The organism is Streptomyces sp. NPDC020362 (assembly GCF_040642095.1).
Taxonomy (GTDB): domain Bacteria; phylum Actinomycetota; class Actinomycetes; order Streptomycetales; family Streptomycetaceae; genus Streptomyces.
The window spans coordinates 1-43,608 of the sequence record NZ_JBFAET010000066.1 but is presented as its reverse complement, the minus strand read 5'-3'; the positions used below and the strand labels follow the sequence as shown (position 1 = coordinate 43,608).

The window sequence follows — 43,608 nt, the reverse complement described above, 5'->3', positions numbered from 1 at the left end:
GCGGCCCCACCGCCCCCGCCACCGCGCCCCACCCCGCCGCTGCAACCGCGTTCGGCCCCCCCGGGGGTCGGCCTTGGGGTTTAAGGGGGGGGGGGTGCTACCCGGATCCTCCGGGCCACTCCACGTCGGCCGCGCGGGCCTCGGTCAGGTCCCGATGTAGGCCGCGAGGTGTTCGCCGGTGAGGGTGGTGCGGGCGGCGACGAGGTCGGCGGGGGTGCCCTCGAAGACGATCCGGCCGCCGTCGTGGCCGGCGCCGGGGCCGAGGTCGATGATCCAGTCGGCGTGCGCCATCACGGCCTGATGGTGCTCGACGACGATGACCGACTTCCCGGAGTCCACGAGCCGGTCGAGCAGGCCGAGCAGCTGCTCGACGTCGGCCAGATGGAGACCGGTGGTCGGCTCGTCGAGGACGTAGACGCCGCCCTTGTCCCCCATGTGGGTGGCCAGCTTGAGCCGCTGCCGCTCGCCGCCGGAGAGCGTGGTGAGCGGCTGGCCCAGGGTGAGATAGCCGAGCCCGACGTCGGCGAGCCGTTCGAGGATCTTGTGCGCGGCGGGCGTGCGCGCCTCACCGCCACCGAAGAACTCCTCGGCCTCGTTCACCGACATGGCGAGCACCTCGCTGATGTCGCGGCCGCCGAGGTGGTACTCGAGGACCGATGCCTGGAACCGCTTCCCCTCGCACTCCTCGCAGGGGGTGGCGACGCCGGCCATCATCGCCAGGTCGGTGTAGATGACACCGGCGCCGTTGCAGGTCGGGCAGGCACCCTCGGAGTTGGCGCTGAACAGCGCCGGCTTCACCCCGTTGGCCTTCGCGAACGCCTTGCGGATCGGGTCGAGCAGGCCGGTGTAGGTCGCCGGGTTGCTGCGCCGTGAGCCGCGGATGGGGCTCTGGTCGACCGAGACCACATCCGAGTCGGCGGGGATCGAACCGTGCACCAGCGAGCTCTTGCCGGAGCCCGCGACGCCGGTGATGACGGTCAGCACACCGAGCGGGATGTCGACATCGACGTCCTGCAGGTTGTGCGTCGTCGCGCCGCGGATCTCCAGCCCGCCGGTGGGCTTGCGCACCGTCTCCTTGAGGCGGGCCCGGTCGTCGAAGTGGCGGCCGGTGATGGTCCCGCCGGCCCGCAGCCCCTCGACGGTGCCCTCGAAGCAGACGGTGCCACCCGCCGTACCGGCGCCGGGGCCGAGGTCGACGATGTGGTCGGCGATCGCGATCGTCTCCGGCTTGTGCTCCACGACGAGCACCGTGTTGCCCTTGTCCCGCAGCCGCAGCAGCAGGTCGTTCATCCGCTGGATGTCATGGGGGTGCAGGCCGATGGTGGGCTCGTCGAAGACGTAGGTGACGTCGGTGAGCGAGGAGCCGAGGTGGCGGATCATCTTGGTGCGCTGCGCCTCGCCGCCCGACAGCGTGCCCGCGGGCCTTTCCAGTGAGAGGTAGCCGAGGCCGATCTCCACGAACGAGTCGAGCGTGTGCCGCAGCGCGCCGAGCAGCGGCGCCACCGTCGGCTCGTCGAGGTCACGGGCCCACGCGGCCAGGTCGCTGATCTGCATCGCACAGGCGTCCGCGATGCTGATTCCCTTGATCTTCGACGACCGGGCCGCCTCGCTGAGCCGGGTGCCCTCGCACTCGGGACAGGCGGTGAAGGTGACCGCCCGGTCCACGAACTCCCGGATGTGCGGCTGCATCGCCTCCCGGTCCTTGGAGAGCATCGACTTCTGGATCCGCGGGACCAGACCCTCGTAGGTCATGTTGATGCCCGCGATCTTCATCCGGGTCGGCTCGCGGTGGAGGAAGTCGTGCAGTTCCTTCTTGGTGAACCTGCGGATCTGCTTGTCCGGGTCGAAGAAGCCGGACTCGCTGTAGAGGCGCGAGTTCCAGCCGCCCCCCGTGTAGCCGGGAACGGTGATCGCGCCCTCGGTCAGCGACTTGGAGTCGTCGTAGAGCTGGGTCAGGTCGATGTCGGTGACCGTGCCGCGGCCCTCGCAGCGCGGGCACATGCCGCCGGTGATGCTGAAGCTGCGACGCTCCTTCACGGTCGTTCCGGCGCGCTCCACGGTGACCGCGCCCGCTCCGCTGATCGAGGCGACGTTGAAGGAGAACGCCTGGGGGGAGCCTATGTGGGGCTTGCCCAGCCGGCTGAAGAGGATGCGCAGCATGGCGTTGGCGTCGGTGGCGGTGCCGACCGTGGAGCGGGGGTCGGCGCCCATGCGCTGCTGGTCGACGATGATCGCGGTCGTCAGCCCGTCGAGCACGTCGACCTCGGGCCGTGCCAGATTCGGCATGAAGCCCTGCACGAACGCGCTGTACGTCTCGTTGATCAGTCGCTGCGACTCGGCCGCGATCGTGTCGAACACCAAAGAGCTCTTGCCCGAGCCGGAGACACCGGTGAACACCGTCAGCCTGCGCTTCGGGATCTCGATGCTGACGTCCTTGAGGTTGTTCTCGCGTGCGCCGTGCACACGGATCAGATCGTGGCTGTCGGCAACGTGCTGCTCAGACGACTGTGTGTCCGTCCTCGTGCCCATGCTCTTCGTGTCTCCATCTGTCGGGCCAAGACCGCCGGGGTCTCCATCGGCGTCGCCCGGCTCGGTCTGACCGGCTCCGAACCGCGCGTCCGGCGTCACGCTAACCGGCGGCTCGATGATCGTGCTTCTCGAATCCTGACCGATCGCGGCCCCGCGCGTGGCGGCACGCCGGGATTGCTGCCCGTCCGGCAGCGGCTCAGTGGACGGAGAACCCGCCGTCGACGAAGATCGACTGTCCGGTGACATAGGCGGATGCGCCGCCGGCGAGGAACACGGCCGCGCCCGCGAAGTCCTCGGCCAGCCCGTTGCGTCCGATCATGGTGCGCGCGGCCAGCGCCGCCACCCTGTCGGGGTCGGACGACAGCCGTGCGTTGAGCGGCGTCATCACGAAGCCCGGCACGAGCGTGTTGCAGGTGACGCCATGGGGAGACCACGCCTCGGCCTGGGAGCGGGCCAGCGACTCCAGCGCGCCCTTGGAAACGCCGTAGGCACCGCTCTGCACGAAGGCCCGGTGCGCCTGCTGGGAAGTGATGTGGATGATCCGGCCGAAGCCCCGCTCGGCCATGCCGGGACCGAACCGCTGTCCCAGCAGGAAGGGCGCCTCCAGGTTCAGCGCCATGGTGGTGTCCCACACGTCCTCGGCCAGCTCGCCCATCGGCGGCCGCACGTTGACCCCGGCGCTGTTCACGAGGATGTCGGGCTCCCCGAACACCTGGGCCGCCTCCTCGGCCGCCGCATGCACGCCGTCGCGGGTGCTCAGGTCGGCGCTGACCCAGGCGGCCCGGCAGCCGTCGGCCACCAGTTCGTCGACCGTGGCAGCCAGTTCCGCCTCCTTGCGCGCCACGACCACCACGCTCGCCCCGGCACGCGCCAGTGCCCCGGCGATCGCCCGGCCGATGCCGGAACTGCCGCCGGTCACCAGGGCGATCCGGCCGTCCAGGGAGAAGAGTTCGGAGAGGTACGCCTGCGAAGTCATGCCCGAAGCGTAGTTGGCACGGTCGTGCGCCGTCGGTGCAGGGCCGGGTGCCCTCCGGGGCCGGCGGCCCGAACACACCACGGATGACGGCCCGATGGCCGCGACGCGCTGCCGGTCACCGTGCAATCGACGAGAAGCCCGGGCCAAAATGGGGTGTTTCTCCACTGTCCTCATGCTTGGGGCACACAGAGACTGCCCCTCATGACGAATGAAGCGCCGCCCGCCGGGCCGGATGCCGCGGCGCACGCCTCGGGACAGCCGCCAGCCCGGAACGCCGGTGCGCGCACGGATGCCGCGGCGCACGCCTCGGGACAGCCGCCAGCCCGGAACGCCGGTGCGCGCACGGATGCCGCCGGGCAGCCCGTGTGCACCGGCCCAGCCGGACACGGTACGACCGGCTCCCTGGCCCGCCGTGTCGCTGCCGAGACGGTGGGGACGGGGCTGCTCGTGGCCGTGGCCGTCGGCTCCGGCATCCAGGCGGCCCAGCTGTCGCACGACGCGGGCGTGCAGTTGCTGGCCTGCTCGCTCGCCGCCGTCTTCGGCCTGGGTGTGCTGCTGGCGCTGCTGGGGCCGGTGTCCGGTGCGCACCTCAACCCGGCCGTCACTCTCTCCGCCTGGTGCGCCGGCCGCCGCCACGGCTCCGGACCGACCCTGCGCGAGGTCGCCGCGTACGTACCGGCGCAGGTGGTCGGGGCGATGGGGGGAGCGATCCTGGCCGACGCCATGTTCGCGAGGCCGCTGGTGAGGCTCTCCACCCACGAGCGGTCCGCCGGACACCTCTGGCTCGGCGAGGCGGTCGCCACCGCCGGGCTGATCCTGCTCGTCCTCGGCCTGGAGCGAGCCGGCCGTGCCCGCCTCGCGCCGGTCTCCGTGGCCGCCTACATCGGGGCTGCCTACTGGTTCACCTCCTCGACCGCCTTCGCCAACCCCGCGATGACCATCGGCCGTTCCCTCACCGACACCGCGGCCGGGATCGCTCCCGCCTCCCTCGTCCCGTTCATCGCGGCCCAACTGATCGGGGCCGCATTCGGGCTGGGCGCGGTGGCGGTGCTGTACGGGCGGCCCGCGCACGGCGAGGGAGACGGCTCCGCAGCCATGAGGGGCGCCTGACCGCCCGGCACCCCTCGTTCGTCCTGCGGGTCAGCCCAGCCGGAACGTCTGCGCCGCCGATCCGTCGCAGTCCCGGATCTGCAGCCGGGTGCCGTTCGCGGTCGCGCCGCCCGGCGTATCCAGACAGCGGCCGGACGGCGGATTCAGCAGCGAACCGTCCGCCTGCTGCACCCACGTCAGACCACCCAAACCCTTGCAGTCCCACAACTCGGCCTTCGTGCCGTCCGTCCGTCGTTCTTCAACACCGCCGTGACGTAGGTGCTGTTGTTGCCGCGGTTCGCCGTGTTGGAGCCGTTGTCGCCCTGGAGCATGCCGTTCTCCGGATCCGCCCCGACCCAGGGCCCCGAACCGGTGCGCGGTGCGAAGCAGCACGTAGTCGCGATGCCGACCGCGTCCATGTGACCGGTGCGGGGATCAGGTCGTTGTGGCGCGCGGTCTGGTCGTAGATCTTCGTGATCCGGCAGGTGGTGTCACCGCAGAACATGTCCTGGCGTGTGGCGTAGGCACAGCCGCCGGGTGACAGCACTTCGATGTCGGCCGTGGCCCCGTCCGAGGCCCGGTTGACCTGGTGCAGGGGGCCGCCGTAGGAGGAGAGCAGCGCGCGCACCGTGCTGTGCGCGGCGACGCATGGGGTGCCCGCATCGCCGTAGATGTCGCACGGCTGCGAGCCGGCGGCCCGGGACGGCCCTGCCAGGCCGAACAGAGCGCCCAGCGCGAGTGCCAGGACGGCCAGGACCGCAGATGCCTTTCCGGGCATCGTCTGCTCCTCGGGGGACGGGACGTGCTTCCAACGGGCTGGCGTGACAACCGAGTTCGGCTTTCGTTGCGACCGCTACGGAAGCTACGGACGATGGTCGGTGACGTCAGGATTTGTTGCCTCGAACTTTTTGGAGTTCTTGATGTGTCGCATCTTGTTCGGTCGACGGAGGAGTGGATCACCGTTGAGCACCCCGGGGAGGGAAGCGGTGCGTGCGGCCGTCGGTCCGCGGCCGCACCCGCCGGTTCCGTTCAAGTGTGACGAAAGGCCGACCCCGGACCGGCACTCCAACGAGTGTTACTTTCGGTAATCGCGCGGCAACCCCCTGCGTCCGGAATGCAAAGAAGATTCCAGGAGGGTGAATGAGAATATGTCCGACTTCGGGGCACTAGGAACGGAGGAAGCATTCCTATCGCAGGAGGCACACCATGATCGCCCTCGGCATCATCCTGCTCATCATCGGTTTCCTGACCGGGATATCCATCCTGTGGACCATCGGCATCATCCTGCTGGTGGTCGGCGCGGTCCTGTGGATCCTGGGTTCCATGGGCCACGCGGTCGCCGGCCGCCGTCACTATTGGTGATCGGACAAGCGACACGGCCGGGACCGCGCGGCAGCCGGCGGGAATTCCGCCCTATCCGAACTGGCCGGGCTGGTAGTCGCCGGCAGGCTGCTGGACGATCACGTTCAGGCGGTTGTAGGCGTTGATGAGCGCAATGAGGGAGACGAGTGCGGCGAGCTGCTCCTCGTCGTAGTGCTTGGCCGCATTCGCCCACGCCTCGTCCGTCACACCGCCGCCCGCGTCGGCGATGCGGGTGCCCTGCTCGGTCAGCTCCAGGGCAGCGCGCTCGGCATCGCTGAAGACCTTGGCCTCCCGCCAGGCCGCGACCAGGTTGAGGCGCACCGAGGTCTCCCCGGCGTGCGCCGCATCCTTGCTGTGCATGTCGGTACAGAAGGCGCAGCCGTTGATCTGGCTGGCGCGGAGCTTCACGAGTTCCTGGGTCGCAGCCGGCAGCGTCGAGTCCGAGATCGGCCTGCCGGCCGAGTTGAGGTGCTTCAGGAATTTCCCCGCGACAGGGTTGCCGAAGAGGTTCAGTCGAGCGTCCATGATGGCTCCTTTGCCGTTGCCGTTGGCTGCACCCCTCTGACGGAACGGCTCGGGAGGATGTGACAGCCCACCGAGTGTGATGCACGTCACCTCACGGGAGCGACAGGTTGAACGCCGAACGTGCGGTGTTCAAGTGCGACCACTGACGTGCGTTGACACGCATCCACGCCTGCATCTAATTTTCACTAAACTCTTCCGGGGTGAAATAACTAATTCAATCCGTGCTGTCCACGATACGCACCGCATCTTTACTTCTCACTTGATATAACCCAGCGAAAAGGGTTCAGCCCTCCTGACCACGAGGGGAATCACCTTGCAGCGACGCATGCGCTCCGCGCTCCTTGACGGGGAGACACTGGGGGAAAGTCTCACTCGATTAGCAAAAGCCTCACCGGATTCCCGCGCGACATTTCCCACCGCCGGCGACGACATCACCGCTGCGGACCTCGATGACGCGTCGGCCGCAGCCGCGCACGAGTTCCTGCGGGCCGGGGTGCGGCCCGGTGACATCGTGGGTGTGCTGGTGCCCACCGCCGCCCGCTTCTTCACCACGATCTTCGGCCTCTGGCGAGCCGGTGCGGCGATCAGCGTGCTGCCGGTCCAGGCCGGCTTCGGCGATGTGCGAGCGGTCTCGCACCGCCTTGCGCGGATCGCGGACGTCGCGGGCATGAAGCATCTCGTACTGGACTCCGACTACGCCGATCTCGGCCGCGAACTCGCCACCGTTCGGGCCGACTTGAGCCTCGTACCGGTGCCGTCGCCCAGCGCTACGGGCACCGTGCGCACCCTGCCCGCCGTCGAACCCGACGCGCTGGCCGTCGTCCAGTTCACCTCCGGCAGCACGAGCCTGCCCAAGGGCGTCATGCTGCCGCACCGGACCACCATGGCGGGCCTGCGCTCCTGCGTGGTGTCGGGCGCCTTCAGTCCGGACGACGTGTTCGTGCAATGGGTGCCGACCTTCCACGACATGGGCCTGATCGGGCTGCAGTCGCACTGGCTCAACGGCGCCGACGTGCACGTCTTCGCCCCGGTCTCCTTCCTGCGCCGTCCCGGCGCGGTGCTCGAACACTTCGCCGCGCACCGCGGCACGGTGATCACCGGGCCCAACTTCTCCTACGACCATCTGCTCGACAGCGTGCCGGCGGAGCAACTGGCCGCGCTCGACCTGTCCAGCTGGCGGCTGGCGTTCAACGGCGCCGAACCGGTCGGCGCGGCCACCGTACGGCGGTTCACCGAGGCGCTGGCGCCCAGCGGCGTCGACCCGTCGGTGATGTACCCGGTGTACGGCATGGCCGAGGCCACCCTCTCGATCAGCTACCCCGAACCGGGCGCCACGGCGACGATCCGCGCGGTGGACCGCAACGAGCTCGCCAGGACCGGTCTCGCGCGTGCCGTCGACGAGAGCGCGCCCGCGGCCAAACCGGTCGTCTCGGTCGGACGCGCGGTGCACGGCATCGACCTGCGGATCGTCGACGAGGCGGGGGCAGTCGCCACGGACGGTGCGCTCGGGGAGATCCAGATCGCCGGCGCATCGGTGACCACCGGCTACTTCCGCGATCCCGAGGCGACGAAGGCGGCGTTCGACAACGGCTGGCTGCGCACCGGCGATCTCGGTTTCCTGCTCGACGGCGAGCTGTACGTCACCGGGCGGCGCAAGGAGATGATCGTGGTGCGCGGCCAGAACTTCTTCCCCGACGACGTCGAGAAGGTCGCGCGCGCCGTGCCGGGCGTGTACCGCCGCCGCTGTGTCGCGTTCTCCGACAACGATGCCGAGGGCGGCGAGCGGATCGGCGTCATCGTGGAGGCCGCCGACGATCCCGCCGCGGTGCACCAGGAGGTCCGCAGACGGGTGGCGGCCGAGCTGGATCTGTCCCAGGTCCAGGTCTACGTGGTCAGACCCCGCTGGATCCCGCGCACCACGAGCGGCAAGTGGCAGCGCGTCCTGGCCGCACGGCGCGTCACCACCGATCTCGATGCCCAGGTGTTCCCCACCAGCAAGAGCCCAGACCGAGGAGAACGGGTGTGAACAGCAGGACGGAGTCGGCAGCCGGGGTACCGCTCCTCTCGGACGACCGGATGCACAGCGCCCGGGTGTTCGCCGGCTATCAGCATGCGACCTGGGAGCTGCACCACATCCCGTGGGACGAGTTCCGGGCCGATCGAGTACTGCCCGAGCACGTCGTGTTCGCCAGGGGCGCCATCGTGGGCGAGTCGAACGTCGTCGCCGCGACCCACGGACTGCTCAACGAATTCGCCGACGACTACGACTTCTCGCAGTTCGCCTCCATCTGGGGCTACCAGGAGATCCAGCACCACATCGCCTTCCAGACCTGGCTCCAGCTGGCCGGCCACAGCATCGACCACAGCACGATCGCCGCGATGCGCGAGGCCTACCCGGCCGGGGTGACCAGGGCGGCCACCCTGGCCACCAACGTCATCTGCGAGGTCCTCGCCACGCATGCGTACAAATGCGTCGCCCGCAGCATGCAGGAGCCCGTCCTCGCCGCCATCCTGAAGAAGGCCAGCGGCGACGAGGCCCGGCACGCGCGCGAGTTCGTCCACTACACCGCACAGCAGCTGGCGGCGCGACCGGAGGAGCGCGCCTCGGTGGTCGAGACCCTGTACGTGTACATGGGCACCACCCGTGAGCTGTACCGCCATCCGGTCAGCCGGTTCAAGGGGAACCTGCCCGAGCTGGAGAACCACGAGACCATCGACGAGATGTTCGCCTATTTCGCCGAGGTGGACGAAGACGGCAGTGAATGGGCCAAGTGCTGCGAGCAGTTGTTCAAGTACTTCTCCGCGCTCACCGGCCACAGGCTGACGAAGATGTCCGACGTGCGACGGGCCATCGCCGAGGAGTCGTCGCGGGAGAGGGTCTCCGCGTGAGCACCACCCGGCACGTGACCGGCAGCACTGCCCACACCGCCGACGGCACCGGGGACACCGTCGGCGGCGCCGAGCACACCAACGGCAGCACTCGGCCCACCACCGGCGAGACGGTCGAACTCCCCTGGCACGCGGAGCCGTCCTTCAACTGCTTCGGCTGCTCCCCCCGCAACCCGATCGGTCTCAAGCTGCACCTGAAGCAGCTGTCGAACGGGGACTACGCGGCCGAGACGACGTTCACGGAGAACTACGCCTCCTACCCGGGGATCGTGCACGGCGGCATCGTGAACGTGCTGGTGGACGAGGTGATGGGGGACACCCTCGCGCTGGTCCACGGTCTGCTCGCGTTCTCCGTGACCCTGCGCAGCAAGATGCTGCTGCCGCTCAAGGTCGGCGAGCCGTATCTGACCGTCGCGCGGATCAGCGGCCGGGGCAACGGGGTGCTGCACACCGAGGCGGAGATCACCGGGCCGGGCGACGCACTGCACGTCATGGCCACCGGTACCTACCAGCCGATCCGCTCCGAGCAGGCCAAGGCCCTCATGCAACTGGACGACGCCGCCTTCGGCCGCGTCCGGCACTACTTCGACCACGGGACAGGAGAATCATGACCAGCGAGCCCATAGGCCGCGAGCAGATCGCCGCGATCACCACCGAGTTCATCGCCACCGAGTTGGAGATCTCCCCCTCCGACATCGACATCTACGACGTGCTCAAAGGACTGCCCGGTGCGGACTCGATGAAGCTGCTGCGGGTGGTGTCCAAGCTGGAGCGCCACTGGAACGCCGAGTTCGACGACGAGGCCATCTTCGCCGCGGAGACCGTCGACGACCTGATCACCCTGGTCCAGAAGTACATCGGCGAGGAACCGGCCGCGTCATGACCGCCCCGACCCCCCACGAGGCGTACCAGGCCACCAACAGGCACTACGAGCTGCCCGCCGAACTGTTCGGCATCTACCTCGACCAGCGGCTCAAGTACAGCTCCGGGCTGTACACCGACGAGCACACGGACCTCGACCAGGCACAGACGGACAAGCTGCACTTCGTGGCGCGGCAGCTCGGCCTCACCGGCGGCGAGCGGCTGCTCGACATCGGCTGCGGCTGGGGCAGCCTGATCCTTTTCATGGCGCAGGAGTTCGGCTGCCGGGTCACGGGCGTCACACCGTCACGCCCGCAGGCCGAGTACATCCGGGCACGGGCCGAGAAGACGGGTGTGACCGACCTGGTCACCCTGGAACTCGGTGCGTTCACGGACGTCGAGGTCGCCGGCGGGTTCGACGCGGTCACCCTGCTCGGCTCGATCGTGCACATGCCAAACCGAACGACGGTGCTGCGCAAGGTGTACGGCCTGCTGCGGCACGGCGGGGCGATGTACCTGTCGGAGAGCTGCTTCCGGGACCACACGGTCTACGAGGAGTTCTCCCGGCGGCCGGGCACCAGGCACGTCACCGAGGGGATCTTCGGGTTCGCCGACATGGTGCCGCTCTCGGTGCTCGTGGAGGCGGTGGAATCGGCCGGCTTCAGCCTCACCGGGCTCACCGACCTCACCGCGCACTATCACCGCACCATCGAGGAGTGGGAACGGCGGGCCGAAGCCGCGCGCGACCGGGTCGAACTGGTGGCGCCGGGCATGAGCGAGCCGCTCGTCCGCTATCTGCGCACGGCCAACGCGGGCTGGGGCTACACCACGAAGCACTACGCGCTCGGCGCGCTGAAGTCCCGGATGGGCCCGACGGAGGCACCGTGAACGACACCCTGCCCGCGGCCGGTGCGCAGCGGCTGCGGCTGCCCGTGGAACCCGGGGAGATCCGCGAGCTGACCCGGAGCGCGGTGAGCCGCGCCGCAGCGCGTCAGTGGTCGGCCGACGAGCTGGCCTGGGCAAGCCTGCGGCCCGAGCAACTCACCGACACCGACCGGTCGGTGGTCCGGTTCATCACGTTCATCGAAGACCACATACCCGGGTATCTCACCTACTTCCTGGACGCGTTCCCCGTGTCCGGAGCCGACCTGGCGATCGAGGAGTTCTGCTTCAACCGGGAGTACTTCCGGTTCCTCATCTCCTGGGCGAACGACGAGGAACGCCACGCGTCGGTACTGACCCGGTACCAGATCGAGGCCGGCATCAGTGATCCGGAGACGCTGATGCGGGAGCTGGCCGAGGAGGGCCGCAAGAAGTTCTCCCTGCCCTACGAGAACCCGGTGCAGGCGTTCACCTACACGCTGGTGCAGGAGAAAGCCACCCAGCTCTTCTACCAGCGGTTCAGGACGGTGGCGAAGGAACCGGTGCTCTGTGACCTGCTGCACCGGCTGGCCAGGGACGAGGCCCGGCACTTCGCCTTCTACAGCGAACTCGTCGACGCCTACATCGGGCGGCACGGGCTCGCGGCGACGGTACCGGACCTCAAGGACGTGCTGTCCACCTTCCGCATGCCTCTCGCGGACACGCTGAACGGCTACTGGCGGTGGTCGCTGAAGATCGCGGACGCCACCTCCTACGACCACACCGAGGCGTACGACGCGCTGGTCCGGCTCGTCAACGGCTTTGCCACGTCGAGCGGCAGGGCGTCGGCGGCCGACCTGGCCGAGTTCGTCCACCGGATCCGCGGGATCTGACCAACCACTACAGGACAGGGTCCTATGCAACCGAGCAGCACTGCCGGTCCGGCGTCCGTCGCGGTCATCGGCATGTCCCCTTGTTCCGCGGCGGTTGCGCCGGCCGAGGCGGCGCTGAGGGCGCTGGACAACGCCGGCGTCGTACCCGAGCGGCTGCGGGACACCGCGGCCGGGGTCTTCGCCATGGCGCAGGCCGATGTCGTCGCCGCCGCACTCGGTGTGCTCGGGCCCGTGCTGACGGTGGACACCCTGCCCGCCGGGGTCGTCCACCTGGCCTGCCAGAGCATCCGCGTCGGCGAGTCCTCCGTTGCGCTCGCCGGGGTCGTCGCACCCGACGGAAGCTCTGCCTTCCTCGTGCTGAAACCGACCGCGGACGCGGTGGCCGACGACGACCCGGTCCACTGTGTGATCGACGGCGGCGCGCTCGGCCGCGGTGACGTCGTGGGCCAGGCCTGTACGCGCGCGGGTGTGGGCCGCGACGACGTCCGGTTCGTCTGGCGGCGCGGATACCACGCGGGCGAGGCCGTCCTGGACGGCCTCCTCGACGGTGCCGAGCCGGGCGAGGAGCAGGACGCGGTGACGGCCTTGCTGGACCTGCCCCTGCTGCTCGGCAGGAGGCACGTTCCGGTGCCGGGCGTCGCGCTCGGCCCGGACGGCCGTCTGACCGCGCTGCTCGCATCCGTCGGCAGCAGGGGCACGGCCTGCGCGCTGGTGCTGTCCGAACCGCCCGCACGGACGCGGGAGTCGCCCCGGGCCGACGTCCCGACGTTGCCGGTGCTGCTGTCGGCGGACAGCGAGGAGACGCTGCGCGGCAAGGCGGAGAGCCTGCGCGTTGGTCTGACCGGGCCCGACGGCCCGGACCTGCTCGACACCGCGCACACCCTGGCGGTCGCCCGGCGGCACGGGCCGCATCGGGCGGTGCTCCTCGCCGGCGACCGCGCGGAGCTTGCCGAGGGGCTCGGTGAACTCGCCGCGGGCCGGGGCGGCACGGCGCAGGCCGGGACCGGGCGCAAGGTGGCTTTCCTCTTCCCCGGCGAGGGCGGGCAACGGCCGGGCATGGGACGCCGGCTGTATCCGCTGTTCGACGTGTTCGCCGACGCGCTCGACGAGGTGTGCGCCCACATGGAGGCGGTCTCCACCTGGTCGGTGCGTGACCTGCTGCTGGGCGACGCCCCCACCGAGGTCGCGCCCGCCGACCGGGCGCTCTACACGCAGGACGCGCTGTTCGCCCTCCAGGTGGCGCTCTTCAGGCAGTTCGAGGACTGGGGGGTGCGCCCGGACTACGTGGTGGGGCACTCGGTGGGGGAACTGGCCGCGGCGACAGTGGCCGGGGTGTTCTCCCTGCCCGACGTCTGTGCGCTGCTGGCCGAGCGGATCCGGCTGTTCCGGGAGAAGACACCCGTCGGCGGGGTCATGGTCGCGATGCGCGTCTCGGAGGCCGAGGCCCTGGAGTCGCTGGCCGGGTCCGAGCACCTCGCCGGGATCTCCGCGGTGAACGCCCCGAACTCCGTGGTCCTCTCGGGCGACCGCGACACGGTGCTGCGCATCGCCGGACTGTGGTCGGAGCGCGGGCGCAAGGTGAAGCAGTTGCCGGTCGACCGGGCCTTCCACTCTCCGCACATGGCGGCGATGGCCGACGACTTCGAGCGGTTCGCCCGTGGCCTGTCCCGGCGGCCGCCTGGCATTGCCCTGATTCCGGTCCACAACGGGCTCGGATCGGATCCCGGCGTGGTCGGTCTGCCCGAGTACTGGGGTGCGCAGGTGCGCGGCACCGGGCACTTCCTGGCCTGCGTGACCGGTCTCGACGCGGCGGGCGTGGACACCTATGTCGACATGAGCGCCAACGGGGTGCTCGCCGCGCTGGTCGAGGAGACGCTGCCCGAACCGGTCGCGGCGGCCGCACTGGTCACCGCCGCACTGCGGGGCGGTGACCAGCAGTCGGATCTGCACGCCGTCCTCGGCACGCTGGGCGAGTTGCACACCCACGGTGTGCCGGTGGAGTGGGAGGCGGTGTTCCGGGGCTGGGGCGGCAGGCGCACCCATCTGCCGGCCGACGTGGCCCGGCCGCCCTCCCCCGCCGTGTCCCGGCCGGCGGATCTGCGGCGGGTGATCCGGACCGAGACCGAGGCGATGATCCAGGGCGGCTACGGGCCCGACCGCTCGTTCTTCGACCTCGGACTGGACTCCCTCGCCGCCGTGGAGCTGGTGAAACGGCTGCGGCAGCGGACCGGGCTCAAGATCGCCACGGCCGCGCTCTTCGACCATCCCACCCCGAACCGGCTGGCCGCGCACCTGGAGAACCGTGCGCCCCGTCCGGCTCCGGCGCTCCCCCGCCGCACCGGTTCGGACGAACCGATCGCCATCGTCGCGATGAGCTGCCGCTTCCCCGGCGGGGTGCACTCGCCCGAAGACCTGTGGCGGCTGATCGTCTCGGACCGTGACGCCGTTTCGGCGATGCCGCAGGACCGCGGCTGGGATCTGGCCGGGCTGTACGACCCGGAACGGGAACGGCCGGGCACGAGCTATGTGCGTGAGGGCGGATTCCTGCACGACGCCGCGCAGTTCGATCCCGCCTTCTTCGGCATCGGCGGACACGAGGCGCTCGACATGGACCCGCAGCAGCGCTTGCTGCTCGAACTGTCCTGGGAGGCGTGTGAACGGGCCGGGATCGACCCCGCCACGCTGCGCGGCAGTGACACCGGCGTCTACGCCGGGTTGTCCCACGGCGACTACGGCACCGGTCCCGGGCACGGGGACGTCGCCGTACGACCGCATCTGGCGATCGGGACCGTGACCAGTGTGGCCTCCGGCCGGATCTCGTTCGCGCTCGGCCTGCAGGGGCCCAACCTCTCGATCGACACGGCGTGTTCGTCGTCGCTGGTGGCGCTGCATCTCGCCGCCGCCGCACTGCGTCGTGGCGAGTGCTCGCTGGCCCTGGCGGGCGGGGTGACCGTGCTGTCGTCGCCCAAGGTGTTCATCGAGTTCAGCCGCCAGGGCGGACTGGCGCCGGACGCGCGGCTGAAGCCGTTCGCCGAGGACGCCGACGGCACCGTCTGGGCGGAGGGGGGTGGGATGTTCCTCGTCGAGCGGTACTCCGACGCGCGGCGCAACGGCCATCCGGTGCTCGCCCTGATCGCGGGGTCGGCGGTCAACTCCGACGGAGCGAGCAACGGGCTCACCGCGCCCAACGGGGCCGCGCAGCACCGGCTGCTGGTCTCCGCGCTGGCCGACGCCCGGCTGCACCCCTCGGACGTGGACGTCGTGGAGGCGCACGGCACCGGGACGAAGCTGGGCGACCCGATCGAAGCAGGGGCGCTGCTGGAGGCGTACGGGGCACACCGGCCGCCGGAGCGACCTCTGCTGGTGGGTTCCGTGAAGTCCAACCTGGGGCACACCCAGGCCGCGGCCGGCGCGGCGGGTGTGATGAAGATGGTGCTGGCCATGCGGCACGGGGTGGTCCCGGCCACCCTGAACGTCGGCCGGCCGAGCCCGCACGTGGACTGGGACGCGGGGCTTCGGCTGGTGACCGAACGGACTCCGTGGCCCGATGCCGGCTCCGTGCGGCGGGCGGGCGTGTCGTCGTTCGGGATCGGCGGGACCAACGCGCACGTGATCCTTCAGCAACCGCCCACCGCGCCCCAGGCCTTGCCGGAGCCCACGAGGACCGTCCCGCTCCTATGGACCGTCTCCGGCGGCTCGGACGAGGCCCTTCGCGCCCAGGCCGGACGGCTCGCCACGCACTGGGACGCCCGTTCCGGGCTGACCGCGCACGATCTCGGGTTCTCCCTGGCCACGACCCGGTCGGCGCTGGCCCACCGGGCCGTACTCACCGGAGGTGACCAGGACGGGCTGCGGCGAGCGCTGACCGCGCTGGCAGCGGGCCGCACCGACCCCGCTCTCACCGTCGGCACGGTGGCCGACGGGGGCCTGGCCTTCCTGCTGACCGGTCAGGGCAGCCAGCGCGTGGGCATGGGGCGCGCCCTGCACGCCGCGTACCCGGTGTTCGCCGAGGCCTTCGACGAGGTGTGCGCGACGATGGGCCTGCCGGTGAAGGAGACGGTGTTCGGTGCCGATCAGGAGGCCCTGGACCGCACCGAGTTCGCGCAGACCGGGCTGTTCGCCTTCGAGGTGGCCCTGTTCCGGCTGCTGGACAGCTGGGGTGTCCGCCCGGACCTGCTGCTGGGGCACTCGATCGGCGGACTGACCGCGGCCCATCTGGCCGGGGTGCTCTCCCTGCGGGACGCGTGCCGGCTGGTCGAAGCGCGGGGCTGTCTCATGCAGGCGCTGCCCGAGGACGGGGCGATGTACGCGGTGGCGGCCTCGCCGGACGAGGTCCGGCCGCTGCCCTCCGGGGTGTCGTTGGCGGCGGTGAACGGGCCCCGGTCGGTGGTGCTCTCCGGTGCCGAGGAGGCGGTCGCCGCGCTGGCGGAGCGCCTGCGTGCGCAGGGGCGGCGGACCAAGCGGCTGCGGGTCAGCCACGCGTTCCACTCCGCCCTGATGGATCCGCTGCTCGACGAGTTCCGCGCGGTGGCCGAGAGCCTGACGTACAGTCCGCCCGAGATCCAGGTCGTCTCCGATGCGACCGGGCGTCTCGCCACCGCGGACGAACTGTGTTCCCCCGAGTACTGGGTGCGTCACGTGCGCGGCACGGTCCGGTTCCTCGACGGGATGCGCACCCTGCAGGACGAGGGTGTCACCACGTTCCTGGAGCTGGGGCCGGAGACGACACTCACCGAGATGGCCGCCGACTGCCTCGCCGAGACCTCAGACGCGGCGGTGATCCCCGCCCTGCGGCAGGACGACGTGCTCGGCGCCGTCGCGGCCCTTCAGGTCCGCGGCCACGGACCGGACTGGTCGGCGTGGTACGCCGGAAGCGGGGCGCGCCGCGTCGACCTGCCCACCTACGCGTTCCGGCGCAAGCGGTTCTGGCTGCTGCCCGAAGCGGTGGACACAAGGCCCCGGCAGCCGGACTCGGCGTTCTGGACGGCCGTGGAGAGCCAGGACCTCCAGCGCCTGGCCGACCTGCTGGGCACCGGCACCGACCGGAAGTTCAGCGAGCTGGTGCCCGCGATGGCACAGTGGTGGCGCACCCGTGACCGGGAAGCCGCGATGGACGCACTGCGGTACCGGATCAGCTGGCAGCCGGCGGCCGACCAGGTCGCGGTCCGGCGGAACTGGCTCATCGTGCACCCCGAGGACCTGCCGGTGCCCGAACCGCTCGAGGACGCGCTCGGCACCCGGACACTGCCCCTCGGCGCCGGCGCGGACCGCGCGCAGATCACCGAGCGGCTCACCGCCCTGACCAACGGCGAACTCGGCGGCGTCGACGGGGTGCTGTCCCTGCTGGCGCTGGAGGAGCGGGGGCGTCCCGAAGCGGCCGGGGTGCCCGCGGGGCTCGCGCTGAGCGCGGCGCTCGTCCAGGCCATGGGCGATGCCGGACTCGACGTGCCGTTGTGGTGCGCGACGCAGGGAGCGGTGTCCACGGGCCCCGGCGACCGGCTCGACCGCCCTGCGCAGGCCATGGTGTGGGGGCTCGGCCGGGTCACGGCGCTGGAGCATCCCCGGCGGTGGGGCGGGCTGGTCGATCTCCCGCCCGTCGTGGACGCGCAGGCGGCCGAACGGGTGGCCGGGGTGCTGTCCGGCGCCGAGGACCAGGTCGCCGTGCGCGCCTTCGGGGTGTTCGTACGGCGGCTGCTGCACGCACCGGTCGCAGCCGGACCCCGGCGCGGCTGGCCCCTGCGCGGGACCACGCTCATCACCGGGGCGTTCGGCGCGCTGGGCAGGCGGGTGGCCCGCTGGCTCGCCGCGGAAGGCGTCGAGCGGCTGCTCCTGACGGGCAGGCACGCGGACGACCCCGAGCTGGTGGCCGAACTGACCGCGCTCGGCGCCGAGGTCGACGTCGCCGCCTGCGACGTGGGCGACCGCGACGAGGTGGCGACCCTGCTCGCCGGGATCCCCGAAGACCGTCCGCTGGCCGCGGTCGCGCATGCCGCCGGGGTGCTCGACGACGGCGTGATCGACGCCCTGGACCCGCAGCGCTTCGAACGGGTCCTGCACGCCAAGGCCCAGGGCGCGCGGCACCTCCACGAACTCGCCGGCGATCTCACGGCGTTCGTGCTGTTCTCCTCGGCCACCGGCGCCGTCGGCAATGCCGGCCAGGCCAACTACGCGGCCGCGAACACCTACCTCGACGCCCTGGCCGAACAGCGCCGGGCCGACGGGCTGGCGGCCACGTCGGTGGCCTGGGGACCGTGGGGAGCCGCCGGCATGGCGGTGGACGGGGCGGACGCGGACACGGTCGGTGCACGGCTGCGCCGCAACGGCATGACGGTGCTCGACCCGGATGTGGCGATCGCCGCACTGGCGCTGGCCTTCGCGCAGGACGAGTCGGGTCTGGTGGTCGCCGACGTCGACTGGGCACGGTTCCTCTCGGTGTTCGCCACCACCCGGCACAGCCCCCTGCTGGCGAATCTGCCCGAGGTGCAGCAGAGCAAGGCTGCCGCGCCGCCCCCGGAGGCATCCTCGCTCGGGCGGCGGCTGGCCGGGATGTCCCCGGCCGAGCGGGTCCGCGCGCTGCGCGACCTGGTGTGCCGGCACGCCGCGCGGGTGCTCGGGCACGACTCGGCCGCGCAGATACGGCCGGGCAAGCCCTTCCACGAACAGGGGCTCAACTCCCTGGGTGTCGTGGAGTTGCGCAACCAGCTGAGCACCGGGACCGGGCTGCGGGTGCCCGCGAACGCGCTGTTCGACCATCCCACGCCCGCCGCGCTGGCCGCCTACCTCGACGCGGAGCTCGCCCCGGCCGCCGAGAAACCCGAGCGCACCGAAAAACCTGAGCACACCGAAAAACCCGAGCAAGCAGAGGAACCCGAGCAAGCCGCTGAGGCGGGAGCCGAGACGGCTGATCTCGACACCATGCTCAGCCGCGCCGAAGAGGAGCTCTCCTTGATGCTGAAGGACCGGCTCGATGACTGACGACGGCAAGGTGCTCGACACCCTGCAGCGACTCACCGCCGCACTGCGGGACACCCGGGAACGGCTTCGCGCGGTCGACGCACGCGAGCACGAACCGATCGCCGTCGTGGGCATGGGCTGCAGGTACGCCGGCGGTGTGAGCGACCCGGACGGGCTGTGGCGGTTGCTGCGCGAGGGACGCGACGCGGTGACGTCGTTTCCCGCCGACCGCGGATGGCCGGACGAGTTCACCGGCTCGGGCGCGTTCCTGTCCGACCCGGCCTGGTTCGACGCCCGCTTCTTCGGGATCGGTCCCCGAGAGGCCCTGTCGATGGACCCGCAGCAGCGGCTGATGCTGGAGATCTCGTGGGAGGCGGTGGAACGGGGCGGAATCGACCCGGTGTCCCTGCGCGGCTCCCGGACCGGGGTGTTCACCGGCACCAGCGACCACGACTACCGCCGACTGCTGGGCGAGGTCAGCAACCACAACGAGCACGGCGACCACCTGGCGACGGCCACCGCGGCGAGCGTGTTGTCCGGGCGCGTCTCCTATCTGCTCGGTCTGGAGGGCCCGTCGGTCTCCGTCGACACCGCATGTTCCTCCTCGCTGGTGGCCCTGCACATGGCCGTTCGCTCGCTGCGGTCCGGGGAGTGCGATCTCGCGCTGGCCGGGGGCGTCCTGGTGATGGCCACACCGGGTGTGTTCGCCGCCTTCCACGGCAACGGCGGGCTGGCCGCGGACGGCCGCTGCAAGGCGTTCGCCGAGGCCGCGGACGGGGTCGGCTGGGGCGAGGGCGCCGGGGTCGTGCTCGTCGAGCGGCTGTCGGACGCCCTGGCCCACGGTCACCCCGTGCTGGCGGTGATCCGGGGCACCGCGATCAACTCCGACGGCGCGTCCAACGGGTTGACCGCGCCGAACGGGCTGTCGCAGCAGCGGGTCATCCGCGACGCGCTGGCCGACGCCGGGCTGCGCGGCCCGGACGTGGACGCCGTGGAGGCACATGGCACGGGGACCCGGCTCGGCGACCCGATCGAGGCATCGGCGTTGCAGGCCGTCTACGGCCGCGACCGGGAGACCCCGCTGGCCATCGGCTCGGTGAAGTCGAACATCGGACACACCCAGGCTGCCGCCGGCATCGCGGGAGTGCTCAAGACGGTGCTGGCACTGCGGCACCGGACCCTCCCGAGGACACTGCACGTGGACCGCCCGTCGTCGCACGTCGACTGGAGCACGGGCACCTTGGAACTGCTCACCGAGAGCCGCCCCTGGCAGGCGAGCGCGGGCCGGCCCCGGCGCGCCGGGGTGTCCGCTTTCGGGATCAGCGGCACCAACGCCCATGTAATCCTCGAAGAGGCGCCGCCCTCGGCCGCACCCGATGCCACCGACGCGCCGGAAGCCACCGGGGCACCGCAAGCCACCGACACGCCCGAAACCGCCTGGGCACCCCAAGCCACCCAGGCACCGGAAGCCGTCGGGGTGTCGAGGGTTGTCGGGGCGTCGAGGGCCGTCGGAGCGTCGAAAGCCGTCGAGGCACAGCCGCTGCCGTGGGTGCTCTCGGCGCGGACCGACTCCGCCCTGGCGGCCCGGGCGAGACAACTGCTGCCACACCTGGACGACAGGGAACCGGCCGCTCTCGCGCGCGCGCTGGTCACCTCCCGCAGCACGTTCGAACACCGTGCGGTGGTGCTCGACGCCGATCCCCGGGACGGGCTGACCGCGCTGAGCCGGGGCGGCACCACACCGTGCCTCGTCACGGGCACGGCCGGCCTGACGGGCAAAGTGGTGTTCGTCTTCCCCGGCCAGGGAGGTCAGTGGGCGGGCATGGCCGCCGACCTGATGGAGTCGTCGCCGGTGTTCCGGGAACACATCGACCGCTGTGCCCGAGCGCTGGCCCCGCACGTCGACTGGGACCTGCCGGCGGTGCTGCGGCAGCTGCCGCAGGCTCCCTCGCTGGAGCGCGTGGACGTGGTGCAGCCGGCCCTGTTCGCGGTCATGGTCTCCCTCGCCGGACTCTGGCGCTCCAGCGGTGTCGAGCCGGATGCGGTGGTGGGCCACAGCCAGGGCGAGATCGCGGCGGCGCATGTCGCGGGCGCGCTGTCCCTGGAGGATGCCGCGCTGGTGGTCGCCCGTCGCGCGAAGGCGCTGACGGAGCTGTCCGGCCGCGGCGGCATGGCCTCGGTGGAACTGCCATCGGAGGAAGTGCGGCTCCGGCTGGACGAGCGGCTGTCGATCGCGGCGGTCAACGGCCCGGGGTCGACGGTGGTCGCCGGAGCCGTCGACGCCCTCGACGCCCTGCTGGCCGACCTGGCCGACTCCGGCGTGCGGACGCGCAGGCTGGCCGTGGACTACGCCTCCCATTCGCCCGAGGTCGAGTCGGTCCGTGACCGTGTCCTCGCCGAGCTGGCGCCGGTGTCGCCGAAGGCCACGGACATCCCCTTCCACTCCGCGGTCACCGGAGGCGTACTCGCCGGGACGGAGCTGGACGCCGGCTACTGGTACCGGAACCTGCGCCTGCCCGTGCGGTTCTACGAGGCGGTCTGCGGACTCACGGTGCCGGAGCACTCGTTCTTCGTCGAGGTCGGCCCCCATCCCGTCCTGGTCCCGGCGGTACTGGAAGCCGTCGGCGACAAGGCCGTGGTCGTAGGGTCGCTGCGCCGCCAGGAAGACGGCCGCCGGGCCTTTCTCGCCTCCCTCGCCGAGCTGTACGTCCGAGGTCTCGATCCGCGGTGGACGGCGTGGGCGGGGCCGGACACACTCGCGTACGCCGAACTGCCCACCTATCCCTTCGAACGCAAGCGGTACTGGCTGCTGCCGGGTGAGGCCCGAAGCGCTGGTCATCCCGTTCTCGGAACCGCCGTCGAGCTGGCGGACAGCGACGAGTTCGTGCTGACCGGACGCCTGTCGGTCGCGGCGTCCCCGTGGCTGGCCGACCACCGGGTGCTGGACGAGGTGATCCTGCCCGGCACGGCCTGGCTCGACTTCGCGCTGTGCGCGGGCGCTGCCTCGAACTGCGCCACCGTCGAGGAACTGACCCTGGAGAGGCCATTGGTCCTGCCCGACGACGGCGCCGTGACGGTGCAGCTGCGTGTCGGCGCGCCCGATCGCACCGGACGCCGCCGCCTGGACCTCCATGCGCGATCCGAGGGTGCGGGCTGGGTGCACCACGGTCGGGGTGTGCTGGGCCCGGCGGCCGCCGAGCCCGAGGTGTCCGAGCCATGGCCACCGCCCGATGCGGAACCGGTCGCGCACGCCGGGCTCTACCCCTCGCTCGCGGGCCGCGGGCTGCGCTACGGCGCGGCGTTCCAGGGACTTCGGCGGGTGTGGCGGCGCGACGACACGGTCTTCGCCGAAGTGGCCTGCCCGGTGGACCCCCGCGGTTTCGTGGTCCATCCGGCGCTGCTGGACTCCGCTCTGCACGCGCTCGCATTCGGTGGCGGGGCCCCGGCGTCCGAAGGTCCCCTGCTCCCGTTCGCCTGGACCGGGGTGAGCGCGCGGGCGACCGCGCCGTCCACGCTGCGGGTGCGGCTGGACGGGTCCTTCGATGCCGGAATACGCCTGACCGTCACCGACGGGGAGGGTGAGCCGGTGCTGTCCGTGGACTCGCTGGCGCTGCGGCCTGCTGCCGTACGGACGGAGGGGACGGACGCCCCACGGGACGCGCTGTTCCGGAACAAGTGGGTGGAGGTGCACCCCGCGGGCGGCGTGGCACCGGACAGCATCGCGGTCGTCGGACTCGAGACCGACCGGTTCGCCGCCTTCCCGGATCTGCACGCCCTGGAGAAGGCGCTGGCCGCGGGTCTGCCGGCGCCCGGCGCGGTGCTCGTCGCCGGCTCCGCGGGTTCGGTGGGGGAATCCGCGCACCGCGCACTGGGGCTGGTCCAGGCGTGGATCGCCGGCCCGCGTTTCGCCGATTCCAGGCTGGTGTTCCTCACCTCGGGCGCCGTGGCCGCCAGGAGCGGCGACGACGTCCCCGACCTGGCCGGCGCGGCCGTCATCGGCCTGGTCCGGTCGGCGCAGACCGAGGAACCCGGCCGGTTCGTCCTGCTGGACGCCGACGAGATCACCCCGCAGACGGTGGCCGCCGCCCTGGCCGCGGACGAACCGGAGGTCGCGTTGCGGGGCGGACAGGTGCTGGCCCGCCGGCTGGTGCGGGCCGTGCCTCGGGGCGCCGGGACGTTCGGCGGGCCGGAGGACACGGTGCTGATCACCGGCGGCACCGGCACACTCGGCCGACTGCTGGCCCACCACCTGGTCACTGCGCACCGGGTGCGGCGTCTGGTCCTGGTCGGCCGCCGGGGGCAGGCACCCGGGCTGCGGGAGGAACTCACCGCGCTGGGCGCCACCGTCACCGTGGCCGCCTGTGACGTCGCCGACCGGACGGAGCTGGCCGGGCTCCTCGCCGCGCACCGGCCGACCGTCGTCGTCCACGCCGCCGGGGTGCTCGACGACGGCGTGGTGACGGCCATGACGCGGGACCGGGTCGACGCCGTCCTGCGCCCGAAGGCGGAGGCCGCGCTCGCCCTGCACGAGCTGACCCGGGACCTGCCGCTGAAGTCGTTCGTGCTGTTCTCCTCGGCTGCCGCCACAGCGGGCAGCGCAGGTCAGTCGAACTACGCCGCCGCCAACGCCGTACTCGACGCGCTGGCGCACCACCGGCGCGCCCGGGGGCTGCCCGCGCTCTCGCTCGCCTGGGGGCTGTGGGCGGAACGCAGTGGCATGACCCGGCATCTCGACACGACGGCCGACTCGCTGTCCACGCAGGAGGCCCTGGCGCTCTTCGATGCCGCGGTCGCGCTCGGCGATCCGGTGCTGGTACCCGCGCGACTCGATCCGGGCGGCCGGGTGAGGCCCCTGCTGCGCGAGCTGCTGAGCCCGCCGGACACCCCGGACGCCGGTCGGCATCGACCACTGGACCGCCTCGGCGAGGCGGAACGGCAGCACGCACTGCTCGACCTGGTGCTGAGCCGGACCGCACTGGCTCTCGGACATGACAGCGCGCACGAACTCAGCGCGCACGCCGGGTTCCTGGAGATGGGTGTGGACTCACTGGCCGCCGTCCGTATCCGCAACGACCTCAACGAGGCGCTCGACGTGCGGCTGCGGCCGACCGTCGTCTTCGACCATCAGACCCCGCTGGTGCTCGTCCGGCATCTGTCGGAGGTGCTGGACCGCCCGCAGGACGAAGAAGCGGCGCACGAGGAGCGCGAGACCATCAGCCAGATGCTCGTCCGGATCGCCGCCACCGACTGGACGCATCGGCGGTCCTACTACGCCACCCCGCACGAACTGCCCGGCATCCCTCGGCCGATCCGGCTCGCCAGCGGCCCGGAGGGGCCTGCTCTGGTGTGCGTCACCTCGGCCGTGGGCACGTCGGATCCGGTGCAGTACGCGCGCCTGGCGAAGCCGTTCCAGGGCGAGCGCGACGTCTGGGTGCTGCGGCAAGTGGGTTTCCGCAGCGGCGAGGTGCTCCCGAAGACAGCGGACGCGCTGCTGGAGACGCATGCCGCCGCTCTGCGGGCGGAACTGGGTGAGAGGCCCTTCGTCCTCACCGGCCTGTCCTCCGGCGGGCTGATCGCCCACATGCTCGCCCGCTACCTCTACGACCGGGGCACCCCGCCCGCCGGCGTCGTTCTCCTGGACAGCTACTCCCCCGGCGACGGCGAGCGGCTCGCCTTTCTGGCCCCCGGTCTGCGCGGGGAGTTGCAGGACCGGGCCGACAACCCGACCGTCGCCATCCCCGACGACGACAGCTGGATCACCGCCATGCTGCACTACGACACGTTCGACTGGCCGTTCCAGGACCTGCCGGCCCCGGTGCTGTTCGTGCGCGCGGGGTCTCCGCTGGAGGGCTGGCCGGCGGACTGGGAACCCGTCTGGCCGTTCGAGCACACCGGCGTCGTCACCCGCGGCAACCACTTCACCATGCTGGAGGACGAAGCCCCGCACACGGCAGGGCTGATGCGTGACTGGCTGCGGGAGACCTTCGGCTGATGCCGGTGGGCCGGGGTCCGGCTCGCCGCCCGTCCCCCGGCCGCCGGGTGTACCCGCGCCGGTCAGTGCATGAGTCTGAGGGGCAGTTCCTGAAGGCCCCGGAAGCTGACGTTCGACCGCCAGACCAGATCTTCGGTGGCGAGCTCGATCTTCGAATAGCGGCGCAGCAATTCGGTCAGCACGATGGCGGTTTCCATCTTTCCGAGTCCGGCGCCGAGACAGTAGTGGGGGCCGCCGCTGAAAGCCAGCGTCTTTGTTCCGGTGCGTGTGACGTCGAGCCGATCGGGGTCGGGATAACGCTCCGGGTCACGGCCGGCCGCGCCGAAAAGAAGCATTACCTTGGCGCCCTCGGGGAGCGTGACGTCTCCGAGTTCGACGCTCCCGGCCAGAATTCTGGATACAATCTGCACGGGAGAGTCGTAGCGGGATATTTCATCGACGGCGTTGGCGATCAATTCCGGATCGTCGCGCAGCGTCCGTAACTGTTCGGGGTGCCGGAGGAGCGCCAGGAGGCCGTTTCCGACCAGATTGACGGTTGTCTCGTGGCCCGCGACGAACAGGAATTGAATGTTGGCGATGATCTCTTCGTCGGTCAGCCGGTCGCCCTCGACGTCGGAGTGCACGAGGAGGGACAGGATGTCGTCACGCGGCGCGGCTCTGCGCTCCTCGATGTGGCCGGACACATATTCCCGGAACTCCACCTCAGCCGCGTTCATGCCGGCCGTGTCCTCAACGGTTATCGAGGGGTCGATCACCCGGCTGATGTGTTCCGTCCAGCGACGGCACCGGTCGCGGTCATCCGTGGGCAGGCCAAGGAGTTCGCAGGTCACGGTCACGGGAAGAGGAAGAGCGAGACCCTGAATGAGGTCCGTCTCGCCTTCACCCAAGGCGTCCAGCAGCCGGACGGTCTCAGCGGACACACGCGGCCTCAATCGTTCCACCGCGGCGCGGGTGAACACCTTGCTGATCACACTGCGGATCCGCCGATGGGCGGGCCCGTCGAGCATGAGCATCCAGTTCTGCACGCTCCGGACGAGCGGACTCTGCGGCCCGCCACGCCGGTTGGCCCAAGTGGTGTTCCGGTAGAACTCGCTCGACGCCTCCGGTGCCCGCAGTACGGCATCGACATCGGCGTAACGAGAAAGAACCCAGTAACCGAAGTTCGACCGGTGGATCGGATCCGTCTCACGCAGGCGTCGGTAGATCGGGTAGGGGTCGGTACGTACTGACGGATCTCGCGGATCGAAAGCTACGGTCATTTTCATCCCGTCCCGGGGTACGATTACCCGTCCATCTCCAGGCCGCTCATCATTCCACAGGGCGGGACGGGAAGTGAAGACGTTTCAAATGTGCGACGGAGCCCGCCCCTTCGGATCCTCCTGCTACTTCAGGATGTTGACCGCCCGGGCGACGACGAGGACCACGGTCACCAAGGACACCGAGGATTGCAGCATCATCAGCATTTTGGCCCACCGCGACAGCGGCATGACGTCGGTCGGGCTGAAGGCGGTGGAATTGGTAAACGACAGGTACAAGTAGTCGAGGAAGGCCGGTTCCCAGTCCTGTGGCGCGACCTCCGGGCTCTGCATCTGCACGAAGAGGAAGTCGGCGAACTGCTCCCGGCCCAGGGCCCGCGCCATCGGGCCGCCTCGATCCCACTCCCAGTACCACAGGGCGAACACGATGACGTTCGTCAGCCAGATGCCGCCGCCGGTGAGCAGCAGCGGCACCGCGTCGGCTCCAGCGCTGCCGTTCACCAGGTCCGCCACGAGCCGGACCGCCGCCAGGCCGTTGGCGAGGCTGATGACACAGATCAGAGCCAGGCCCAGCCACCGCAGTCGGCGCGTCGCGGGCTCGACCCGTCGCGGGTTCGCGGCGATCAGGCCGGCCAGCAGCACCAACTCCAGTACGGGCAGCGCCCAGTACGGCGGGAGCGAGAGCCGGTGGGGCAGCATCAGCTGAAGGGCCACCGCCACCAGGATCACGGCGGTGACCGCCCAGCGCGGCTCACCGTGCGTCGCCCGCCGCCATGCCGGGACGAGGTCGCGCTCCCCGCTCTCCAGCAGCCGCTCGATCCTGGCCAGGCGGCTCTCGGCGTTGTCCATGTCTTCGGTCATGGCGACGATTGTCCCGGGTCGCCTCGGCTCGCCCACGGGAGGCAAGGCGCAGGGGCTGCCGCGGGACAGTCCCGGGCGAGGACGGCCGCGTCATGGGACTCTGCCTCGGCCGGGCCCACGGCCGGACCGCGGCCGGCTTCACGACCGGACCGCGTCCGGCTTCACGACCGAACCGGGGCCGGGGGCAGGTTGTGTCTCACCCACACGCCCACTGCCGTCACGAGCAGGACCGCACACGCCGTGAACACCACACCGGCCGTGCGCACCCCGAGCGCCACCGCCATGGCACCCACCCCCACGACCGGCAGCGAGATCCCCACATACGCGACGACGAAGAACGCCGAGATGGTGGCGCCCCGGTGCGCCCCGGGCGCTGCGTCGCTCACCTCGGTCAGCCCGGCACGGAACGCCATCCCCTGCCCCGCGCCGCCGGTCAGCGCGCCGGCCAGCAGCACCGGAAAAGCTTCCAGAAGCAACGAGGCCCCGATGAGGAGAAGTCCGACGACCAGCACTGCACAGCCCCAGGGCAGGGCTCGCCGCGCACCGATCCGCCCCATGAGGATCTGCCCACCGGTCGAGGCGCAGAACACGCAGAAGACGACGGCACCGGCGACCGCAAGATTGCGCTCCCCGAGCGTCTGCGTGAGAAAGGCAGGGGCGACGGCGGTGAACAGACCCAGCATGGAGAAGCCCGCGAAGGCGGCGAGGGCGCAGGGCCCGAACACTCCACGCACCTCCGGCGGAACCTTCATGCCCTGTGGCCGCAACGACGGTCGCGGCTCGGCGCGCGGCACGGTCTCGGCCAGCAGGCAGACGACGGTCACGGCGCCGGCCAGCAGCACCAGATGGACGAGGAAGGGCAGTTTGAGGGGCCAGGGCGCATACTCGGCCAGGATGCCGGAGACGAGCGGGCCGAGGCCCAGCCCGCCCATGTTGGCCGCGGTCGCGGCCAGTCCGGCACGCCCGCGCAGGCCGGGTGGCGCCAGTTCAAGTACCGCAGCGGTGCCCGTGCCGCTCAGCAGGCCGGCCGAGAAGCCCGACAGCACACGTCCCGTGTACAGCAGCGGCAAGCCGCCCTCGGTCAGGAAGCAGACCGCGCTGAGCGCGGCCAGCCCGAGCGCCGCGAGCAGCAGCGGCCGCCGTCCCAGCACGTCGGAGAACCCGCCCGCGATCAGCAAGGCGGAGATGACACCCACCGCATAGACGGCGAACACGACCGTCACGATCAGTTCCGAGAACCCGATCTGCTCCCGGTACAGCCCGTACAGCGGTGTGGGCAGCGTGGTCCCCATCATCCCGACGGCGAAGACGCCCGCCGCGGCCTTGTACCCCGGCCGCCGCCGGTCCCGCAGCCGAGGCTCGGCGTCGCTGTTGATCACACTCCACCATAGGCATCGGGCCTCCGACCGTGCCCGAGGACGGGGCGGGGCGATTGCCCGGGAGGCCGGGAGGCCCGGAGGCCGACGCACTTGAAGGCCGGAAGCTCGGTAGGCCTGAAGGCCGGAGCACCCGGAGGCGGAGCGCCCGGAGGCGGGAGCGCCCGGGAGACCGGAACGCGCTCTGCGGCGCAAGGAGCCCCTCGGCCCACGAGAAGCGCATGCGTCACCTGCTTGCCCGGTGACGCACCCTGTGTCACAGTCATCAAGCACACACTCCCCGTACGACCACGAACCGTCGGGCTGCCTGTCCGCCCTGCTGCGCGCAGACTGGCACGCAGAGAGGCACGGAGGGCTTCGGATGATCAACAGGCGCACCTTCAGCAAGGCGCTGGGCGTGGGCACCGGCGCGACCGCCGCTTCACTGGCCGGCCTGCAGGGACTCCCCACCGCCTCCGCGGCCGCACAGGACGGAGCAGGGTCGCCGACCATGCCCGCGGTCACGCCGGGCACGCACACCTCGTTCGACTCGCTGAAGCAGGCCAGGGCGGGCCTGCTGGACGTCGGCTACGCCGAGGCAGGTCCCGCTCACGGCCCGGCGGTCATCTGCCTGCACGGCTGGCCGTACGACATCCACAGCTTCGTGGACGTGACTCCCCTGCTGGCGTCACATGGCTACCGGGTGATCGTCCCCTACCTCAGGGGGCACGGCAGCACACGTTTCCTTTCCGCCCGGACGTTCCGGAACGGTCAGCAGTCGGCCGTCGCCCTCGACATCATCGCCCTGATGGACGCCCTGAAGATCGAGAAGGCCGTTCTCGCCGGCTTCGACTGGGGCGCGCGGACCGCCGACATCATCGCGGCCCTGTGGCCCCACCGCTGCAAGGCCCTGGTCTCGGTGAGCGGATACCTGATCACCAACCTCGAGGCGAACCTTCAGCCGTTGCCGCCCAAGGCCGAGTACGCATGGTGGTACCAGTACTACTTCGCGACGGAGCGAGGCAGGCTCGCCATGGAGGACAGGACCAAGCGCCACGAACTGACCAGGCTCGTCTGGGACACCGTCTCTCCGACCTGGGACTTCGACGACGCCACGTTCGAGCGCACGGCCGCGGCCTTCGAGAACCCCGACTACACCGACATCGTGATCCACAACTACCGGTGGCGGCTGAGCCTCGCCGACGGCGAGCAACGCTACGACGGCATCGAGAAGCAGCTTGCCGCACGGCCGGTCATCTCGGTGCCCACCATCACCCTCGACGCCGAGCGGGACCCCTTCACCGCCCCGGGAAACGGCGACGCATACCGGGACAGGTTCACGGGCGCGTACGAGCACCGCACCCTGGCGGGCATCGGTCACAACGTGCCCCAGGAGGCACCCGCCGCCTTCGCACAGGCCGTCGTGGACGCGGACCGCTTCTGACGGTTCTTGCGGACCTCTCTCGTCACCTGTCAAGATGGTGATGTGAACCTGGAGCATGCCTTCGTCTGTGGGAGTCCGGCCCTGGACTTTGCCGCGACCCTCCGCGCACGTCGCACCCTGGCCTTCGAGATGTTCGTGTCACCCGAGCGCCTGGACGCGTGGTACGTGGAATCCGGCATCGTGGACGCCATCTCCCCCAGCCAGGACGGCGACGTCGAGCAGGCCGTCGCTGTGCGCGAGGCGCTGTACCGTCTCGTCACCGCCCGCCGCCTCGGCGAGCCGTACGACGACGAAGCCCTCGCCACGGTCAACGGTGCCGCCCGCAGGCCCTCGGCCACGCCCCAGCTCACCACGACCGGACGATGGACCGTCGCAAGCCCGGATGCCGCCCTGTCGAGTGTCGCCCGGCACGCCGTGGAGTTGCTGAGCGGACCGGACGCACCGCTGCTCAAGGAGTGCGGCAACCCCGAGTGCACCCGTATCTACATCGACCGGTCCCGCGGCATGCGCCGGCAGTGGTGCGGCATGGAATCCTGCGGGAACAAGATCAAGGCGGCCGCCTACCGCGCCCGCAGGAAGCAGGCGCAGGCCGCACCGGGAGGGGACACCGCATGATGTCGCTCGATCTCCATCCGATCTTCCGCAACAACCGTGACATTGAGCTGACGCTACGTCAGTTCCTCTTCCGGGCCGCCAACTCGGGCGAGCCGGTCGTGGAGATCATTCCGGGCAAGGGGTCGGGGCGGCTCAAGACCCGGGTACTCGCGTTCCTCGACCAGAAGCACATCAAGAAGCTGTACGTCCGCCGGGAGGTCGACTCCGGCAACACGGGCCGCATCCTTGTCCACTTCAAGTGAGGTCCATCGGGGTGAGCCGCCCCGAGGATCAGTCGACGAACTTCATGGCCGGGTACCGGGGTGAGGGGCGGTCCAGCAGACGGCCGTCGGTCCCGCGCAGCCAGTGGTCGAAGAACGCGGACACGTAGGCCTCATTGGTCCGGACGGCAATCTTCGGATCGATCGTGCCGATGTCGTCCTTCCGGGTGGCGCACGGCAGGTGCAGCTGCGGGACCAGGGCCTCCGCGTCCGTGAACGAGGCGTGCTCGGAGCCGAGGAGCTTGAGCTGGTGGGTCCAGCCGGGTGTATGGGCCCGGAATGCGGTCCAGCCCGGGCCGGTGTCCGTGTCCCCGTCCTGCCCCATGAGCAGGAACGGCCGGTCGAGCCCGTGCTCGGCCACGGGCATCAGCGTGCCGTCGTAATTGGTCAGATTGCCGTCCAGATTGATCCCGGCGCGGATCCGCGGGTCCGCGTCCATGGCCGTGGCGGTGGCGGTGCCGCCCAGGGAGTGGCCGAACATGCCAACCCTGGACAGATCGAGCGTGCCGGCGAGTCCGTGGGGCAGCGGCCGGCCGTCCACGTCGGGATTCCGGCCTGCGTTCACCAGACCCAATTGGTCCAGCACGAAGCCGGTGTCGGCGTTCCGGATCGTGAGGGCCTTCTTGATGAACGCATTGGCATCGTCCGAAAGATCGAGAGTGGCCAGCGAACCGTCGGGGAACTCCACTTCGGGGGATTCGTAGGTGTTGTCGATGGTGACCACGACATAGCCGCGACTGGCGAGATCCGTCACGAGCGTGGTGCCCCACGTCCGGGGCTCCCCCAGCCCCGGCGAGTAGAGCAGCACCGGCCGTTTCCGGTCCCCCCGGGCGACCGCGGCCCCCTGTACGGCGTGGGTGACGGTGGCCGCCCAGTCGGCCCGCCCGGTCGGCACATGCATCCCGAGGTAGTCGTTCGCGGTCACCGAATCGAAGTGTGCTGCGGCTTTGGGCAGCATGTAGGGCGCTGCCGGACGGCCGTCCGCATGTGTCGTGGGGTAGTACACGCTGACCATCAGCCGGCGGTCGCGCCCGTCGGTGTGCCAGGGGTCCTGGCGGGAGGTGTCGGTGAGGTGCAGCGACACCTCGCCGACCTGGAACCTGCCCGTCGGGACCGGCAACCGCATCCGGGTCGGCTGCGCCGCCGGCGCAGAAGATGTCGCGGCTTGAGCGGGAAGCGCGGCGATGGCGAGGTTCGCGAGCAGGGCCGTGCAGACGGCCGCGGCCCGCAGGCCCCGCTTGCGCGGCGCTCGGTTCCCGCTCGGCTGTGTCTTCGTCATGCCCCCATGCTGCAGGCCCTGTTCCCGCCTCCACCATCAGGAACAACCCCTGCTCGGACCGGAGTCGTCCCCTAGGGGCCGTGGGGACACGGACAAGGCCAATGCTTGGCATCGGGCGCTGACAGCCGGCCTGCCCGTACGGGTGCGGCTCCTGTTCGACCGATTCCTGCCCACACGCTGGACCTTCCGAGCACCACCGTGCACGGTACTGCCCCGGAGACACACCGCCCGCCCGGTGCGGCTCATCTCCACCGTCACCAGAACTCCCCCGACAACCGAGGGCTGCCCCCATGTGGAATGCACCAGCTGTGCTGCGTCTGACCGGAACGGCCGTGGGTCTGCTGCTCCTGGCGGCACAGACGACACCGGCGTCCGCCGCCCCGCCGCCCCCGTCACGGGCCGCCCGGGCCGCGGACCCCGCCCCGGCCTCGGACACCTGGTCCGCACCCCTGTCCACACGCGGCCGCTACATCGTCGACGCCCACGGCGACCGCTTCCGTCTGAAGGCGGCCAACTGGGACGGAGCGCAGGGATCGTGGACGGGCAGCGGCAGCGTCACCGACCCCGCCAACCATCACGCCGGCCAGAACTCCTACGGCATACCTCTGGGCCTGGACCGTGTCCCGCTCGACCGACTGCTCTCCGACTTCCACCAGCTGGGGATCAACACCATCCGGCTCCCGTTCTCCAACGAGATGATCCACAGCACCACACCCGTCCCCGACGCCGCGGTGGGGGCCAACCCCCAGCTGCGGGGCCGGACACCCCTCCAGGTCTTCGACACCGTGGTCGACGCGCTCAGCGGGAGCGGCTTCGCCGTCATCCTCAACAACCACACCCATAGGTCCCGATGGTGTTGCGGGATCGACGGCAACGAGCGGTGGAACAGCGGGATGTCCACCCAGCAGTGGGCCGACGACTGGGTCTTCATGGCGCGCCGCTATGCCGACGTCCCCCGCGTGGTCGGGGCAGACCTGTACAACGAGGTCCGGCGCGACGTGCTGGACGACCCCAACTGGGGGCTGGGCGACACCCACGACTGGTACGCCGCGGCCCAGCTCGCCGCCGACCGCATCCTCACCGAGGCCGACCCCCGTCTCCTCATCGTCATCGAGGGCATCAACTGGACGGGCGTGCCGGTGGACGGGCTGCCGCACGGCCGGCCGATGCTCACACCCGTGCGCACCCTGTCGCACACCCTCGTCGACGCCCACAAGCTGGTGTACTCCGCCCACTTCTACGGCTACACCGGTCCGCACCACAGCGGTGCCACGGGCATCGGCGAGACCCACGATCCGCGCTACCAGGACCTGACCCGCGACCAGTTGGACGCGGCCCTGGACGACGAGGCGTTCTACGTCGAAGAGACCGGCCGGCACTTCACCGCACCCGTCTGGGTCAGCGAGTTCGGCATCGGCGCGAACGAGACGAACGCGGCGGCCCGTGCCTGGTTCGGCAACGTGACCGACTACTTCGCCGACCATGACGCCGACTTCGCCTACTGGCCGCTCGTCGGCTTCGAAGGCCACGACGACTGGGCGCTCCTGCGGTACGACAGCGCAGGGCATCGCACCGGCATCCTCGACTCCGGCGACTGGCGCGGTGCGGCATGGCAGCACCTCATGGCCGCGCCGAGCAACACCGGTCCCGTAGCGGAGGTTCCCACCTGGCGCATGCTCGCCACCGACCACGGGGACGCCGTGGAGTCCCTGCGCGTGCGGGACACCGGCGACTGGGATCGCGGGGCGTACAAGGCCGCCTGCCCCGACGGGCTGCGTCTGACCGGTCTGGGCCACACCAGTGGTCGCGGTCTGTGCACCGACGCCGGTGAGCCGGACCTGCGCGCCTCGGCCCCGGGTCAGACGGTCGTCGTCGACGAGCGCAACGTTCCGGCGGGCGGCGACTGGGCGTCGGGATACACCAAGTTCCAGTGCCCGTCGGGTTCCTTCCTCATCGGTTACAGCCTGCGCGGGGAGCGTCTGTCCGCGGCCCTGTGCGTCCCGGGTCGCGTGCCGCTGTCGGGTTCCGCGCGCACCGTGTGGTTCGACCGGTCCGACAACCGTCCCGGTGACGCGGCGGGCGGGGACTTCGCCCACGGCGACTACAAGGGCCAGTGCGCGGCGAACGAGTACGCCGCCGGGATCGCCTTCACCACGCGGGTGGGCAGCCGTCCGGGTCCCGATGCCCTGCTGTGCCGCACACTGCCCTGAACGGGACCTCGCCGGTGCGGTACGGGGCAACTTCTGGCCAAAGCCAAGGAGTTGATGTGAGAAGCTTTCGTCGGCCGGTCACGGGTGGGGCCGTGGCGGCCGTCGAGAGGAGCGCAGCGTGGGACAGGACGGCTTCAGGGTCGCTGAGATCGACACCAGCAGGCCGCACCCTGCGCGGATCTACGACTACCTGCTGGGCGGCAAGGACAACTACGCCGTGGACCAGCGGGCCGGGGACGAGCTCGCCGCCGCCGCGCCCGAGGTGCGCATCGGCCTGCAGGCCAACCGCGCCTTCCTGCAGCGAGCCGTCCGGCACGTCGTCGCCTGCGGCGTACGCCAGATCCTCGACATCGGCACCGGACTGCCCACGTCGCCGAACGTCCACGAGGTCGCCCACGAGACGGCTCCGGACGTGCGGGTCGCGTACGTCGACAACGACCCGATCGTGGCCGCTCACGCGAACGCGCTGCTCAGCAGCTCCGGTGCGACCAGCGTCGTGCTCGGCGACCTGCGCGACCCGCAGGCCATCGTGGACGACCCCGACGTCCGTCGCACCATCGACTTCGACGAGCCGGTCGCCCTGCTTCTCGTCGCCGTCCTGCACTTCCTCACCGACGCGGAGCGGCCCGCGCAGGTGGTGGCCACTCTGCGCGATGCACTGCCGGCCGGCAGCTTCCTGGTGCTCTCGCACGCCACGGGCGACTTCGCGGACCGCAGCGCGGCCCAGGCCGTCTACAACAGGGCGACCGCCACCCTGAACCTGCGCTCCCGCACCGAGGTCGAGGGGTTCTTCGACGGCTTCGAGCTGGTCGAGCCCGGCCTGGCCCAGGTGCCGTTCTGGCGCCCGGACGCCACGCCGCCGCCGAGGTCCCACGAGATCGGCGTCTACGGAGGCGTGGCCCGCAAGACGGTCTGACGGCAACGACCGAGCGGGCCGGAGAGCCGCAACAGGAGGAACGTCCTCACGCCGACTCCCGCACCACCAGTGCCGGGTCGAACACGACCGACGTCGGCCCGGTGCGGGCGCCGTGGATGTGCTCGTCGAGCAGACGGGCATGTCCGCGGCCATGTCCTCCACGGGCTCTGCGGACGGTGGCGAGACGGGACCGGCAGCCGATCACGAGGGCTGGGGCCTGGGCAGTTGCTGCTACTACAACGTCGGGCAGGTCCACCACGCCCTCGACCGTGGTGCCGTAGCCGTGAGGCGGCCCGTCTCGGCCGAGCCGGCTTCGAGGTGTGCATCGCCACGGCTCGGTCAAATCCTGTCCGGCGGGCCGGCCGTGACGGACCCGGGCGGCTTGCGCCACACGAACACCTCGGTGCCGGGCCTCCGTTCACAGAACCGGCCCGTCGGGGAGCAAGTGCGCAGCAGCCTGCGCAGGTCCGCTTCGAAGGCGTCCCGGTGCGGGCCGAACAGGCCCGGAGCCGAGGACGACATCGAGAACACCCAGGCGACCACGTCGTCCTCGCCGCGTTCCAGCACCTGTCCGCCGGGGACGACATGCCGCTCGGGTCCCAGGAAGCCCGCCCGGTGGAACACCGCCGCTTCACCGCCGGGTGTCCCGTTGGGCAGCACTGCGCGCCCGGCACGGCGGACCGGCCCCAGATAGTCCCGGACCAGTTCGCCGATGGCCGGGCGCGGCACAACCGGATACGGCAGGCTCTCGGTGGCGAGCCGCTCGCCCTCCAGGTGAGAGACGTGCACCAGCGCGCCGCCGGGCGTGAGCATGCCGTACACGGTGGCCGCCACACGGTCGCGGTCCGTCCAGTGGAAGGACTGGGCGAAGACGGCCACGGTGAAGGTGCCCAGGTCCGCGGGAAGATCCTCGGCGCGGATCTGCACCCAGCGCGTCTTCCCGGCGCCTGTCTCCTCGGCGGCCCGGCGTGCGGCCTCGCCGAGCATCCCGGGGTCGGGATCCACGCCGACGACGTCGTCGAACAGGTGGGAGAGGGGCAGGGTCAGGGTGCCGGGTCCGCAGCCCACATCGATCAGCCGCCCGGTCCCGTCCAGCCCCAGCACGTCGGCCAGCCGCGCCACCAGGCCGGGGGCGTACGGCAGACGGCCCCGTGCGTAGTAGGGGGCCGTCCCCTCGAACAGGGTCTCGTCCCACTCCCAGCCCTCGGCCATGTCAGGCTCCTCCCCCTTCGTTCCCGGGCCCGCCGCACGACACAGACGCCCCGAACCGACCCTTCTGCACATCGCAGCACTGGTCAACGGTAAGTTGATCGCCATGAGTGACAACGTGTACTTCGACATCACCATCAACGACCAGCCGGCCGGCCGGATCGTCTTCAAGCTGTACGACGACGTGGTCCCCAAGACCGCGACGAACTTCCGTGAGCTGGCCACCGGCAAGCACGGCTTCGGATACGAGGGTTCCTCCTTCCACCGCGTCATCCCGCAGTTCATGCTGCAGGGCGGCGACTTCACCCGGGGCGACGGCACCGGCGGCAAGAGCATCTACGGCGAGAAGTTCGCCGACGAGAACTTCAAGCTCAAGCACACCCGCCCGTACCTGCTGAGCATGGCGAACGCCGGCCCCAACACCAACGGCTCGCAGTTCTTCATCACCACGATCGTCACCAACTGGCTGGACGGCAAGCACGTCGTCTTCGGTGAGGTCGTCGAGGGCCAGGACGTCGTCGACGCCGTCGAGAAGCTGGGCAGCCAGAGCGGCAAGACCAGCGCGAAGGTCACGATCGCCAAGAGCGGCACCGTCTGACCGACGCTCGCCCGCGCACAGCGGGTGAGGACAACGCCCCGGTGATGACGCCGGTCGGAGCTTTCCTGACCGGCCGTCTCACCGGGCGTCCTGTTCTCCGCGACCTCAGCGGGCGAAGACCGTGCTGGCGAGCGCCACGTGGACGGCGGTGCCGCCGAGGATGCTCAGCAGTGCGTTGCGACGCCACAGGTGCAGTCCGACCGTGACGGTCAGGGCCGCGAGCGGGGCCAGCACGCGGGCGTGGGACAGCGGCAGGTCGCGCAGGCAGTAGACGACCAGGATCACCATGATCCCCGCGGGCATGCGGGTGCTGAGGTGGCGGACGGTGCCGCTCGCGCGCATCGGGGCCAGGGCGGCGAACGGCAGGGCGCGCAGAGCCCAGGTCACGGCGACGGAGACGAGGACCGCGGCGACGAGGTAGGACGTGTCAGGCATGGCTCGGCCTCCTGCCGGAGGTGAGGTGTCGGGCCAGGAGCCCGGCGGTGAACAGGGCGAAGGCCACCGGCAGCAGCTGGCCGGGGAGGAGCAGCCGGGCGGCGAGGGCGCTCAGGAGCGCGAGCAGCGGGGTGAGCAGATCGCCCCGCCGGTCGCGGACGGTGTCGAGGGCCAGCACCGTGAACAGCGCGGTCAGCGCGAAGTCCAGGCCGGTGACGCTGTCGGGGATGAGGGAGCCGAGCAGGGCACCTGCGGTGGCACCCCCGGCCCAGTAAAGGTGCATGAACAGCTGCAGCCAGAGGATGCGCGGACCGGACCAGGAGCGGCCCCGGTGCCCGGCAGCAAGGGCGTACGCCTCGTCGCACAGCGCGAACGTGCTGTACGTCTTCCCGAGCCGCCCCTTCACCCGGTCGAGGGGGAAGGACAGGGCGTAGAACACGTGCCGCAGGTTCACCAGGAACGCGGACACGGCGACGGAGAGCAGCGGCGCGCCGGCGGTGACCATGCCGATCAGCAGGAACTCGAACGACCCTCCGTAGATCAGCGCGCTGGACAGGCTCGCCCACCACCAGCCGACGCCGGAGTGGGTGACGAGCACCCCGAAGGCGATGCCGAGCGGGACGAAGCCGAGGCCCACGGAGGCGGAGTCCTCGAACGCGGCCCGCGCCTCGGAGGACGTCCGGGGCGGAGGAGTGGGATCGATCCGGGCCGGGCCGTCGGCGACAGCGGGGGATGTTGGCATGGAGATATTTTAGGAAAAATGTCATGTCATATGGTTACCGATAATGTCCCTATGATGGGTCCGTGCGCAATGAAGTGAAACTCGACGCCATTGATCGAGACATTCTGTACCACCTGCGTCGGGACGGGCGGCTGACCAACGTCGAGCTGGCCCAGCGGGTGGGGCTGACCCCGCCGCCGTGCCTGCGCCGGGTCAAGCGGCTGGAGGAGGCCGGCGTCATCGCCGGGTACCGCGCCGTAGTCGATCCCGAGGCCGTGGGCCGCGGGCTGGAGGTCCTCGTCGACGTCGAGGTCAGCGCCAACGACCGGACGACCTTCCTGGAGTTCGAGGACACGGTGGCCTCGTACGAGGAGGTGATCGAGTTCCGGCGCATGTACGGCCGCCCCGACTATTTCGTCCGCGTCGCCGTCGCCGACCACGCCGCCTACGAGTCCTTCCTCACCGAGAAGCTGAGCGGACTGTCCTGCGTCCTGCGCATCGACTCCCACCTGACCATGAAGACGATCAAGTCGGGCACCTGAGTCCTGTATCGCGCGGGATCGCGTTGCTCTCCGGCATGTCCGGCCGGGCGAGTTGGCATCTTTCGTCCGATCATGGCTGCAGAGACTCATCGCGGGCCGCCCGTGCGACGGCGGCGGCGCACGACGGCCGGCGACGAGCACGGTGCGGCGAGCACGGGAGGGACCCGTGAGTCAGTGGCGGCGCGGCCTCCACCGAGCTTGGGAGTGGCTCGGTGTGCGCATCCTGTTCCGGCGCGGCCGCGACCTGGAGCTGATGCACCGGGCCATGGGGTTCGCCACGCTGGCCCTGGTGACGCTGGCTCCGCTGCTGATCGTGGTCGCCGCGGCCGACCCGCTGGTGCGGGGCGGCTTCGCCTCGTGGCTCTCCGACGGCATGGGGCTGTCCGGGCAGTCCGCCGACGCGCTCACCGGCATCATCAGCCCGCCGCGCGAGGTCGTCGGCACCACCAGCGTGCTGAGCCTGGTCCTGCTGGCGGTGTTCGGTGTGTCCTTCGCGGGCAGCGTGCAGAACGGTTACGAGCGGGTCTGGAATCTCGCGGCCGGCCCCTGGCACCGGGTCTGGCGGCAGGTGACCTGGCTGGCCGCGCTGACCGCCTACCTCTACCAGGAGGTGCAGACCCGGACGGCGCTGCACGGGTTGCAGCGGGTCACGGTGTCCGTGCTCAGCGCAGTGCTGTTCTTCTGGTGGGGCCAGCGCTTCCTGCTGGGGGGCCAGGTCCACTGGCGCACGCTGCTGCCGGGCGCGCTCGCCACCGTCGGCGGCCTGGCCGGCCTCAGGGCCTTCTCCTCCCTCGTCTTCGCGCCGCTCATCGTCACCAACGCGCTGAACTACGGCGCGGTCGGGACCGTACTGATCGTGGAGTCGTGGCTGATCGGCGTCGGGTTCGTGGTGTACGGCGGTGCGCTGTTCGGGCGCTGGTTCTGCGAGCACCACTGGATGCCGTCCCACGAGGAGTGAGCGAGCCGGTCGGTCACGGCCGCGCCCGGAACCGCTTCGAGGTTCCGGGTCACGACGGCTGGGCCTCCTTCCGGGCCGGGGCGAGCAGGGTGGGCCAGTCCTGGGCGGCGGCCCAGTCGGCGAAGGTGTGCCAGCCCACCTCGGGGTGGGCGCGGCGCAGGCCGGTGACATCGACGTCGAGGCCGGTGGTGCTGAAGTAGGCGAACATCGCGGCGAGGTCGTGCGAGTGGGTGCGGACGACGGACAGGGGCACCTCGCGGTGCGTGACGGGGCGGCCGGCGGCGGCCGAGAGGACTGCGGCGATCTGGGCGGCGCCGAGTTCGTCGGAGGCGATGTCGATCCGCCGGCCGGTGAAAGCGGCGCGGCGCTGCAGGGCCAGGGCGGCGAAGGCACCGATGTCCTCGGCGGGGATCAGCGTCAGGGGGCGGTCGGCCGGCATGGGCCAGGCGAAGCTGTTCTCGCGCAGGCCCTCAAGGGTCCAGCCGGAGGTGAAGTTGTCCATGAAGGCCGCGGGGGCGATGACCGTCCAGGGGATGTCCGTCGCCCTCAGGTGACGCTCGATCTCGTCCTTGCTGTCGTAGTGCGGGATGCCCGTGCCCCGGTCGGCGTGCGCGGCCGAGGTGAACACGATGTGGCCCACACCCTCGGCCACCGCCGCGTCCAGCAGGGCCTTGCCCTGGCGGACCTCGGTGGCGGTGTCGGTGCCGAACGGGGTCGTCACCGCGAAGAGGGAGTCGGCGCCCGCGAGGGCGGCGTCGAGGGAGAGGCTGTCGTCGAAGTCTGCGTGGCGGACGTCGGCGCCGAGCCGGCGCAGGGCTTCGGCCGCCGGTGCGGCGGGAGTGCGGGTGAGGGCACGGACCCGGTGGCCGGCGGCGAGCAGGGCACGGGCCGTGGCACAGCCCTGGGCGCCGGTCGCGCCGGTGACAGCGATGGTGAGCATGAGGACTCCTGGAGGGAGAGTTCGCGGGGAGGCGAAACACGGATACACGTCTGCGTCGCACAATGAGTGCGCAACGAAGGCAAATATAGCCACACTTCCCTGTGTCGCGCAGATAATTGGGCGTGGGGTGGACCACGCACCGGCCGTGGGCCGCCCAGAGCCGTGCGGACAGGGGACTGCGCCCACCGGCGTGCAGTCGCCGGAGCCCGTGAACTCCGCGATGGAGCCGTTGCCCTCGAACACGGCCACGGATCAACGGGTGCACGGCCAGGCCTTGTTGCCTCCGCACTCGGCGAGTGGCTTCCGGCAGGCGGTCGTGGTGACGACGTCCTGGAAGTTCGCCCGCCGAGCACGGCCCGTCAGACAGGAGCGCGGCCGTGGACCTACGGTCATGCTGTCGTTGCGGTGTTACGGAGTTGCGGCGGGGCCGTCGGCGGACGACCGGGGGCCGGCCGAGGGCGCCTCGGTCGCAGCGCGCGCCATCGGTGACTTGTCGCTTCCGCAGGCGCAGCCGGGGGCGGTTGCGGGCGACGCGGAGGGCGCCTCTCGCGCCGTCCGCGCCCCCACCGCACGCCCTTGCCCCGATGGACGGCTTCCCCTTGTGCGAAGCCGTTCTTGCCCCCCGGCGGCGCTGCTAGCTTCAGGGCAGCGGGGCATGACGGATCGGGGGAGGCGACGGTCATGGCCGGGGGGAAACAGGACGACGACGCGTACAGAAGGGCAGCGGATCCGGCCGTGGATGCGGCCGAGCATCTCGCCGCGGCAATCGGCACCGACGCGTGGCCGGAGGCCCAGGACCAGATGGCCGGGCTCCTCTGCGAGGAGGACGGTTCCGCCGGTGAGCGCATTCGGGCCTGGGCCGCGGAGGCACTGCGCCGGGAAAGCGAGGACCGGAACGCCTATCTCGTGGATTCGCTGCCGAAGTGGGAGCGGGAGATCGCGGCAGTGCTCGGGGACGACCCCGCACGCGCGGAGCGGGCCGGCCGGTTCGCCGAAACGGTGAGGTCGCTGCTGCCTCCGCCGGACGCCACCACCACTCAGGTGGCCGCCGCCAGCGGCAGTGGCACGGTCAACGCGGTGCAGAACGGCAACATCTACTACCAGGTCGTACTGGGCCTGGCCGCACGACCGCGCAGGCTCGGCCGCGGCACGGCCATCACCACGACCGTCGTCACGGGCACGGCCGCGGCAGCGGGCACGGGCGCCGCGGCACGGCACTGGGCCGGCGAGGCGGTGCAACAGGCCGGCCGCGGACATCTCCCGCAGGCACCACTGGCCGACCCGGCCCCGGCATCGACGGCGGCAGCTTCCCACACGACTGCAGCATCCGCGGGGGCTCCGGCACCGGCCGGCGGCACGGGGGCGGCAAAGATCTCGGCCCTGCTCTCAAAGGCCGGTTCGGCCGTGCTCGGGAAGGCGTCGACGGTCCTCGGCGCCGGGGCCGGAGGCGTCAGCATCCCCGTGGTGTCCGTCGTGGTGTCGGTCGTGGTGGTCGCCGTCACGACCGTGACCGTCGTGGTGACGCACAGGTCGCAGCAGGGCTCGTGCGGCGCCGCCGTTCACGGCCAGTCGGCCCGGGTCGTCCTCGCGGAGGCCGCGCGCCGGGTCGAGCTGACGAGCTTCCGTTTCGACGTCACCCGGGGCCCGCACCATGTCACCGGCGCGGCGGACCCGCAGTCCCGCAACGCATGGTTCGCCCAGAGCCTGACGGGCGGTCCGGTCGTGACCGGCACCATCACCCAGGGCAAGGTCGCACTGCCCGCCGGTACGGCCACGGCCTCCGGTGGCAATGACCGCTGGGTGCGCAGCGACGGCGCCTTCACCGACGCCGTCGATCCGGCTGCGCCCGCACGGCAGTTGCGGTCGGTGGCCACCGCGCGACGCAAGGGCTGCACGTTCACAGGAACGCTGGCCCCCTCCCCCTCCCCCTCGCCGACCCCGGCGGCGTCCGCGAGTCCCGTGGCGGCACCGCTCGCCGCGCGGGCCGGCACCGCCTCCCCGTCACCGGCGGGCGGCGGAACCACCGTGGGGTTCACGGCCCGCATCGACAGCCGGGGCCGACTGGAACGCCTCACGACAAAGGCGCCCCCGGACGGGCTCTCCGTCTCCGCCGCCTACTCGGACTTCGGCCTGACCGTCACACCGTCCGCACCACCGTCGGACACCACGCATCAGCCCCCGTCGTCCTCCGCGACGCGCACCGTGACCGGCAACTGGACCGGCACCTGGGCGACCGACCTCGCCACCGGCGACTTCACGGCACAGCTGACCCAGAACGGCCACCGGATGACCGGCAGGCTCACCGTCGTGGGCACCGGCTGTGACCTCGACGGTCCCATCAGCGGCACCGTCGGCGGCGACCGCATCAGCTTCGGCACGGTGCGCAGCACCGGGAAGATCACCTTCTCCGGCGGCCTCGACGGCGCCGGAATGCACGGCACGTTCACCACCGACTGTTACAACGCCACCGGCGACTGGACCGCCCGGCGTTCCCCTGCCCCGCAATAGGACCTCGGAGCCTCAGGAGGGCACATCAGTGATCAACGACTGGATGTCCGAACTCGGCGCGGCGGGAGCGGCGGCCCTCGTCGGTGCCGCCTCCACCGATGCCTGGCAGGCGGCCCGTGACCGCTTCGTAGGCCTTCTGGGCCGAGGCGACCGGGGCCGCAGCGAAGTGGCGGCCGGGCGCCTGGACGCCCTGCGGCGCACCGCACAGACACCGGACAGCGAACGGGAGTTGGCGGCGGCTCGCCGAGCCTGGCAGGTCCGCCTCGAGGACCTCCTCGAAGAGCATCCCGATGCCGCCGCCGAACTCCGCGCCACCATCGAGTCGCTGCCCGCGCCACGCCACACCGGCTCCTCGTACCGGCAGTACGGCAGGGCCCAGGACCACGGCACCGTGAACATGAACCAGCACGGCGACCAGTTCATCCGCGAAGCCCGCCCGCACACGCCCAACGGCTGACGAGAGCCCCCGGGGACACCGCGCGAACGCCGCCGCCCGATCCCCCGGCCGATCCATAAGGGACCGGCCGCGCCGACTCGCCCTCCCACGCCTGTGGGAGGGCGATGTGCGGG

At 71.1% G+C, this 43,608-nt stretch carries 34 protein-coding genes and 1 pseudogene; 20 read left to right on the top strand and 15 right to left on the bottom strand.

Going from position 1 to position 43,608, the window contains the following annotated elements; translation table 11 throughout:
• Positions 1-144 precede the first annotated feature (144 nt).
• Together AB0H32_RS23535 and AB0H32_RS23530 are read right to left on the bottom strand one after the other, a co-directional pair.
• Positions 145-2,529 carry an excinuclease ABC subunit UvrA gene (locus AB0H32_RS23535; RefSeq protein WP_361123948.1) on the bottom strand — a complete coding sequence of 795 codons (2,385 nt, stop codon included), beginning with the start codon at positions 2,527-2,529 and terminating at the stop codon, positions 145-147.
• A gap of 196 nt (positions 2,530-2,725) precedes the next feature.
• Positions 2,726-3,505: an SDR family oxidoreductase gene (locus AB0H32_RS23530; RefSeq protein WP_361123946.1), complete on the bottom strand. Its 780-nt coding sequence runs from the start codon at positions 3,503-3,505 to the stop codon at positions 2,726-2,728.
• 201 nt (positions 3,506-3,706) lie between these two features.
• Here AB0H32_RS23530 and AB0H32_RS23525 point away from each other — a divergent pair, with 201 nt between their 5' ends.
• Entirely contained in the window at positions 3,707-4,615 is a 909-nt protein-coding gene (locus tag AB0H32_RS23525; protein ID WP_361123943.1) for an aquaporin, read from the top strand.
• A 30-nt stretch (positions 4,616-4,645) separates the two neighbouring features.
• On the opposite strand, the gene AB0H32_RS23520 is transcribed toward AB0H32_RS23525, so the two are convergent.
• The 3 genes and pseudogenes from AB0H32_RS23520 to AB0H32_RS23510 all read right to left on the bottom strand — a co-directional run.
• Complete coding sequence (locus AB0H32_RS23520) at positions 4,646-4,822, bottom strand: RICIN domain-containing protein (RefSeq protein ID WP_361123940.1); 177 nt, start codon at positions 4,820-4,822, stop codon at positions 4,646-4,648.
• On the bottom strand, positions 4,792-5,013 hold the full coding sequence (locus AB0H32_RS23515) for an arabinofuranosidase catalytic domain-containing protein (protein ID WP_361123938.1): 222 nt from the start codon (positions 5,011-5,013) through the stop codon (positions 4,792-4,794). The genes AB0H32_RS23520 and AB0H32_RS23515 overlap by 31 nt, the downstream gene beginning before the upstream one ends.
• 78 nt (positions 5,014-5,091) lie before the next feature.
• A pseudogene (locus AB0H32_RS23510) lies at positions 5,092-5,372 on the bottom strand (arabinofuranosidase catalytic domain-containing protein); the annotation flags it as partial.
• Positions 5,373-5,800: 428 nt separating this feature from the next.
• Here AB0H32_RS23510 and AB0H32_RS23505 point away from each other — a divergent pair.
• The gene (locus AB0H32_RS23505; protein WP_361123936.1) at positions 5,801-5,956 is read left to right on the top strand and encodes a DUF6131 family protein; all 156 of its coding nucleotides are present in this window, start codon (positions 5,801-5,803) and stop codon (positions 5,954-5,956) included.
• 51 nt (positions 5,957-6,007) lie between these two features.
• Here the strand turns inward: AB0H32_RS23505 and AB0H32_RS23500 are convergent, their stop codons facing one another.
• Positions 6,008-6,481 carry a carboxymuconolactone decarboxylase family protein gene (locus tag AB0H32_RS23500; protein WP_361123933.1) on the bottom strand — a complete coding sequence of 158 codons (474 nt, stop codon included), beginning with the start codon at positions 6,479-6,481 and terminating at the stop codon, positions 6,008-6,010.
• 313 nt (positions 6,482-6,794) lie between these two features.
• Here AB0H32_RS23500 and AB0H32_RS23495 point away from each other — a divergent pair, with 313 nt between their 5' ends.
• From AB0H32_RS23495 to AB0H32_RS23460, 8 genes are read left to right on the top strand one after another with little or no spacing between them, the layout of a single operon-like run.
• Positions 6,795-8,507, top strand: coding sequence for an AMP-binding protein (locus AB0H32_RS23495; protein ID WP_361123930.1), 1,713 nt, complete (start codon positions 6,795-6,797; stop codon positions 8,505-8,507).
• The gene (locus AB0H32_RS23490) at positions 8,504-9,370 is read left to right on the top strand and encodes a ferritin-like domain-containing protein (RefSeq protein ID WP_361123927.1); all 867 of its coding nucleotides are present in this window, start codon (positions 8,504-8,506) and stop codon (positions 9,368-9,370) included. The genes AB0H32_RS23495 and AB0H32_RS23490 overlap by 4 nt, the downstream gene beginning before the upstream one ends.
• Complete coding sequence (locus AB0H32_RS23485; protein WP_361123924.1) at positions 9,367-9,981, top strand: PaaI family thioesterase; 615 nt, start codon at positions 9,367-9,369, stop codon at positions 9,979-9,981. The genes AB0H32_RS23490 and AB0H32_RS23485 overlap by 4 nt, the downstream gene beginning before the upstream one ends.
• Entirely contained in the window at positions 9,978-10,253 is a 276-nt protein-coding gene (locus AB0H32_RS23480) for an acyl carrier protein (RefSeq protein ID WP_361123921.1), read from the top strand. Before AB0H32_RS23485 ends, AB0H32_RS23480 begins: the two co-directional genes overlap by 4 nt.
• Entirely contained in the window at positions 10,250-11,119 is an 870-nt protein-coding gene (locus tag AB0H32_RS23475) for a class I SAM-dependent methyltransferase (protein WP_361123919.1), read from the top strand. The genes AB0H32_RS23480 and AB0H32_RS23475 overlap by 4 nt, the downstream gene beginning before the upstream one ends.
• Positions 11,116-11,985 carry an acyl-ACP desaturase gene (locus tag AB0H32_RS23470; protein WP_361123916.1) on the top strand — a complete coding sequence of 290 codons (870 nt, stop codon included), beginning with the start codon at positions 11,116-11,118 and terminating at the stop codon, positions 11,983-11,985. The genes AB0H32_RS23475 and AB0H32_RS23470 overlap by 4 nt, the downstream gene beginning before the upstream one ends.
• Positions 11,986-12,009: 24 nt before the next feature.
• Positions 12,010-18,960: a type I polyketide synthase gene (locus tag AB0H32_RS23465; protein WP_361123913.1), complete on the top strand. Its 6,951-nt coding sequence runs from the start codon at positions 12,010-12,012 to the stop codon at positions 18,958-18,960.
• A complete protein-coding gene (locus AB0H32_RS23460; RefSeq protein WP_361123910.1) occupies positions 18,953-24,931 on the top strand; it encodes a type I polyketide synthase in 5,979 nt (1,992 codons plus the stop codon). The genes AB0H32_RS23465 and AB0H32_RS23460 overlap by 8 nt, the downstream gene beginning before the upstream one ends.
• A gap of 62 nt (positions 24,932-24,993) precedes the next feature.
• Here AB0H32_RS23460 and AB0H32_RS23455 read toward each other — a convergent pair whose 3' ends face one another.
• The 3 genes from AB0H32_RS23455 to AB0H32_RS23445 all read right to left on the bottom strand — a co-directional run bounded on the left by AB0H32_RS23455 (position 24,994) and on the right by AB0H32_RS23445 (position 28,427).
• Complete coding sequence (locus AB0H32_RS23455; protein WP_361123907.1) at positions 24,994-26,190, bottom strand: cytochrome P450; 1,197 nt, start codon at positions 26,188-26,190, stop codon at positions 24,994-24,996.
• Between the two features lie 123 nt (positions 26,191-26,313).
• Entirely contained in the window at positions 26,314-27,048 is a 735-nt protein-coding gene (locus AB0H32_RS23450) for a hypothetical protein (RefSeq protein WP_361123904.1), read from the bottom strand.
• A gap of 161 nt (positions 27,049-27,209) precedes the next feature.
• On the bottom strand, positions 27,210-28,427 hold the full coding sequence (locus tag AB0H32_RS23445; protein WP_361123901.1) for an MFS transporter: 1,218 nt from the start codon (positions 28,425-28,427) through the stop codon (positions 27,210-27,212).
• Between the two features lie 358 nt (positions 28,428-28,785).
• Between AB0H32_RS23445 and AB0H32_RS23440 the strand changes: the two genes are divergently transcribed.
• From AB0H32_RS23440 to AB0H32_RS23430, 3 genes are read left to right on the top strand one after another with little or no spacing between them, the layout of a single operon-like run.
• Positions 28,786-29,847 (top strand): alpha/beta hydrolase, encoded by a 1,062-nt coding sequence (locus AB0H32_RS23440; protein WP_361123898.1) that lies wholly within the window; start codon positions 28,786-28,788, stop codon positions 29,845-29,847.
• Positions 29,848-29,889: 42 nt separating this feature from the next.
• Positions 29,890-30,462, top strand: a complete 573-nt coding sequence (locus tag AB0H32_RS23435; protein ID WP_361123895.1) for a CGNR zinc finger domain-containing protein — start codon at positions 29,890-29,892, stop codon at positions 30,460-30,462.
• Positions 30,459-30,704, top strand: coding sequence for a Smr/MutS family protein (locus AB0H32_RS23430; protein ID WP_361123892.1), 246 nt, complete (start codon positions 30,459-30,461; stop codon positions 30,702-30,704). The genes AB0H32_RS23435 and AB0H32_RS23430 overlap by 4 nt, the downstream gene beginning before the upstream one ends.
• A 28-nt stretch (positions 30,705-30,732) precedes the next feature.
• On the opposite strand, the gene AB0H32_RS23425 is transcribed toward AB0H32_RS23430, so the two are convergent.
• Positions 30,733-32,001, bottom strand: a complete 1,269-nt coding sequence (locus tag AB0H32_RS23425; protein ID WP_361123889.1) for a Tat pathway signal protein — start codon at positions 31,999-32,001, stop codon at positions 30,733-30,735.
• Positions 32,002-32,291: 290 nt separating this feature from the next.
• Between AB0H32_RS23425 and AB0H32_RS23420 the strand changes: the two genes are divergently transcribed.
• Together AB0H32_RS23420 and AB0H32_RS23415 are read left to right on the top strand one after the other, a co-directional pair.
• Complete coding sequence (locus tag AB0H32_RS23420) at positions 32,292-34,211, top strand: cellulase family glycosylhydrolase (RefSeq protein WP_361123886.1); 1,920 nt, start codon at positions 32,292-32,294, stop codon at positions 34,209-34,211.
• Between the two features lie 118 nt (positions 34,212-34,329).
• Positions 34,330-35,127 carry an SAM-dependent methyltransferase gene (locus AB0H32_RS23415; RefSeq protein WP_361123883.1) on the top strand — a complete coding sequence of 266 codons (798 nt, stop codon included), beginning with the start codon at positions 34,330-34,332 and terminating at the stop codon, positions 35,125-35,127.
• Positions 35,128-35,173: 46 nt separating this feature from the next.
• Here the strand turns inward: AB0H32_RS23415 and AB0H32_RS23410 are convergent, their stop codons facing one another.
• The gene (locus tag AB0H32_RS23410; protein ID WP_361123880.1) at positions 35,174-35,386 is read right to left on the bottom strand and encodes a hypothetical protein; all 213 of its coding nucleotides are present in this window, start codon (positions 35,384-35,386) and stop codon (positions 35,174-35,176) included.
• A gap of 80 nt (positions 35,387-35,466) precedes the next feature.
• Positions 35,467-36,339 carry a class I SAM-dependent methyltransferase gene (locus AB0H32_RS23405; RefSeq protein ID WP_361123877.1) on the bottom strand — a complete coding sequence of 291 codons (873 nt, stop codon included), beginning with the start codon at positions 36,337-36,339 and terminating at the stop codon, positions 35,467-35,469.
• Positions 36,340-36,442: 103 nt separating this feature from the next.
• Here AB0H32_RS23405 and AB0H32_RS23400 point away from each other — a divergent pair, with 103 nt between their 5' ends.
• Positions 36,443-36,934 (top strand): peptidylprolyl isomerase, encoded by a 492-nt coding sequence (locus AB0H32_RS23400; protein WP_361123874.1) that lies wholly within the window; start codon positions 36,443-36,445, stop codon positions 36,932-36,934.
• A 105-nt stretch (positions 36,935-37,039) separates the two neighbouring features.
• Here the strand turns inward: AB0H32_RS23400 and AB0H32_RS23395 are convergent, their stop codons facing one another.
• Both AB0H32_RS23395 and AB0H32_RS23390 read right to left on the bottom strand, forming a co-directional pair.
• The gene (locus tag AB0H32_RS23395; protein WP_361123871.1) at positions 37,040-37,369 is read right to left on the bottom strand and encodes an AzlD domain-containing protein; all 330 of its coding nucleotides are present in this window, start codon (positions 37,367-37,369) and stop codon (positions 37,040-37,042) included.
• Positions 37,362-38,006 carry an AzlC family ABC transporter permease gene (locus AB0H32_RS23390; RefSeq protein WP_361123950.1) on the bottom strand — a complete coding sequence of 215 codons (645 nt, stop codon included), beginning with the start codon at positions 38,004-38,006 and terminating at the stop codon, positions 37,362-37,364. The genes AB0H32_RS23395 and AB0H32_RS23390 overlap by 8 nt, the downstream gene beginning before the upstream one ends.
• A gap of 167 nt (positions 38,007-38,173) precedes the next feature.
• Here AB0H32_RS23390 and AB0H32_RS23385 point away from each other — a divergent pair, with 167 nt between their 5' ends.
• Positions 38,174-38,632 (top strand): Lrp/AsnC family transcriptional regulator, encoded by a 459-nt coding sequence (locus AB0H32_RS23385; protein WP_361123868.1) that lies wholly within the window; start codon positions 38,174-38,176, stop codon positions 38,630-38,632.
• A 166-nt stretch (positions 38,633-38,798) separates the two neighbouring features.
• The gene (locus AB0H32_RS23380; RefSeq protein ID WP_361123865.1) at positions 38,799-39,590 is read left to right on the top strand and encodes a ribonuclease BN; all 792 of its coding nucleotides are present in this window, start codon (positions 38,799-38,801) and stop codon (positions 39,588-39,590) included.
• A gap of 49 nt (positions 39,591-39,639) precedes the next feature.
• Here AB0H32_RS23380 and AB0H32_RS23375 read toward each other — a convergent pair whose 3' ends face one another.
• The gene (locus AB0H32_RS23375) at positions 39,640-40,530 is read right to left on the bottom strand and encodes an NmrA/HSCARG family protein (RefSeq protein ID WP_361123862.1); all 891 of its coding nucleotides are present in this window, start codon (positions 40,528-40,530) and stop codon (positions 39,640-39,642) included.
• A gap of 681 nt (positions 40,531-41,211) precedes the next feature.
• On the opposite strand from AB0H32_RS23375, the gene AB0H32_RS23370 reads away from it, so the two are divergent.
• Together AB0H32_RS23370 and AB0H32_RS23365 are read left to right on the top strand one after the other, a co-directional pair.
• On the top strand, positions 41,212-43,038 hold the full coding sequence (locus tag AB0H32_RS23370; RefSeq protein WP_361123860.1) for a hypothetical protein: 1,827 nt from the start codon (positions 41,212-41,214) through the stop codon (positions 43,036-43,038).
• 28 nt (positions 43,039-43,066) lie between these two features.
• On the top strand, positions 43,067-43,495 hold the full coding sequence (locus AB0H32_RS23365; RefSeq protein WP_361123857.1) for a hypothetical protein: 429 nt from the start codon (positions 43,067-43,069) through the stop codon (positions 43,493-43,495).
• Positions 43,496-43,608: the final 113 nt, after the last annotated feature.

Excerpts from the sequence above, each read along its gene's own strand:
- AB0H32_RS23370 (WP_361123860.1), top strand. The coding sequence starts at position 41,212 with ATGGCCGGGGGGAAACAGGACGACGACGCGTACAGAAGGGCAGCGGAT.
- AB0H32_RS23440 (WP_361123898.1), top strand. The coding sequence starts at position 28,786 with ATGATCAACAGGCGCACCTTCAGCAAGGCGCTGGGCGTGGGCACCGGC.
- AB0H32_RS23455 (WP_361123907.1), bottom strand. The coding sequence starts at position 26,190 with ATGACCGTAGCTTTCGATCCGCGAGATCCGTCAGTACGTACCGACCCC.
- AB0H32_RS23475 (WP_361123919.1), top strand. The coding sequence starts at position 10,250 with ATGACCGCCCCGACCCCCCACGAGGCGTACCAGGCCACCAACAGGCAC.
- AB0H32_RS23480 (WP_361123921.1), top strand. The coding sequence starts at position 9,978 with ATGACCAGCGAGCCCATAGGCCGCGAGCAGATCGCCGCGATCACCACC.
- AB0H32_RS23375 (WP_361123862.1), bottom strand. The coding sequence starts at position 40,530 with ATGCTCACCATCGCTGTCACCGGCGCGACCGGCGCCCAGGGCTGTGCC.
- AB0H32_RS23525 (WP_361123943.1), top strand. The coding sequence starts at position 3,707 with ATGACGAATGAAGCGCCGCCCGCCGGGCCGGATGCCGCGGCGCACGCC.
- AB0H32_RS23500 (WP_361123933.1), bottom strand. The coding sequence starts at position 6,481 with ATGGACGCTCGACTGAACCTCTTCGGCAACCCTGTCGCGGGGAAATTC.
- AB0H32_RS23535 (WP_361123948.1), bottom strand. The coding sequence starts at position 2,529 with ATGGGCACGAGGACGGACACACAGTCGTCTGAGCAGCACGTTGCCGAC.
- AB0H32_RS23465 (WP_361123913.1), top strand. The coding sequence starts at position 12,010 with ATGCAACCGAGCAGCACTGCCGGTCCGGCGTCCGTCGCGGTCATCGGC.
- AB0H32_RS23450 (WP_361123904.1), bottom strand. The coding sequence starts at position 27,048 with ATGACCGAAGACATGGACAACGCCGAGAGCCGCCTGGCCAGGATCGAG.
- AB0H32_RS23425 (WP_361123889.1), bottom strand. The coding sequence starts at position 32,001 with ATGACGAAGACACAGCCGAGCGGGAACCGAGCGCCGCGCAAGCGGGGC.
- AB0H32_RS23420 (WP_361123886.1), top strand. The coding sequence starts at position 32,292 with ATGTGGAATGCACCAGCTGTGCTGCGTCTGACCGGAACGGCCGTGGGT.
- AB0H32_RS23460 (WP_361123910.1), top strand. The coding sequence starts at position 18,953 with ATGACTGACGACGGCAAGGTGCTCGACACCCTGCAGCGACTCACCGCC.
- AB0H32_RS23395 (WP_361123871.1), bottom strand. The coding sequence starts at position 37,369 with ATGCCTGACACGTCCTACCTCGTCGCCGCGGTCCTCGTCTCCGTCGCC.
- AB0H32_RS23400 (WP_361123874.1), top strand. The coding sequence starts at position 36,443 with ATGAGTGACAACGTGTACTTCGACATCACCATCAACGACCAGCCGGCC.
- AB0H32_RS23515 (WP_361123938.1), bottom strand. The coding sequence starts at position 5,013 with ATGGACGCGGTCGGCATCGCGACTACGTGCTGCTTCGCACCGCGCACC.
- AB0H32_RS23430 (WP_361123892.1), top strand. The coding sequence starts at position 30,459 with ATGATGTCGCTCGATCTCCATCCGATCTTCCGCAACAACCGTGACATT.
- AB0H32_RS23505 (WP_361123936.1), top strand. The coding sequence starts at position 5,801 with ATGATCGCCCTCGGCATCATCCTGCTCATCATCGGTTTCCTGACCGGG.
- AB0H32_RS23405 (WP_361123877.1), bottom strand. The coding sequence starts at position 36,339 with ATGGCCGAGGGCTGGGAGTGGGACGAGACCCTGTTCGAGGGGACGGCC.
- AB0H32_RS23530 (WP_361123946.1), bottom strand. The coding sequence starts at position 3,505 with ATGACTTCGCAGGCGTACCTCTCCGAACTCTTCTCCCTGGACGGCCGG.